We start from the raw sequence: 45172 nt of genomic DNA on the forward strand, positions 1-45172 counted from the left end.
AAGGTTAATACATGCTCCTGTTGTTAGGGAGGCAGCACCTTATAACGAGTTTTTAAAAATTGAGGCATGGTGTATATTTTGTTTTTAAGATAAACAGGAATAAACCATACCGCAACGATTATTAAAGTTATAGCAGCAACCCATTCGTAGGCAGCGACAGCAATTCCTAAAAAGAAACCTTCACCACTCATTCCGATAAATTGCTCAGCCGAAATATTAGAGGCGATTAATGAAGCTCCAATTGCCCACCAAGTTAAATTGCCCTCAGCAAGAAAATAAGCTTTGGCATCTCTTTCATCCTTTTTGCGTTTTCGATATATAGTGTAACCATATGTTGATACTACAATAAAGTAGATGATAAAAACAATATAATCGGCAATGGCAAGGTTTTGGTTCATGGTTAATTGTGTTTCAAGGAGGTAATTAATATAAAGTATTTCGTGGTTATTGTAATTTGGTTTTAGATAGATTGAAATTTGTAAATCGTTTTATGGTAGTATTTGTCTTCTTTTTTCAGTATTGAATTAGGAAAGTTATTATGATTTGGGGCATCAGGAAAATTTTGAGCTTCAAAACAAATGCCGCTTAAGGAGTGGTAAATAACGTCTTCTTTTCCTCTGATTTTATTCGAACAGTTACCACCTACAAATACATGAACACTTGGTTGATTGGTATATACAGTCATGCGCAATCCGTTTGTTGGACTATAAAGAGCGGCTGCAATATCATTTTTGGTTTCTATAACAAACGAATCATCAATGGTAAGGGGACAGTTTGCAGGAGTCCTAAAATCAAACGGATGGCCTAAAAGATCTAATACATTTCCTGTTGGGATGTTTTCCGATGTTGCTTCTAATATCTTGTCTGAATTTACAATTATTTCTTGGTCAGCTACACTCGAATCATGCCCATTAAGATTAAAATAACTATGATTTGTTAAGTTTATAATTGTATCTGCTGTTGTGGTAGCATTATATTCTAGCTGTAACTCGTTGTCTTCAGATAACGTATATGTTAAACTTACAGACAAATCTCCAGGATAATTTTCTTCATTAGCAGGACTTAAAAGAGTCATTGTTATTGATGGATTTTCACCATCAGTAATATTCTCGATCTCCCATTTTTTCTCAGAAAAACCAACAAGTCCACCATGAATAGAATGATTATTATTGTTTTTGTTTAAAAGATATGTTTTATCATTTAGAGTAAAAGCCCCATTGTTACCTCTGCCAGCATAACGACCTATGGTAGCTCCGAAATAAGGGGCACCAGATAAAGAATACGATTTTAAATATTTTCTAAATTGTCAAAGCCTAAAACAACATCTATAAGTTCTCCATTTTCAAGAGGGACCATTAATGAAGTAACGGTTGCGCCATAGTCAATAATTGTGGCTTGCATACCGTTTTTGTTAGTTAATTTATAAGAATGAATAGCATTATTGTTGGGCAATATACCAAATAATTCTTTTGTGTTTATGTTAGTAAAATATGATTTGTGTTTTATTTTCATTATTTTTTTGTGAAAAATGAAATTCAAAAATATGTATATGACATGATTCATACCAGCACCTACCAGTTTTTTGTATATTGCATAAAAATCAAACCTTTTATGAATATAATTTCTATCCAAAATAATCTAGGTATTCCTAAATACAAGCAGAATTATAGCTTCTGTTGAGAGCAGTATTAATAAGAAAAATTTAAAGAAAGGCGATAGACTACCATCAGTTAATAAAGTATGTTTAGCCTTTTCTTTGTCAAGAGATACTGTCTTGCAGGCTTATGATGAATTAAAAAAGAGAGGTATTATTTATGCCATACAGGGAAAGGGATATTATATTAAAAGTGTTGAAATCACGATTAAAGAGCGGGTTTTTTTACTTTTTGATGAATTGAATAATTTTAAAGAAGATATTTATATTTCCTTTCTTAGAAATATAGGTGAAGAAGTGCAGGTTGATATCTTCTTTTATTATTTTAATACAAAGGTTTTTAAAAAATTGATCAATGACAATAATGGAGCTTACACTAAATATGTAATCATGCCAACCGATTTGGCTGATGCAGCTTCATGCATAAATACCCTACCAGTAAATGAAGTTTATATTTTGGATCAGACTAATGAAGCTTTAAAAGCATATCCATCAGTTTGTCAGAATTTTCCAAAAGATATTTATGATGCGTTAGTAAAAGGGAAAACAAAGCTAGATAAATATAGAAAGCTTATTATGATTTTTCCAGGATTTAGAGAGCCTTTAGGAATGAAAGTAGGGTTTTTGAATTTCTGCAATGATTTTTCATTTGATAATGAAGTGATCACTGAGTTTAGAGAAAGAGAGGTTAGAGTAGGAGAGGTATATATAATTCCTAATGATAGGGACTTGGTTCGTGTTATAGAAAAATCCAAACGTCAAGATTTAAAGCTGGGAGTAGATTTTGGAATTATCTCTTACAATGAAACGCCATTAAAAAAAGTAGTAGAAAACGGGATAACAACTATTTCAACAAATTTTGAAGAAATGGGGAAAATTATGGCAAAGATGGTTTTGTCAGGAAAAAAACAAAACATCGAAAATAAATCCTCTTTGATCATGCGTAATTCATTGTAATCAGAAGTTTTGTTATTGTAGTTTTTTAAATTTAAAATAATTATGGGATTTAAGCATTTATTCAAAGCAGAGGTTAAATGGGAGTCTAATGATAATGAGGAGAAACGAAATTCTAAGGATCATGAGATCATAATTGAAGGCAAGCCTAAATTAAGTGTCTCTGCCGCAAAAGCTTTTAAAGGCAATCCAAAGCTGTATAATCCAGAAGATATGCTATTAAGCAGCCTTGTTTCTTGCCATATGATGTCGTATTTCTATGTATGTAGTCAAAATGGGATCAAGGTGCTTACTTATTCAGATAATGCAGAGGCTACTTTAGAAGTCCAATTTGATGGAAGTGGACGTTTTATAGAAGTTCGATTGAATCCAAAAGTTACAATTGCTAATTCAGACAAAATTCAGCTTGCATTGGAGTTGCATAAAAAAGCAAACCAATTATGTTTTATAGCGAATTCATGCAATTTCCCAGTTTTGCATAACCCAACTTGTGAAGCGGTTTGAATTTGATATAAAATAAAAATCCGTTCAAGCATATACAAGACGGAATTAATATTTTGAAAGGAGATCAGTTTACTCTATTTCAGAAACTCTCATGGTGTTAACCATTCCTTTATCTTTAATAGGCATTGCTGCTAAGTTGATTAAGTAATCACCTTTTGCAACATATCCCTTATCTTTTACGATTTGATTTACATCAGTTACAGTATCATCAGTGCTTACATCTTTGTGGTGAGTTGAATAAGATTTAACCCCCCATAAAAGACTTAACTGAGTTAAGATTCTTCTGTTAGAAGTAAATACTAAAATATGAGCAGATGGTCTCCAAGCCGAAATTTGGAAAGCAGTATATCCACTGTTTGTAAGTGTACAAATTGCTTTAGCTTTTATAGCATTTGCCATAATAGCTGCTTGCTGACAAATTGTTTTAGTAATAAAACGATTTGTTTTTTATTTGTGGCGTGTTTTGTGGAACATAAATTAGCGGAGAGTCTTCAACAGCTTCGATAATTTGTGTCATTTTTGGATAACCTGAACAGGGATAATTCCTGCAGCAGTTTCACCAGAAAGCATTACTGCATCTGCACCATCCATAACAGAGTTAGCAACGTCATTTACTTCAGCACGAGTAGGTGTTAAGCTAGTGATCATTGTTTCCATCATTTGTGTTGCCACAATTACAGGAATACGAGCTGTTTTTGCTCTACGGATTAATTCTTTTTGAACTAATGGTACTTCGTGAGCAGGAAGTTCAACTCCTATTCACGAGCAACCATTAAAGCGTCGCAATAAGCAACGATTTTGTCCATGTTTTCTAATGCTTCAGGCATTTCGATTTTAGCAACGATTGGAATTTTAACATCAGAATGTTTTGCAATCAACTCTTGTAAGTCTTGTAAGTCACGTGGTGTTTTTACAAATGAAAGAGCGATCCAATCTACTTTTTGTTCAATAGCAAAAGTGCATCAGCAATATCTTTCTCAGTTAATGCAGGTAAAGATATTTTAGTATATTAGGAAGGTTAACCCCCTTTTTAGATTTTAGTTCACCACCTTGAATAGCTACAGCAGTAACCTCAGATTTTTTGTCTGTTGTAAGGATTTCCTCAAAGATAAGTTTTTCCGTCATCAAGTAAAAGAGCGCTGCTCACGCTATCGATTTACATCATTTGGAAAGTTTTGGTACTTCATGAAAACTTTTTTGGCAGTACCGATAATATCTTTAGCAGTAGTAAAAGTGATTACATCACCATCGTTTACTACAACACCTTCTTCCATTACTCCTACTTTACACGAAGTTTAGGACCTTGTAAATCTCCAAGTATAGCTGTGGTATAACCAAACTCTTCGTTAAGTCCTCTAATGATATTGATTTTCTCTTTTACACCTTCGTAATCTGCATGCGAAAAATTAACTCTAAATACATTTTCACACCTGCTTCGATCATGTCTTTTATGATCTCTCTAGTACCACATGCAGGGCCAAGTGTGGCTACAATTTTGGTTTTTTTGTTTGTAAGCATTTCTATTAAAAAATTAAATTGTTTTTTTGATTTTATTTTATTCGTATCAACTATATAAACCGTTGAGATGGTATCAATGGTATTTAATATTTGTTGTATTTTTAATATATCGAAAGCTTCCTCACTCTTTTTCAATTTTTAAAAAATAATCAACTTTTTTAAACTCAGGTAGTAAATATACTTTTGTGGCTACTTCCATCGAAGTATCTGAAAATAAATCCTGATTGTCATTTGGTGTATTTTGAATGACTTCGTTTTTATTCTGAATCAAATCCCAGTAAAGTTCTTTTTCTTCGTCATAATAATCAAATCGTGAAAAATGAGTCTCACCTTCTTTCACATTAATTTGAATTTCATTTTTACTCTTACTCAAAAGAACTGGGAAGTTTTGATTGATAAAATAAGCCAATCTATAATCTTCCATTGAAGTATGTATGGCAATCAAATTATAATCAATTTCATCAAATTCGCCTAATTCTAATTTATGAATAGCCATTTCCTGAAAAAATAAGTTGTAAATATACTATTTCTATTGCTGGTTCAATAGTTAAGATTGGTATGTTTTTGTTAATTTATAAACGAAAACGATATAGTTTTAAGAAAATCGAGTTTATTTCTTGTCCATTTTTTCTTGAAAAGCAAAATAAGCACGTTGAGATGCTTTCTCTTCTGCTTTCTTTTTAGAAGTTGCTCGCGCTCTTGCGACTACTTTATCATCAATACTTAATTTTACGCCAAATAAACGTTCACCACCAATGCCATTGTCTTCAAAAATATCGTAATGGAATATTTTTTTCTCTTTTTGACACCATTCGATAACTAAGCTTTTATAGCTTATTACTTTTCCCTCAAGTCGGCTAATGTCTACGTATGGGGTAATTACACTATTCTGAATGAATTTTTCACAATAAGAATAACCTCTATCTAAATAAATAGCGCCTATGAGCGACTCGAAGATGTTACCATGAATGTTTTCTCCAAAATGTTGCAAAGGTACTTTACTTTCGATAAACTGAACAAGATTTAAATCCTTTCCTAGGTCATTTAAATGCTCCCTACTTACAATTTTAGAACGCATTTTGGTTAAGTAACCTTCATCTCCAGCAGGAGCTTTGTTGAATAAATGTGCAGCAATAACAGCACTTAGCATTGCATCTCCCAGAAATTCTAGACGTTCATAGTTAATAGGATGTCCGTTTTCATCCAGTCTATTAGAAGAACGATGTGTAAAGGCTTTCTTATAAAACTGAATTGAAATAGGTGGGAATCCAAGTATTTTTTGAATAGAATCAAAAAAAATCCCGTCTTCTTGAGAACGGGATTTTGAAAATATTTTTTTGAAAATACTCATACGAAAACTAGTCAACTAATTTTTTAAATAAAACACAAGCATTGTGACCTCCAAAACCGAAAGTATTGCTCATAGCAACATTAACTTCTCTATATTGAGGTTTGTTTAGTGTTAAATTTAATGAAGGATCTATTCTCTCGTCAACAACCGTATGGTTGATTGTTGGAGGTATAATACCATGCTTCATGGCTAAGATAGAAGCAATTGCTTCGATCGCACCAGCAGCACCAAGTAAGTGTCCAGTCATAGATTTAGTAGAGTTGATATTGATTGTTTTGGCATGATCTCCAAAAACAGCACTAATCGCTTTTAATTCGGCAACATCACCAAGTGGAGTAGATGTACCGTGTGTATTAATATGATCAACATCTTCTGGTTTCATACGGGCATCACGTAATGTATTGTTCATTACAGCAATAACTCCAAGCCCTTCTGGATGTGGTGCAGTTAAGTGGTATGCATCAGATGACATTCCGCCTCCACCAATTTCGCAATAAATTTTTGCTCCACGTGCTTTTGCATGTTCATAATCTTCAAGTACCAATGCTCCAGCTCCTTCACCTAAAACAAAACCATCACGAGTAGCGTCAAAAGGTCTTGAAGCAGACTCAGGACTTTCGTTTCTAGTTGATAAAGCGTGCATAGAGTTAAAACCTCCCATTCCTGCAATTGTAATAGCAGCTTCAGATCCACCAGAGATGATAACATCGCACATTCCTAAACGAATGTAGTTGAAAGCATCAATAAGTGCATTGGCAGAAGATGCACATGCAGAAACAGTTGTATAGTTTGGTCCCATATAACCATTTCTCATAGAAATGTGTGCCGGGGCAATATCAGCAATCATTTTAGGAATAAAAAACGGATTGAATTTTGGTGTTCCGTCTCCTTTAGCATAGTACATTACCTCTTCTTGAAAAGTTTCTAAACCACCAATTCCAGCTCCCCAGATAACACCAACTCTTTGTTTGTCGATATTGTCATCTGTAAGTCCAGCATCTTTAATAGCTTCATCACTTGCAGCAACAGCATATTGTGCAAATTTATCAAGTCTACGTGATTCTTTACGATCCATAAAATCTTCGATGTTGAAGTTTTTTACTTCACAGGCAAATTTCGTTTTATGTTTTTCTGTATCGTAATACGTTATTGGGGCAGCACCGCTAACTCCATTAATAAGCGCGTTCCAATACTCCTGAATGTTATTTCCAATAGGAGTAAGTGCGCCTAATCCTGTTACAACAACTCGCCTTAATACCATAAATAATGTGTTTTATTAGCTTTAAACAAATAAAACCCATGCTTTCTTGATTGTATTATATTACAAAAGAACCATGGGTATTACAATATAAATATATTTTTTTGATTGAAAATCAACCCAAAATTTAAATTTTTATAAAAAATAATAACACCCGACTTTTTATATTTTATAAAAAAATCGGGTGGAAATTTATTATTTTTTAGCTTCTTCGATGTAAGAAATAGCTTGACCAACAGTAGCAATGTTTTCTGCTTGATCGTCTGGAATTTGGATATCAAATTCTTTTTCGAATTCCATAATAAGCTCAACAGTGTCTAATGAGTCAGCTCCTAAATCATTAGTGAAGCTTGCTTCTGTTACAACTTCGTTTTCGTCAACACCTAATTTGTCTACGATAATCGCTTTTACTCTTGATGCAATGTCTGACATAATCTTTAATTTTAGAATTTAATTTGTTGGCAAAAATAAAAAACTTTATTTTAAAACCACGATTTAGTTAATAAATGTAACACTAATTTATAAAATTTATTTTAACAAAGGGATTAGAATGTTATTTATTTTGGTTTTTTATTCCGTTTTTTGCAAAAAATAAATTAATTCGAGTATGAAAAAAATAATCGTTTTTGCTTCAGGATCAGGGAGTAACGCTGAAAACATTATAAAATATTTTGCTGAAACACAAATCGCAAATGTGGTTTCTGTGTTTACTAATAACGCAAATGCGAAAGTAATTGAAAGAGCCAAAAACTATCATGTTGAGGTCGAAATTTTCACGAAAACAGAATTAATTGAAGGCAATGTATTACAAAAAGTAAAATTAATTGACCCCGATTTGATTATTTTAGCTGGTTTCCTGCTTCAATTCCCAAAACACATTATAGAGGCATATCCTAATAAGATAATTAACATACATCCTGCATTATTACCTAATTATGGAGGGAAAGGAATGTATGGAATGCACATTCACAGGGCAATAGTAGAAAATAAGGAGGAAGAGACAGGAATAAGCATTCACTATGTAAATGAGAATTATGATGAGGGAGCGATTATCTTTCAGGAAAAAGTTGCTATAACAGATGCAGATACTGCAGAAGATGTAGCTGCTAAAATTCATGAATTAGAGCAAAAGCATTTTCCAGAAGTTATTTATAGATTGTTAGATATTTAGACTGACTTAGATTTCTTAGACTTTTAGATTGTTGATTTTTATTTTGGAATTATAAATAAGGACAATTCTAGAATCTAAGAAGTCTAATAAAGTAAGTCTGGATTCTAAGAAGTCTAAAAGCGAAGCAAGTCTAATATCTAAGAAGTCTAAAATGAATCAACACGAAGTACATATATATACAGATGGCGCGGCAAAGGGGAATCCTGGCAATGGTGGGTATGGAGTGGTTATGGAATTGGTTGGAACGCCACATAAAAAGGAATATTATGAGGGATTTCGACTAACAACAAACAATAGAATGGAACTTTTGGCTGTAATAGTAGGTCTTGAAAAACTTAAAAAGCCAAATATGAAAGTGCTTGTTATTTCGGATTCGAAATATGTAGTAGATTCTGTTTTGAAAAAATGGGTTTTTGGATGGGAAAAGAAAAAATTTGTTGGGAGAAAAAATCCTGATTTATGGAAACGTTTTTTAATTGTTTATCGAAAACACCAAGTAGATTTTAAGTGGATAAAAGGACATAATAATCATCCTCAAAATGAGCGATGTGATCAATTGGCTGTAATGGCTTCGATGCAAAAACAACTTTCAATAGATGCCTATTATGAAGATATAGGTTCAAAAGAAGCGTAAAAAGAATAACGTGTCTGAGATATATTTTTCAGACACGTTATTTATAGAAATCAAGAGAGATTTAATTGTTGTTTAAATCTTTAGATTTATTAAATCCGATAAGTAGCCCAATTCCTGCCATCGTAAAAATAGTAGCAGGATATACAGCGCCATCCTGAAGAGATGTGTAAGTTGTAATAAGTAAGGCGATAAAAATTCCAATTCCACTTCCTATTAGTAAAAAAGCCAAATTTAAAACAAGTACTTTCCATATAGGAGTAGTATTGTTTTTGCTATTTGAAAAAATACTAGCATCTATGCCCTTTTCTATAAGAGCTAAACGTTCTCTGTTTCTGGTAGAAAAAATAAGATAGGCAATTCCAAAGATCATTAGGAAAAGACTAATTGGTATTAACATTTGTGGACCCATAATTTTTAAATTTAATTGATTGATATTCCATATGACGAAAGATGTTTAACTGAGGTTACAGATTCTAAAATATTTTTTTAATTTAGTTGTAACCTTAATGTCATCATAGTCGTCATATGGAACTTGATAAGTAAATGATCAGTATTATATCAATCAGGTTCTTCTAGGAGAGGTCAATGCGTTTGCTGCATTGGTTGATCGTTATAAAGATATGATTTTTACTTTGGCCATAAAGATGGTAAAAAATAGAGAAGTTGCTGAGGAAGTTTCTCAGGATACTTTCATCAAGATTTTTAATTCTTTGAGTAAGTTTAAAGGAGATTCTAAGTTCTCTACTTGGATTTATAAAATTGGATACAATACATGTTTGGATTATTTAAAGAAGAATAAAAAGGAAGAACACAATGTAGTTATTGATGAGCTTAAAGGATATGTAGTTAAAACAACAACAAATGCTTTAAGTATTTTAGAAGATCAGGAAAGAAAGCAGGATATTCAGAATTGTTTAAATTTATTACCAAGTGAAGAAAGTTTCTTGTTGACACTTTTTTATTTTGAAGACCAAAATTTAAATGAAATAGGTAAGATTATGGATATTAGTGCTAATAATGTTAAGATAAAATTATTTCGAAGCAGAAAAAAATTAGCAGTTATTTTAAAAGAGCAATTAGAACCTGAAATATTAGATTATTATGAAGAGAGCGATAAATATTACGAAAATCTAGTTGACAAAGTAATGGCGGAAGGTATTATGCAAAAACCTTCTGCTGATTTTACCTCTAGAGTCATGTTACAAGTTTTGGCTTTAGAGAAAACGAAAAGCATTGTATATAAACCATTAATATCAAAATCGGTTTGGGCAGTTATTTTTGGGGGTTTAGTTGTGTTTATTGGATATGTAGTTTTTGCAACTGATAAAGCTGTGGGTAGTGATTTAAGTATAAGTACTTTGTATTATTCTAAAATAGATAATTTAATTCCGGTGTTTCAGTTTTCAAAAAACACTTCTTATGCAGTTTTGATTGTTATTTTAATGGTTTTAGTACAGATTTCATTATTGAAGAATTATTATGATAAAAAATATAGATTCTAAGTCGTTTTTTTTGAAAATTATCGATTGATTTATTCTAGATATTGTAAGAAATTAACAGTTGTTTTTTGTTTGTAAATGATTGATTTTTAATCGATTTGATCCTTTTATTTAGTTTTGATTTTTAAGAAAATTTTGGTACAAAGAACCGTTGCAACTCTGAAACTTATAAAGTATCTTTGCACCTTAATTTGAAATTCATAAAATGAATAAATTACTGATTGTCGGAACAGTTGCTTTCGATGCGATTGAAACTCCTTTTGGGAAAACAGATAAAATATTAGGTGGTGCAGCGACATATATTGGTTTGTCAGCATCGTTTTTCAACCTACAATCGGCTATTGTTTCTGTGGTTGGAGATGATTTTCCTCAAGAACATTTAGATTTGTTAACGTCAAGAAATATTGATATTTCAGGACTGGAAATTGTAAGAGGAGGGAAAACTTTCTTTTGGAGCGGGCGCTACCATAATGACCTGAACTCAAGAGATACATTAGCAACTGAGCTTAATGTATTAGCAGATTTTCAGCCTAAGGTTCCGCAAAATTTTAAAGATTCAGATGTTGTAATGTTGGGTAATTTGCATCCACTTGTACAAAGCAGTGTTTTGGATCAAATGGAATCAAAACCAAAGTTAGTAGTTTTAGATACGATGAACTTTTGGATGGACTGCGCTTTGCCAGAATTACTAGAGGTTATAAAACGTGTTGATGTAATTACAATCAACGATGAAGAAGCAAGACAGTTATCGGGAGAATATTCGTTAGTTAAAGCAGCTGCAAAGATTCACACTCTTGGACCAAAATATGTGGTAATTAAGAAAGGGGAACACGGAGCGTTGTTATTTCATGATAAAGAAGTGTTTTTTGCACCAGCATTACCTTTAGAAGATGTTTTCGATCCAACAGGAGCTGGAGATACATTTGCAGGAGGATTTGCTGGATTTATTACGCAGAGTGAAAACATCTCATATAAGAATATGAAGAATGCAGTAATCTATGGATCAAATTTAGCTTCTTTCTGTGTAGAGAAATTTGGCACAGAAAGAATGGTTGCCTTAGATAAAAACGAAGTAGTTGCGAGATTAAAACAATTTAAATCGCTAACTCAGTTTGATATAGAACTATAAAGAATTAAAGCCTCGTTCACGGGGCTTTTTTGATTTTGTTATTACAAAGAATAGTACAAACTACAACAACAACACACAAACACAAATACAATGAGCGACGCTTTAAAACATGAATGTGGTATAGCTTTGGTTAGACTTCTTAAACCGCTTGAATATTACAAAGAAAAATACGGAACAGCTTTTTATGGGGTACAAAAAAATGTACCTTATGATGGAGAAGCAGCATAATCGTGGACAAGATGGGGCTGGTTTTGCAAGCATTAAATTAGATGTTGAGCCAGGACAACGATACATAAGTAGAGTTCGTTCTAATCACGCACAACCAATACAAGATGTTTTTAAGCAAATAAATGAGCGTATCAATGAAGAGATGACTTCGCATCCTGAATACGCAAATGATGTTGCAAAACAAAAAGAAAACATTCCATATATAGGAGAGTTGTTTTTTAGGACACGTTCGTTACGGAACTTTTGGTAAAAATAGTATCGAGAGCGTACATCCATTTTTACGTCAGAGTAACTGGATGCACCGTAATCTTATTTTGGCAGGTAATTTTAACATGACTAATGTTAAAGAGCTTTTCGAAAATTTAGTAGAGCTAGGACAGCATCCTAAAGAAATGGCGGATACGGTTACAGTGATGGAAAAAATTGGTCACTTTCTGGATAAAGAAGTAATGTCTTTGTATCAAGATTGTAAACAAGAAGGGTATTCTAAAAGAGAAGCTTCTCCTGTAATTGCAGATCGTTTGGATATTGGTAAAATATTAATGCGTTCAGCTAAAAATTTAGATGGAGGATACGCAATGGCTGGTTTATTAGGTCATGGTGATGCATTTGTTTTTAGAGATCCAGCTGGAATACGTCCTGCTTATTTTTATCAAGATGACGAAGTGGTGGTTGTAGCATCAGAAAGACCAGTTATTCAAACAGTTTTTAATGTGCCTTTTGAGAGTGTTCAGGAAATTGAACCAGGAAATGCTTTGATTATTAAGAAAAGTGGTAAAGTTTCGATGGAAGAAATTTTAACACCAACAGTTAAAAAAGCATGTTCTTTTGAAAGGATCTACTTTTCTAGAGGTAGTGATGCCGAAATATATCAAGAACGTAAAAACTTGGGTAGATTAATTTTGCCTGCAGTTTTAAATGCAATTGATAGTGATACAGATAACACCGTTTTCTCTTATATTCCAAATACAGCTGAAACCTCTTTTTATGGTTTGGTCGAAGCGGCGCAAGATTTTTTAAATCAGAGAAAAAACAATTATATAATAGCTAATAGAAATACGCTAACTGCGGATACGTTACAGGAATTACTTGCTGTAAAAATACTTACAGAGAAAGTGGCTATTAAAGATGCTAAGTTAAGAACCTTTATTACAGAGGATAGCAGTCGTGATGATTTAGTTGCTCACGTATACGATGTAACATATGGTGTGATAAAACCAACGGATAACTTGGTGATAATTGATGATAGTATTGTTCGTGGGACTACACTTAAAATGAGCATCATAAAAATGATGGATCGTTTAAATCCAAAGCGAATTGTAATCGTATCATCGGCACCACAAATTCGTTTTCCAGATTGTTATGGAATCGATATGGCAAAGCTAGAAGGGTTGGTTGCTTTTAGAGCAGCTCTGGAATTGTTAAAAGAGCGTAATCTATATCATATTGTAGATGAAGTTTATGCTAAATGTAAAGCACAAGAGAATTATTTAGATAGTGATGTTGTTAATTATGTTACTGCAATTTATGCGCCATTTGAGCCACAAGAAATCTCAGATAAAATTGCAGAAATGTTAAGTTCGCCAGAGATAAATGCCGAAGTAAAAATCATATTCCAAACAGTAGAAGACTTGCATATTGCATGTCCAAAAAACCTTGGAGATTGGTACTTTACAGGAGATTATCCTACGCCAGGAGGTAATCGAGTGGTGAATCGTGCTTTTATGAATTTTTATGAAGGAAAAGACGCAAGAGCGTATTAAAAAAACATAATAAAAGGTTAAAACGTGCATTTCATCGGTTTTTTTTACCGTTTATCTTAATTGTTTGGAAGAAATGCACTGCTAACATACTTTTGAAGTACCATAACATTAGTAGGTTAAGTTTATGGTAGATTTGGGGCAAAAAGGGTGGAAGTAATTCCACCTTTTTTATTGGAATAAAGTCAAGGAAAAAAGCTTAAAAAAAGACTTTCGGATAGAAAATAAGACTAATAAACGTTTTTTTTTGTAGTTCAACAGAAATATTTGGTATAGCTACAATGTCAACATACATTTGAAGAACCATAACATTAGTAGGTTAAGTTTATGGTAGATTTGGGGCAAAAAAGGTGAAAGAAATTTCACCTTTTTTATTTTTTATTAAGTAGAGAAAAGAGCAAAGATTATAGAAGAAAGATTGTTGAGAAAAGAGGATAGAACAGAGAATATAGAATAAAGATTATAGAATAAAAGACTCTGGATAAAGACATAAAAATATAGAAACAAAAAAAGACGAATAACCGTTATAGGCTATTCGTCTTTTCTCTTTTTATTCTTTACTCTATTCTCTTCTTACTTGTCTAAAGCATATCTTCTTGAAACTTCAGTCCAGTTAATTACATTGAAAAAAGCTTCAATATAATCAGGTCTTCTGTTTTGGTAGTTTAAGTAGTAAGCGTGTTCCCAAACATCCATTCCTAAGATAGGAGTTCCTTCGCAACCAACTTCTGGCATTAAAGGATTGTCTTGGTTTGGTGTTCCGCAAACATCTAATTTTCCTCCTTTAAGTACACATAACCAAGCCCATCCAGAACCAAATTGTGTTGCACCAGCTTTAGCAAACTTAGCTTTGAATTCTTCAAAAGTTCCAAAAGAAGCTTCAATAGCTGCTAATAGATCCCCTGTAGGTAATCCGCCTCCGTTTGGGGACATTACAGTCCAGAATAAATTGTGATTGTAATATCCACCACCGTTGTTACGAACTGCAGCGTTTTTTTTATCTAAATTAATTAGGATGTTTTCTATTGTTTTTCCTTCTAAATCAGTACCTGCAATTGCTGCATTTAGATTTGTTGTATATGCATTATGATGTTTTGTGTAGTGGATTTCCATTGTACGAGCATCAATATGTGGTTCTAATGCGTCATATGCATAAGGTAATTGTGGTAATTCGAAAGCCATAATATTATTGTTTTATGATTTATAATTAAAATTAAATTCAAATTTATACATTTAACTTTGGAATAGAAAATACTATTTGACTATAATCAAATTAAATTAATTGATGATTTGATTTTGTAGTACTTATATTTTCAGGAATTTTCACTTCCCATTATAAGTAGTCATTGTATTTTCGAGTCCAGCAGTTCCGAAGGATTTTATGATTTCAGAAGCTACTTCTAAACGTTCAGGAAGTTTTGCTTTTTCGGTTTCGTCCCATTCGCCTAACACGTAATCTACCTGTTGTCCTTTTTTAAACTCATCGCTGATTCCAAATCTAAAACGAGTATATTGTTGTGTATTTAGAACTAAATTAATGTTTTTAAGTCCATTATGACCTCCATCGCTTCCTTTGGGTTTAATACGGATTGTTCCGAATGAAAGGTTAAGGTCGTCGGTAATTACCATGATGTTTTCTAACGGAATATTTTCTTTGTCCATCCAATATTTTACCGCTTTACCGCTTAGGTTCATATAGGTATTTGGCTTCAAAAGAAAAAATGTTCTTCCTTTAAATTTGTATTCGGCAAGTGCGCCGAGTTTTACAGTTTCAAAAGATATGTTTTCTTTTCGTGCTAAAAAGTCGAGTATTTTAAAACCTATATTATGTCGAGTATTAACGTATTCTGCTCCAATATTACCTAATCCTACGATTAAAAATTTCTTCATATAATCTGTTTGCTCTTCTGATTCCTCTTCTGTTTTTGTTGATGAAAACAGGTTTGTTATCCATTTTATCATAAATACAAAAGTACACTTAATTAGACAATCGGACAATTGGAAAATAGAAAATATACCAATAAGAGAACGAGATAATTTGACAATTCGATAATTATGTGGATTGGGCTTTTTATATTATTAGATTTTCTGGAAAACAGGTGTAAGTATAAATTTTGTTTTCCTGACAAAGGAAGAATTTCTATAAGTAATCCGATAATAAGAGAAAAAGTAGAATTATTTGATTGAGTTTTGAAAAATGAAAACATAGAGTATATGCTTTATATAAAAAAACATAAGGTTTTACTCGGGACCTAAGAATCTTTGTAACGTTGAACCTTATAAAAAATGAGCAAAAAAAAACACCAGTTTTGCAACTGATGTTTTTTTGTAATTGTTTGAAAAAAATTATTTTTTCTTTCCTTTTGCAGGAGTAGCTTTTGCAGCTTTTGCAGCTTCTTGAGCAGCTTTCATAGCAGCACGAGAGATTCTTACTTGAGCAACAACAGTGTTGTCTGGGTGCATAATTTTGTATTCTGGAGCACCAACTTTAGTAACGTACAATTTGTTACCCATTTCAAGTGGAGTGATGTCAGCTTCAACAAAATCAGGAAGATTTTTAGGTAAAGCTTTAACTTTTAATTTACGAGTGTTTAAACGTAAAACACCTCCAGCAAGAACACCTTTAGATGTACCAGTGATTTTTACTGGAACTTCCATAGTGATTTCTTTGTCATCAAATAATTGAAAGAAGTCAATGTGTAAAATTTTGTCAGATACTGGGTGTACTTGAATGTCTTGTAAAATTGCATTAAATGATTTTCCTTTTCCAAGCTCAATCACAACTGTGTGTGCGTTTGGAGTGTAAACCAAGTTTTTGAACGCTGCAGCGTCTGCTGAGAAGTGTACTGCCTGATTTCCTCCGTATAACACGCAAGGAACCGCTCCAGCATTACGTAAGGCTTTAGTTGACACTTTGCCCACGCTTTCTCTTTCTGATCCTTTAATTGTAATCGATTTCATTGTAAAAAAATATAGTTATTAATAAATATACATTGCTTTAAGCTTTAGGCACTAGGCTTTATGCTTTTGAAAAATGAGTAACACGCTTACGGCTTATAGCCTAAAGCTTATTGTTTCTACATTATGAATTTTCCACTAATGGAATTGTTGTGGTGCACCATGTGCATAACTTCAGCAAAAAGAGGTGCACAACTCAACACTCTGATTTTCTTTGATTCCTTTTTTAATGGAATTGAATCGGTTACGATCAATTCACTTAATTTAGAATTCTCTATTTTCTCATAGGCATCCCCAGAAAGAATAGCATGTGTACAAATAGCTCTAACACTTAATGCTCCTTTTTCGATCATTAAATCAGCTGCTTTTGCTAATGTACCACCGGTATTGATCATATCGTCTACCAATATTACGTTTCTACCTTTTACTTCACCAATTAATTCCATGGTGTCGATAACATTGGCAACTTTTCTTTGTTTGTAACAAATCACTACATCCGATTCTAAAAATTTAGAGTACGCATAAGCTCTTTTTGAACCTCCCATATCTGGAGAAGCGATTGTTAAATTTTCTAAACCTAAACTTTCTACATACGGCAGAAAGATTGTAGAGGCAAAAAGATGATCTACTGGTTTTTCAAAGAATCCTTGAATTTGATCTGCATGCAAATCCATTGTCATAATTCTTGTTGCTCCTGCAGCATCTAATAGATTGGCAACTAATTTAGCTCCAATCGGGACTCTTGGTTTGTCTTTTCGATCTTGTCTAGCCCAACCAAAATAAGGTACTACAGCTGTAATATGTCTGGCCGATGCACGCTTAGCAGCATCGATCATAAGTAACAATTCCATCAAATTATCTGCTGTTGGAAAAGTTGAACAAACAATAAATACACGTAGCCCTCTGATAGACTCTTCATACGATGGCTGAAATTCGCCATCACTATAAGTTGACATTGTAACCTTACCTAACGGTATTCCGTATTGCGCTGCAATTTTTTCAGCAAGGTAAACACTTTTTGAACACGCAAAAATTTTAGCTTCTGGTTCTTGGTGCGACATTATAATTTGTTGTTTTGTAGTTAGTTGTGTGTGCGTCGTTTTAACGAGGTGCAAATTTATGAAATTTATTGAAGACTGAAAGGAAAATTTTAAGTATTTTTATTAGAAAATGTAAAATTATTTTATAAATTTGCACCGTGTTAAAGGAACAAGGGTTTATTACAACGATAAAAACTTATTCTATTGCGTTAAAATAATCAATTTTATTCTATAAAAAAGATTGTTTTTTCGTCTGCTAAGCCCGGATGGCGGAATTGGTAGACGCGCTGGTCTCAAACACCTGTGGGAAACCGTGCCGGTTCGACTCCGGCTCCGGGTACTTAAAACCTCTTCGAAAGAAGAGGTTTTTTTAGTTTTAGATTGTTTCTATCTAAAACAGTATCCTCTCTTTTTTTAATGTATTCAATAAATGGATGTGTTCATTGAAATTAGGATGCAATTATTTTATACCTGTTGTTATTTAATGAGTTTTAATTGAATATGTTTTTTCAAAATGCTGTTTGTTAGACCGATTAAAAACTTTTTAACTTTGTATTTGAAAAATATAATCAGTCAAGAAAATGGAAAAAATCGAACACATTAATTATATTAAAGCACCTATTGCAGCAGTTTATAAAGTATTAACGACACAAGGAGGTCTTAGTGCTATTTGGACAGAAGAATTGATCGTTAAGCCAGAATTGGGTTTTATCAATGAGTTTAACTTTGGAGATGATGACAACACAAAAATGAAAGTGGTAGAATTGGTTCAAAACCAAAAAGTATTATGGGAATGCTTAGATTCAGACCCAGAATGGGTAGGAACTAAGATTTCATTTGACTTAACAGAAAAAAATGGAATAACATCAATTGTTCTTAAACATTTTGATTGGCGCGAACTGACTGAATTTTACCAGTGGTGTAATTATAATTGGGCTATGTTTTTGTTAAGTCTAAAAAGTTATTGTGAAGATGGTGAAGGTACACCTTTTCAAAAACGGAAGTTTTAGTATTTAGATATTCAAATTCACGGTATGATTTTAATCTTCTCAAACTGAATAAAAATGGTTATTCTTTTTTTAAATACATAAATTTCAATTATAAGATTTAACTTAAATAATTATTTTTGCTAAAAAAATAAAGATGACAATACCTGATGATTGCCTAAAAATTTTCCCTGAATATGATGATGTTTTTTATGATGATTTAGAAAATCATATGAAATATTTTTTACCATTATGCTCTATTAATTTAAAATATATCACAAAGGGTAAGGATTATTGGTTGCATTTTATATCTGTTAAAGAAATCTATGATGGAAGAGTTGGAGAAGATACAGTTCCATTTCATACAGAATATACTAAATACGATATGTTAGGCTTTGACATAATTGATGATAAATATAAATTTGATTCAAAATGGGAATATTTTTCTGTTTCAACAGAAATTTTACCTCAAAATTATCATCTAGAATATACTGATGAAGAAATACAGTTTAACTTTAATAACGCGATGTATCAATTAAAGAAGTCATATTATAAAAAATTTGGAAAATTATATGATAAAGATTTTAACAGACCTGGTTTAACTGTTGAGGGAATTAGAAAATTAGAAAGAATTCTTAAGCTTACAGCTGAGGATTTATACAAAGACGAGGATTCAGACTATTTGCATGAGAGAATTAATGAAAAAATTAATGGTGTATTAATTGAAGTTAATACCGAAAATTATCCTCTTGATGATTGTAAATACTCAGGATCAAATCTTTCAAATTTACCATTAAAAAAAAATGGGGATCTCTTTGATTATATTGCTTGCATGGAAGGATATGACTTTCAGGATGATGCTGCAGATGAGATTTATTTATTTCATGATAATCAACAACAGAAAGCTGTAATTTGTTTTGAATACACTTAACTAAAATTCATTAATACCTTATCAAAAACAGTTGTTCTTATTTTGGGAACAACTGTTTTTTTAATATGCCAGCATGTTGATTTTATTTTTTACAACTTTTGATATCTGTAAATATAGCTAACAGTTCTTCGTAAGTCCAGTAAAAAGATGTGCCAATACTATATTTTGTATCGTCTTCATCAATTAGCTCTAAATAATAAATGTATGGTTTCCTATTTGTTTGCTCTTTCAAGCTAATATCAATATTCTTAATCGTTAGTGTTTTTTCCCAAGTTGTATTATATCTTAAGCCTGTAAGCTTTATGGTTTTGTTGTTTATTAGAACTTCATTTATAAAAATAATTGCTTTTTGATACGCTTTTATGATAGCATATAATGAAAGTAGTAGGAAACTAAATCCTATAAGGAATATAACATATATTGAGGGTATCACCTTGCCATGATTTATTACTATTTCGTAGCTACTGAAAGTTAGAAACATTCCAGCAAGACATAACAAGCCCAAATAAATTAAGATTATAAAAATATCTAATCGATCTATAAACGGTATGTATGTAGGTTTAGACTTTATATTACTCATGTTTAATTAGTTAATGATATTTGTGTGCAAGATTAATGACGCTAGTTTTGTCATAAAAAAAATGCTCTCGATTAGGAGAGCATTTTGTATATATAAATGATGTTAAGCAACTTTTTTGATTAAATCAAACATAGGGCAACGGCTACAACGCTTGCTTTCGCTCTTTTTGTATTTTTCACAACAAGAGGATTTACAATTTTCTGCACGCTTAAGTTTTTCAAGGATTTCTTTCTTTTTTTTCTTCTTCTTTTTATCCTTTTTCTTGTCCTTATCTTTTACTTTATCTTTTCCCAATTTGTATTGAATTATAAAACTGGGACAAATATAAGCTATTTTTATATATTCTAAATAAACTTTAACTATTTTGGATTAATTGCAATAGAACTAGTTACAGTTAATTGTTGAATATCTCTATCAAATAGGTACAAACCACCCTTGTCATCACCAATTAAACTAATTTTATCCAAGATAGATTTAGCAGTAGCTTCTTCTTCAATTTGCTCAGCAACATACCATTGTAGGAAGTTATGAGTAGCGTAATCTCTCTCAGAGAAAGTAATATGAACTAATTCATTAATAGATTCTGAAACGAATATTTCATGTTTGTATAGTTCTTCAAACATTTCTTTAAAAGTAGCGTAGCTAGTTTTTGGAGCTTTAAGGTCAGTAATTGTTGTTGCACCTCCGCGTTCGTTAACATAACGAACTAATTTTAACATATGTGCACGCTCTTCATCAGATTGAGTGTACATAAATTCAGCAATACCTTCTAGGCCATGAGCTTCAGCCCAGCAAGCCATTGATAAATAAGTTTGAGAAGATTCTGCTTCTATTCGAATTTGCTTGTTAAGCGCTGTTTCTATATTTTTTGATAACATAATCGTGAGTTTTTTGTAAAGTTAGAAAAAATAATCTAAACCCTTTTTTGAAACCCAAAAACAGGCGACATTTGGATTAATTCTCAATAAAATTAAGGTTTCCCTACAGGAAAAGATTTAGAGAAAATAGCTTTGTTGATAATCGGATTTAGTGATTCTTCAGGGGGAAATCCATCAGTGAATTTTCGCATGATATACTGTTTTGTGGCAACGTCATAATAACCTAAAATATAGAAGTTTTTAAGTTTTAGGATACTAGGTAATGTCACTTTTCTATTCTGATCTAAAAAATAATTAATATTATCAAGAGCAAATGGCTGTTGTTCAAATTTAACAAATTCGTTATCTTGGTTCAATGTACTTTCAAAAAAAACAGTTTCAGAAGAGGTCTGACTATAATCCCAAGTGTATACTTCATCATTAATGGTATAATACATTTTTTCAATTCTTGGTATTCCTCCTAAAGTAACTAATGTATTTTGGCTATTTTTAAAAACAGATACACCCGCATCCAAATAAGAAAGTCGTTGTAAAAATTTACTAGTATTTTTTAATTCCTTAGTTCTTTGATTTTCTCCTTGAACAAGTAAAGGAGAACTTTTAAAACGGATTGTGTCATTTTTCATGACTTTATAGTTTTTTAGCGTTTCACCAGAATTGAAATCTTTTATATCAAATAAAAGCTCATTTTGGGTAGCATTAATCTGGTAAATTTTATCGTTATATAAAAACGAGTTACTTAATTTTTTAGGGTTATTTATAACTGCTTGGGTGAAATTCTTTTCGGTAAGATCGTTACTTTCAAGGTTAATATCAAATACCTGTGTTTTATTAGGATTATGATCGAATGTTAAAAAAATATGATTATTAAGCATGTAGATTTTGCTCTTTTTTGTGCTTTTGAATAAAGGATTGTACTCTTCAACTTCTATTTTTTCAATAGGATTTTCTATAATAACCTGGTCGAAGGTCAGTGGTTGTGTTTTTCTGTTTTGGAAAGTATAGACAGAAAAATCAAATGCTTTTTCCTCTACAATTCCATTTTTAAAAACATAAACAATTAATTCTGGTTCCGATATATCTCTGGTAACAATATAGAATAGATTATTTCTTCTGAAATGTTGTTATTACAAACTGGCTCGAAATGGGAGAGTTATAACTGAGCATCTTATAGGTTTTGCCCTCTAAATAATATTTAACAACTAAAATACTTTTATAATCGTCGGTTGCCCAATATAAAGTAGGGTTTCCGTCTTCGCTAAAACTGTAGCCAATTATAGAGTGGTTCTCTAAGTTGGTACGCGGAACAGTAAATTCATTTTTTAAAAATAAAGCACTATTGTATTTTAAGATAGTAATGCTTTCTGCGTTTGTTGCAAATACAAAAACATCATGTGTTATTGTATTTTCAACATTTAGAATCATATTAGACTCATCGAATTTTTTAAAATCTAAAGGGTATGAATTCAATACTGTTTGACTTAGCAGTACTGATTTATAGAATAGAAGAAAGAAAAGTAATAGTTTTTTCATGTGTTTTTATCGATAATAATCATTCCAAATTTATTGGTTTATTTTATTAATAAAAAATAAAGAGTTACCAATGTTATGGCTTTAGGATCTGGATTAAAGATATAAAAAAAGCCTTAAAGAAATTATTCTTTAAGGACTTGATTTTTTATTATGATTAAAGCTGTAAATGCAGTATTCTAAATATTGAAATATGATTTTAGCTATTCATTAATTCTTGAAAACAATCAACAAATTGACCTACATGCATTGCATCCATTAAACCATGATGAACATGGACAGACATTGTCATGGTTCTTTTTCCAGTTTCAGAAATCATCATTTTGCCAAAAGAAACTTTCGGACAACTATCAGGATAACTATAACTTCTGGCATGTGACAGGGAAGTAAAATTAATCCAAGGGATTGCCGAGAAATGGATAACATTATCTTCATCAAAAGTTCGGGTAAAAAGCCCCGTTGTGTTTTGAATACGTTTGATTTCTGTTAATGCAATTTGTTCGAATATTTTAAAATCTGAATTGTATTCAATTAAAGAAAAACCAAAAGTACCATCTTCACGACCAATTGTTGCCGAAGCATTAACAGATTTATTTACATATACTTGATCGTTTTCAATTCGATATCTAAAAGGTTCAATCGTATTTATGGCAACTAATGTTTTGTGTAAGTAATAAATAAAAAAAGAAGAATTTAATTTCTTAGCATTTTCATAAGCATTCGTACAATCAACTTCAACAGTTACACCAAAAAAAGGTTCATTCATTTGTTTGAAAAACAGAAAGTGTTCTTTTCTGTTCCAATTCTCCAAATCCAAAAAGGTTTTCATTTATATTAATTTGTTTACAACTTCAGTTATTTTTTCAAAAGCGAAGAAGTTCTCGTGTTCTACTTTGTGATTAATTTTTTCATGTTCCCAAGTAGTATGAAATGGAATATGTACAGCATATCCTCCGATTCCTAAAACAGGTAAGACATCTGACTTTAATGAATTTCCAATCATTAGGAATTCATCGGCATTGATATCCAAACGTTTTAATAGTTTTTCATAATCAATTTCTTGTTTGTCCGACATTACCTCGATATGGTGAAAATAGTGTCCCAAACCAGAACGGTGTAATTTGCTGTGTTGGTCTTTTAAGTCACCTTTTGTAGCAACAACAAGTTTGTATTTGCCATGAAGCGCTTGTAAGGTTTCTTCAACACCATCAAGTAAATCGATTGGTTTTTCGAGTAATTCTTTTCCATATTCAATGATTTTACCAATAGCTTCAACCGAAATTGTATTATTCGAAATCAGCATGGCAGCTTCAATCATCGAAAGAATGTACCCTTTAATTCCGTAACCATATAAAGATAGATTCTGAATTTCGGTCTTAAATAATTCTTGTGATAATCCTTGATGCGAAAGATAATCTTCCATCAAGACACAAAATTTTTGTTCCGTTTCTTGAAAATAAGGTTCGTTTACAAATAAAGTATCATCGGCATCAAATGCGATTACTTTTAGTTTTGATATTTTGTCTTTATGTAACATTTAAATTTTTGTTTAAAGTTTTTTTGTTTAAAGTTTTTACCAGGAAATGATTTAGAAAAAGATCTGCAAGATTTGTTGAATCTGCGTGAGATTTTTTTATGCTTTAGCGAATCTGTTTAATCCGCGTACTATTTCCCAATCTTAATTTTTTCAACGAGATAGTTTTATCATAAAACGTAATCCTGATCCCGAATAATAAAATGGCACCTCCAATAAGCATTTGTATCGTAATCTTTTCATCCAGAAATAACCATGCAAGAATAGACGTAAGCACAGCCTGACTTAATAAACTTAGGGAAACTCTCGTAGCTCGCATATGTTGTGTGGCATAACTAAGCAAAGCCAAGCACACAATTGGCATATTACAGCCTGAAGCACCCAATACAAACCAACCAGTATTAGAGAATCCCATAAAAGGCTCATCTAAAGCGTAACAAAGAATGCCTAAATAAATGCTTGAAGCCAATAGGGCAATTGTCATAAAGGATAAAACATCAACCTCTGAAAGAACATTTTTACTTACCAATAAATAAATAGAGTATAAGATTCCAGATAATACCGCAAGAAGAAAAGCTTTGTCAAAACTTAGATTAATAAAAAACGAGAATCCAACTAATGTAATCATTCCAAAGAGCGCAACAAGAGTTCCTATCCAAAAATTGGTTGCAGGCTTTGTTTTTAAAAAGAAATAAGAACCAATACCAACCCAAAGCGGAGAAAGATTTGTTAATAAAGAAGCCTGAGTAGCACTCGATTCCTGAATGGCAATATTCCAAACGGCAACATCCGATGCAAATAAAACACCGCAAAGCGCAGCCAGAATCACGAATTTCGTATTCGGAATTTTAAAGCTTTTTGTAATAAGTACATAAGGTAGCAACAAGCTTATGGCAAAAGCCATTCTATAGAAAGCCGAAATTAATCCAGGAGTCAAACGGAGCTTGACCAATATTGGGAAAATCGATATGCAGAGTATTCCACAGATTAAAGCTAATCTAGGTTTTGTAATTTTCATTTTTAATATATTTCGCGCTTACTGAAATAAATCATGTAAGTATATTTTAAATCCTTTTTTAAAGCAAAAATTGCGTGAATTAAAGTTCACGCAATTTATATAATATAATAATAAGTTGATAGCTATACTTCTTTTTCTGTAACTTCAATTGTTGGAGGAACTTCTGGAGAGTCTTCACCTTTTAAGTAATTTGGTAAATTAAGACCAGCCATATTAAATAAATCATTTAATGGAGGAACGGTTTTCATCATTCCTGAAACAAAGTTTGCAGTTGATGAGTTTCCATTTTCGCCTTGTCCGTTACCAGAATCCCAAACTGTAATTTTATCAATTTTGATATTCTTAACAGCTTCTACTTGAGTTCTAACTAATTCAGGAAGTTTTTCTAATAAAAGCAATTGGAACGCTTTGCTTGGATCACCACCAGCAGCGGCAACAACTTCTTTATACCCTTCAGCTTGTTTGGTTAGTATTTCAAAAAGACCTTTCGCTTCAGCTTCCATTTTTGCAAAAATAGCATCGGCTTCTCCTTTAGCGTTTTCTCTTATAGTTTCTGCAGCAGCTTGTGCTTCAATAATAGCTCTTTGTTTGGCTATTTCTGCAGGAATTACAATGTTTGCAATTTGAGTAGAACGCTCTCTTTCAGATCGGGCTAACTCGGCTTTTTGCTCAGCAACATAAGATTCTTCTAATGCTTTGGCTTGTTGTACTTTTTCAGCAGTTATAGCAACACGTAATGATTCGGCTTCTTTTTCTCTACGTAACGCTTCAGAATTTGCGATTGCAATTTTCGCCTCATTCTCACCTTGAATAGCAATTGCATTAGCTTCAGAAGTTTTTACTCTAGTATCTCTAGCAGCTTCAGCCTTTCCGATAGTTTCATCTTTAGATGCAGTTGCAATACTAATTTCTCGGTCTTTTTGCGTAATGGCAATCTTAACATCTCGGTCTCTGTGGGTTTCAGCAATTTGAGTGTCTTTTTCTCTGTCAGCAAGAGCCTTACCAGTTTCTCCAATTTTTTCTTGTTCAGCAACACTAATTTTAGCTTCGTTAATTGCTTTTGCAGCAGCTTCTTTTCCTAAAGCTTCGATATAACCAGATTCATCTTTAATATCGGTAACGTTAACGTTGATTAATTTTAAACCAATTTTTTTTAATTCACTATCAACATTTTTTGAGATATTGTCAAGAAATTTATCACGGTCAGAATTGATTTCTTCAATTGTCATCGTTGCGATAACTAAACGTAATTGACCAAAAAGAATGTCTTTTGCAAGTTCTTGAATTTGCTCAGATGATAATCCTAAAAGTCTTTCAGCAGCGGTATTCATACTGTCAGATTCTGTAGAGATGGCAATAGTAAATCTACACGGAACATCAACTCTAATATTTTGTCTACTCAGGGCATTTGTTAAATTAGCCTCGATAGAAAGAGGTTTCAAATCTAAAAAAGAATAATCTTGAATTACAGGCCAAATAAAAGCACCACCTCCGTGAACACATTTTGCAGATGTACCACCAGTTCGCCCATAAATGACCAAAATTTTATCAGACGGACAACGTTTGTACCTTGATATTAATGCCGAAATTGTTGCGAATAAAACGATTGCTGCAACTGCAATTAAAATAATTGGGTTCATGCTTAATTATGTTAAATGGATTCTACTATTAAAATATTATTGTTTTCTATTTTTATTACTTTAACTACTGCTCCTGACTGAATTTTTTCATTCTCGGTCATAGCTTCCAATTCATGAAAGGCACCGTTTACACTAATCATAATTTTACCTTTTCCTTTTTTATTTTCAGGAATAGTCAAATAAACTTCGGCAGTTTTATTTAATGTATTAGTAATTTTAAAAGAATTGTCTTCTGCTAATTTTTGTACTTGTCGGATAACAAGAAAAAATACAACAACAAACAAAATTCCAACGATAAATGAAGTGATGATAAGTAATATAGGATTGTCACCAAGTAGCGTATAAAAAGAAATTCCTGTCCAACTAAAACCTAATAAAAAATTGATAAGATTTCTTAAAGAAAAAAGTTGAAAGTCGGAACCGTCTCCGTGCACATCTCCATGAAAATCAGTATCAATACCATCGCCCAAATCTAGGCCAGAAAAGGTAATTATGGTTTGAATAATAAAAATGATACTTGTTGGGATAGCGATATACCAAAAAGATTTAAGCAGGGTAGGTAAACTATCTAAGAGCTCCATAAATCAGGTTTTTTAGAATGGATTTAGGTGCTAATATCTTACTTTTTATGAAAAAAATTAATTTCAATAAAATTATATAGAATAAGAAATTGTAGGCCTGTGTTTTTAAAATCAAAACGCATGAATCAATAAAGAATTTCATGCGTTTTGTATTATTGAACTTAAGTACCAATAACTGTATTACAGGCTTCTTGAATTTGTCTATCCGAAAAAGGCTCAAGTGCTTTTGCTAACATTCGACTGGTTTTTATACAACCAATCATTTTAGTTCTTAAGTCGATGTTGTCACCAATTTCAGTTTCAAGAATAGTCTCAAAGATCTCGGTTAAATACTCAGGTTGGTCACTAAAATATCCTTCAAGCCAAAGCTCAGAAAGGAAGTTTGCAACAGATGGCATTACATCTTCATGTGATGTGTTTTGATTTTCTTTTGTCATAATCGAAAATATTAAACGCACGAAACCCTCGCTTTAGATGTGACAAAATACCCATAAGGATAGATTTTCCGTAGTTTCCATAGGAACATCATGGCGAGGGAATCGCTTATATTAATCTTTAAATAAAGTTTCAGGATTGCTCCTTAAGGTATTTTGTCGAAACAAACATACATATTAGAATTTTATAAAACAATAAAAAGAAGAATTATCTTATGTTTTTATGTTTCGCATCTAACATTTCACCTTTCACAAAAAAACCTTAGTTTACAGTTTCTCCGTTTGGAGCATCAGCATCAGGATTAATAAAAACCAACTTTCCTTCAGCATTTGTAGTCATCAAGATCATTCCTTGACTTTCAACACCACGTAAGGCTCTAGGAGCTAGGTTTGCTAAAACCGAAACACGTTTACCAATAATTTCTTCAGGAGTAAAGCTTTAAGCAATTCCCGAAACAATCGTACGAACGTCAATTCCAGTATCTACCTTAAGAACTAAAAGTTTATTAGCTTTTGGCATTTTCTCAGCTTCAAGGATAGTTCCAACACGAATGTCCATTTTAGCAAAATCTTCAAACTGAATTAACTCCTTTTGAGGCTCAGGTTGTTTACTTTCGGCAAGATTAGCAGTTTTTGTAGCTTCCAATTTATCTATTTGTTTTTGTATTTCTTCGTTTTCAATTTTAGCAAAAAGCAATTCGGCTTCACCAATTTGGTGACCAGTAGGAATTAATTCTGAATTCTCAGAAACGTCATTCCATTTCAGTTTGCCATCATTCTTTAATATTCGTGATAATTTAGTAGCAGTAAACGGCAAGAAAGGTTCAGATAAAACGCTCAATGCTGCAGCAATTTGTAAAGCAACATACATTTGAGTTTTTACACGCTCAGGATTATCTTTCATTACTTTCCAAGGCTCTTCATCAGCAAGGTATTTATTACCCAAACGAGCAACATTCATCAACTCGCCCAAAGCTTCACGAAATCTGTAACGCTCCACAGAACTAGAAATAACAGCAGGATAAGCTTTTAATTCCGTCAAAGTAGCTTCATCAATCTCAGTTAATTCATTAGGTGAAGGAATAATTCCGTCGTAATATTTATTGGTCGAAAACCACAACACGATTAATAAAGTTACCAAAAACGGCAACCAATTCGTTGTTGTTTCTAGCCTGAAAATCTTTCCAGGTAAAATCATTATCTTTAGTTTCAGGAGCATTAGCTGTAAGAGCATAACGCAAAACATCTTGTTTCTCAGGGAAATCTTCTAAATACTCATGCAGCCAAACTGCCCAGTTTTTAGAAGTCGAAAGTTTATTACCTTCCAAATTCAAGAATTCATTGGCAGGAACATTGTCAGGTAAAATATAACTACCTTCGGCTTTAAGCATTGCAGGGAAAATGATACAGTGAAAAACAATATTGTCTTTTCCAATAAAATGAACCAGTTTCGTATCTTCATTCTTCCAGTATGGCTCCCAATCTTTACCCTCACGAGCAGCCCATTCTTTAGTCGATGAGATGTAACCAATAGGAGCATCAAACCAAACATATAATTTTTTTCCTTCAGCACCTTCCACAGGAACATCAATTCCCCAATCAAGGTCACGAGTTACAGCACGAGGTTCAAGACCACCGTCAACCCAAGATTTAACCTGACCGTAAACATTAGGTTTCCAGTCATTTTTATGTCCAACCAAAATCCATTCAGTTAAGAACTCAGTATATCTATCTAGAGGCAAGAACCAGTGTTTAGTTGATTTTAATATCGGAGTTTCACCAGTAATAGTCGATTTCGGATTAATCAAATCAGTTGCATTCAGCGTCGAACCACATTTTTCACATTGGTCACCATAAGCCTCCTCATTACCACATTTAGGACAAGTACCAACTACAAAACGATCCGCAAGAAACTGATTCGCTTTGGCATCATATAATTGTTCCGTTACTTCCTCGATAAAATCGCCTTTATCGTATAGCGTTCTAAAGAATTCTGAAGCCGTATCGTGATGAATCTTAGCCGAAGTTCTAGAGTAATTATTAAAAGAAATCCCAAAATCTTCAAAAGATTTCAGGATGATTCCGTCATATTTATCAATAATTTCCTGAGGAGAAACCCCTTCTTTTTTAGCCTTCATCGAGATTGCCACACCATGTTCATCACTTCCACATATAAAAGCCACATCTTTCCCTGCATACGTAAAAAGCGAGAATAAATATCAGCAGGCACATAAACGCCCGCCAAATGGCCAATATGAATAGGTCCGTTAGTATAAGGTAAAGCAGCAGTAATGGTATATCTCTTAGGATTTTGTAACATAAAATTGATTTTTATTTTTCTGATAAAGCCGTAAAATAAGCCGACTTCAAGTTATAACATGATAAATTCTGTGCAAAAATAAGCAATAGAATTGAGAGTTTTACTGTTTTTATTAGGAGCAATTTCCAGCTATCCACTTTATCTTTACTTGCCTAAAGAAGGCAAGCAAAGGATACCGTTTCTATCTGGGCTAAAAAAGGATCTAAAGCGAGTAATTTATAAAGACAAGATCCCAAAGTTGTAAAGGTCATAAATTACAATTTTATCCTTGTGGTCTTAGCTAGAAAGGTACAAACAGTAGCAAGTTGGTGCAATCTCCGTAAGTGATTATACAGTTAGGAGAAAACAAGACTAATAAGAATGAAACGTTTCTTGTTTTACTTTTACATCTCTGTTTATTAGGTAAAAAAAGATTTATTAGACTATAAAAAATAGTACTACATTTACCTTATAAGTACTAAAAACCACACGATGAAAAAATCAATAATAGTATTGCTATTTCTAAGCCAAGTAATGGCTCACGCTCAAACGCAAAAGATTATTTCGAGCGATTGGACTGCTTTTAATCAAACATTAGATGTTAAAACAGCCACTAAAAAAAAGTTTAAAGTTGTAGGTTCTGCAAAAGTAGAAACCGATGAGCCATTGGCTTGGGCAGGAATATGGGCTAGAACAGATACTAAAAATGAAGAAGGAGGTTTTTTTGATAATATGAGCGATAGGCCTATAAAAGAAAAAGAATGGAAATCGTATACAATAGAAGGTACAATAGACTCAAATACAAAATCAATAAGCTTTGGAGGATTGTGTCTGTATAACGGAAAGTTTTATTTTGATAAGTTCGAATTATTTATAGAAAATGATAAAGGAGTATTAGAGTCAGTTAAGTTATTGAATTCAAGTTTTGAAACACCTATTAAAAATAATGAAATCCCAAAATGGAATTTAGGAGTTTCAAACAATCAAATGATTAAAGTCAAAGAATATAAAATCACATCAACCAAAGAAAGTACAGATGGTAATTATGGAGTGTTGCTAGAAGGTAGTGGTATAAAAGCAAAGGAAAAAGGGAAAATAGGTAATATAGAAGGAGCTTCACCACAAATAGGTTCTATGATTTCAATGTTAGAAGATCTAAAAGACCGCGTTGAGAAGACAGTTAAAAACATGAGTCAATACGAAATAGATTATTTGCATGATGAGCAAGCAAATCAAATGTTTGTGTGTGTGTGTGTTGTTGTTGTGCCTGTTACTGGTTCAGATTACGTATTGCTAAGGTTAACAACGGTACGGTTCCCTGTTACACAGCACCTAACCTCAATTACTTTGGGTATTACCCTTCTCACTTGAGGTTACTGCTGTGTTAGCGGCTTTCACTCACCCGAATCACTGACAAGGGTCAGCTCATCGGGACTCATTCGTTGGCTGCCTTGCTGTAACCTCAATTACTTTGGGTATTACCCTTCTCACTTGAGGTTACTGCTGTGTTAGCGGCTTTCACTCCCCGAATCATTGACAATGGGTCAGCTCATCGGGACTCATTCGTTGGCTGCCTTGCTGTAACCTCAATTACTTTGGGTATTACCCTTCTCACTTGAGGTTACTGCTGTGTTAGCGGCTTTCACTCCCGAATCACTGACAAGGGTCAGCTCATCGGGACTCATTCGTTGGCTGCCTTGCTGTAACCCCAATTACTTTGGGTATTACCCTTCTCACTTGACGTTACTGCGTGTTAGCGGCTTTCACTTGAGGTTATAGCGATGTTAGCAGCTTCAATTGCTGTAGGTAATACGCTTCCTATTTTCGGTGTTACAGGTGGGTACGGATTCTGATTACTTTGGGGATGAGCAGGAGTGGAGGGCTGAATACAAATCGCTATTGGCTCAAGCGACCCAATTGATGGGCCGCTTGTTAACTACTTAATCTGCTAATACTAATGCGCTGCTTAACCTTATTAATTAAAACTCTACGTTCATCAGTTTAGTCGGCAAATGCTGCTGTTGCTACAGGTTGTTCGCCATTCCCACCGTTAAGTAGCATTTCACGCAGTTTTTTATCCAACTCTGCCGCAACCGCTGGGTTTTCTTTTAAATAGTTGCTGGCATTCGCTTTACCTTGACCAATCTTGTCACCGTTGTAGCTATACCATGCACCGGCTTTCTCAATCAGTTTGTGTTTAACACCTAAATCAACGAGCTCGCCGTTAATGTTAATGCCTTCACCGTACAGAATCTGAAATCAGCTTTGTTAAATGGCGCTGCAATTTTGTTTTTCACCACTTTGACGCGAGACTTCGCTACCAACAACCACATCGCCATCTTTTACTGCACCAATACGACGGATATCCAAACGTACAGACGCGTAAAATTTAAGTGCGTTACCACCGGTGGTAGTTTCAGGGTTACCAAACATAACGCCGATCTTCATACGGATCTGGTTAATAAAGATCAGTAAGGTATTAGCATTCTTCAAGTTACCGGCTAGCTTACGCATAGCCTGGCTCATCATACGTGCCGCAAGGCCCATGTGAGAGTCGCCGATTTCGCCTTCAATCTCGGCTTTAGGTGTCGATGCAGGCAACGGAGTCAACGATGATAACGTCAACCGCGCCAGAACGAGTCAAGGCATCACAAATTTCCAATGCTTGCTCACCAGGTATCTGGCTGAGAACACAGCAGATTATCAATATCTACACCTAATTTTTTGGCATAAATTGGGTCAAGAGCATGCTCGGCATCGATAAATGCAGGTTTACCTTCACGCTGTGCGGAGGCAATAACCTGCAACGTCAGCGTTGTTTTACCTGATGATTCAGGGCCATAAATCTCAACAATACGCCCCATTGGTAAGCCACCGGCTCCCAATGCGATATCAAGAGAAAGAGAACCAGTAGATGGTTTCAACATCCATTGAGCGGTCTGTCGCCAAGGCGCATGATAGAGCCTTTACCGAATTGTTTTTCAATTTGGCCCAGTGCTGCTGCTAACGCCTTTTGTTTATTCTCATAGATAGCCATTTTTACTCCCTCTCTGGTATGCCGGGGTTACCCCTACCATTACCACTGAATGTTGTTTTGTGCAGAATATTCCCGCTAATTATACTGTACAATCATACAGTATCAAGCCTCTACAGAAAATCATCGATACGTGTTTGTAGTACGAAAACAGCCACTTGCAGCCTTACTGCATCACAATCACCGGGGAAAATCTGTTTGCATGCTAAAATCTGCCCTTCACGTGCAGCGAAAGCAAACCATACCGTACCAACCGGTTTATCCGCACTGCCGCCATCAGGCCCAGCAATGCCACTAATAGACACCGCGAAGTCAGCATTCGCTTCTCTCAATGCACCGAGCGCCATCTCCCGCACCACTGCTTCACTCACCGCACCATAATTTGCCAACGTGGTTTCGCTCACGGCCAGCAAATCGTGTTTGGCCGCATTACTGTATGTCACGAAACCGCGGGTCAAAGTACGCTGAACTTGCCGCAATATCCGTTAATGCTTCGCCCGCCAGGCCACCCCGTACCAGACTCAGCACAGGTCACCCAGGCACCACGGGCCTTTAACTTATCGCCGATTGCAATACTGAGCTGGCGTAATTGTTTCTCGCTCATTATTTATACTAATAAAATCTCCCGCCGCCGATAGTAGCACTTCTTTAGCCCGTAACGGCAACCACTGTCGGTTATTGAAAACGTCTCGCAAGGAGGAATGAAAAAAAGCGCTTTCCCGTACAAAGCTTTACCTCGCAGGCTCAAATGTTAGTATCAAAGGGGCTATTCGAATTTTTCGGCAACGTAGGATGCGGCGAGTTGCATCAGTGGTATCGGATATTTATCCGGGATGATGAAACTAAGGACGAGATAGTGAAAAAAACGCTTAACGCCTTCTTCCCACTTTATAGTGCAACCGTTTTGATGTTGCTGGGTTAGGGCTTATTGACGACCTATATTTCGCTAAGGTTGACCGCCATCCATGTCTCAGGCGCATTAATTTGGGGCAATTATTGATATTGGTCTGGTGATCGGTGGCAAGCGTTTGATAGCCCGTGTAGGCCATATTGGCTATTACGCGCCTGTGCCGGTATTATCACCGCGGCAGTGTTAAGCCGTATGGACTTACTGAATACATCCCCGCATGGGTAGTTCTGCGCTTGATTATTGGCCTCTGTATGATGTGCCAGTTTATGGTGCTGGAAAGCATGGATGACACGGCCGCCTCTAATCAACGCGGTATCGTGTTTGGTGTATATGGCTGCAACCTATGCCGGTATGGCGTTGGGTTGAGTGGTGTTAATACTGCAACCTGAGTTGGGTTTGAGCACCCTGATGATTATTGCGCTATTTTTGCCCTTTGCTTGGTGCCTGTAGCCCTGACAACGCGCAGTAATGCCCAACAAATGTCCCCAGCCCCCATGGAGCTGAAATTCTTTATCAGTTCAATTCCCAAAATACTGGCATCAACGTTGGTAATTGGCATGATTGTCGGCTCCTTCTATGGGCTGGCACCGGTCTATGCCAGCCTGCAATCGCTATCAACGCAGGAGGCGCTGTTTATGGCATTGTATCTCTGCGTAGTCGCCCAGTTTCCTCTTAGTTGGTTGTCCGATCGCTATAACCGCACGCTATTAATCCGTATTAACGCATTATTACTGGCATTAACTGCACTGCCGCTGGCTTTGGTGCCCCATATCTCGTTCCATTTCTTACTGGGTCTGGGGTTTGTCGTCAGCATGTTGCAATTCACCCTCTACCCATTGGTGGTCGCTCTGGCTAATGACCTGATTGCACCAGAGCGGCGAGTGTCGCTGGCGGCATGTTTACCTGATGTCATTTGGCGTTGGTGCCAGTATCGGGCCGCTCGCTGTAGGTGCCCTGATTCAGCCCCTCGGTAGCAATGTTGTATGCATTTTTCGCACTGTGCGGTGTGGGCCTGATAACACTAAGCGAAACAGTAAAACCCGATCAGGACGAATTTGTTAACGATGCGCCGGTGCCACATATGGCAATACCGGACAGTATCATCATCCCCCCGCTGTCGCCAGCGCTAAACCCTAGCTTTGACGAACAAATAATCCAGGATGTTATGCGCCGCCTGATCGACAGAAGAAGCAGAGAAAACAGAGGAATCGCCATCAACCGGCACACCTAATACCCCGTAACTCGGAGGTAAAGGGGGATCTGTTTGCTTGAACAAGCTCCCTAACGTTAAAATTCGGTTCGGCTTGTTATTACTCAGCTTTGAATAAAAATACCAGCATCAGGTATTTAGCGGGCCAGACCATGTGAGACAAGATGAACAACGGTTGCTGGTGAAAATCGCCACGCTGTATTACACCGAAGGTATGAAGCAATCTGAAATTGCTGACAGCCTGCATTTATCTTGAGTATTTTGTCTCCCGAGCGATAACCCGTTGCGTTAAAGAAGGGGTAGTAAAAATCAGCGTGATTCAACCTGCCAATATGTTTATTGGTATCGAATCACGGATTCAAAAACACTATGGAATCGATCAGGCCATTGTGGTGGATATTGCTGATGACGCCAACCCAGCCCAGATAAAGCAAGCTATTGGTTCTGCTGCTGCCCACTATATGCAAACCAGTATTCGCCCAAACGATATGGTGGGGATCTCGTCATGTGATGACGCTATCCGGGCGATGGCTGATAACCTTCACCCGCTCAATATCAAAACCAGCGGAGTTATCCAATTACTGGGTGGAGTTGGCCCCAATGGTAATGTGCAAGCCACGCTGTTAACTCAAGCATTAGCCACTATTTTTAAATTGCCAGCTTACTTGCTGCCCGCTGAAGCATTGAGCGTTCCCACTGAAGATCGCGCACGCCTGATATCCAGTGGTGAAGTTGCTGATGTGGTAAATAAATTTGCCAGAAGTTAATCTGGCATTAGTGGGAATTGGCGATCTGGAGCCATCACAACTATTGAGGAACTCCGGTAACTATTATCACGGAGAAATGCTCCAGTTGCTGGCAAAACAGGGGCGGTGGGTGATTTATATTCTGCATTATTTTGATGCTGCTGGCAATGCGGTACTCAGTGATCAGAATCCGGTGATTGGTATGTCGCTACCACAACTGCGCGCCTGCCCCGAGTGGTAGCGCTGGCCGGAGGGGTAGAGAAAAGTGCCGCCATTCGTGGCGCACTGACGGGTAACTATATTGATGTATTGATTACCGATAGGTTAACTTCGCCGAAACCTTTTAGAGCGGCGGAGCTTAGCTAGTCGCCGCCATGATGACTTGCACAGCTCACCCTCCCCTGGTGCGGCATTTGATAACGTCATTGAAGCTAAAGCGGCGACTTCCCATGCCAGTAACAATCAACGCCCAGATACTTACTGAATGCTTCTTGCAATACCTGAGCTGTCGCTGAATGGTTCATCGCCACATGGTGTTCGAAACCGTTATTACAGATATGCGTAAGTAAACTTTCCAGTTGTGGCACTTCCACCACCGCACGGCAACCCACGGTATCTAACTCGTCACTGACAGAACGCCCTTCACCGACATAGGCCCGAACCTGGCCGGTAAACATCGAAGAGAGGCGGAAATAGGTTAATGGCCCGGACTTCATGCGGCCATGGACAGCCCCGCATGTCACAACGCCGTTGTTCCGATAATATCAGCGGTACCCATGGTGGAGCTTTCCAGACTTTCACTGGCAAAGTTGCCACAGTGGAATAACACGCATTTATCACGCTCTGCGCCAAAGTTATTATTCCAGTCAGCAATTGAGGCTGGCGCCAGTGAGCAACTCGCCAATGCATACATCGATAGCGCCCCCATCACATCCACTTCGCAGGCACTTGGCATCAGTACCAACATCACGCTCATAATGGAACAGACGTTGATACCTAAATTCTGTTGCAGCGAGGTCCAGCACTGCATGGCGGTGGTATCGATATCGTTGGCGATAATCCATTCACTGATAACCACAAACAGTTTCGCCATTTTGTGTAACTTATCTTGTGGGATGGCACTGGTGTCACCATTGGCTTTTAACAACACCAGTTTTTCACCAACACGAATATCGTTATCACTGAGATTAGCGACGCGGAAGAACCTTCGGATAAATCGAGAGTTTCAACCGTAATGCCCAAATTCTCCAATAACTTCTCACTGTAGCGCACAGTATTAAAGTTAGTTCAACAGCCCCCAATAGCCCCGACACGCACCCGTTTCATGGCATGTACCACACGGCACAGTTGCACAAATTGCTCCACGTCGTGGCTAAATATTTCGCTGTTTAAGCTGCAAACATGCTGCTTGGTCAATGTGAATGGAATGCCATCTGGCGCAGGTTATTACATAGTGATATTTTACCGCAGAAGCTGTCGCGACGTGTCGCCAGCCCCATTTATCCAGCGCATCTTCTTCAGCCTGTCTCCATACCGAGGTTGTTTTAAGCCTGAAGGCAGAATGACGTGGACGCTTTCATCACCAAAGTTGGGCAGAACCCAGTACACCATGGATCTCTTCGCTGTGCTTACGGAATAATTCGGCACACACGTTGGCATCACGCCGAGTTTTACCCCCGAGGGATTGCTCTTCATTGAGCATAATGATGTTGATGCCCAGCCTATCGAACAGCGCCTGAGCATCACGGCGCGCGTCAGCCGCCGGATAGCTTGGGAAAAAGCCCCGGTTGCCGATAATCACCGCGAAAGTTAACTTCCGAGGTATTGCTGACATATGCTTACTCCTAGTGTGGGTTATTTCGGCTGAAAACGCGCGCGCGCGATGGCCGTTTGCCAGAGGCTATAGTTATCTTGCATCTCCGCACTTTGAGCGCGCGGTTCGATGTATTCCACTTCACGGGGAAGTGCGGCTAGTTGCTGGTTATCCTGCCACCAGCCCAAGGTTTTTCCGCCTAAATATGCCCGCCCCCAGTGCGAGAACTCGGCGGTATGGTTGCGTATCAAGGTGCGCTGTAACGGTTGGCTGAAATTGCATCAGCCAGCGGTTGCTGGTTAACCACGTACCCGTAGCCGTTCAGACAGATGGTTACCGGCCAGCTCCATGGCAAAAAAGACGTCGGCTATTTAGTAGCGACTCATTAACCCAGCGCGGGCTAACACGCAGGGGTAGTGGCATCGGTCAGGCCACAGAACGGCCACGAGCCTGGCTATCCCAATAAGGTGCCCCCAATACCCGAGAGGGCTGGAACAAAATAAACCCCCTGATTACCTGACTGACTTTGCGCCATCTCGGTCAAATGCGTTAAATCCGTGATACCTAGCATGCGTGAAACCCACGCCACACCAGAACCGGTATGCGTGATATTGCCTTCGAGGGCATAACGTAATTCCCCGTTATGCCAGGCGATGGTGGTACTCAGACCGTGACTCTGTGTCACCGCCTGCTTCACGGTGGTCATCAAGGAAGAGCCGGTGCCGTCGGTCGCTTTGATTTCGCCCGCACCATAGCCGCCCCCCTGCCCATAAAGTGCGGCGTGGGAGTCGCCGATTTGTGCAGCAATTAATTCCTGGCGAGCCGGTAATACCGGTATTACCGGTGTGTCCGTGGATAGCCGCCGAGGGTAATACCGCAGGCAGACAGAGACTGGGAATACCAAATAGCGCCAGCAGGTCAGGGTCCCGTTCGCCGGAATGAATATTAAACAGTTGGGGTACGGGCTGCATTGGAGAAATCGGTCAGAAACTTTGGCCACCACTGAGCTGCCAGGTTAGCCAGCAGTCGATAGTCCCAACGCACAGTTCACCGTAAGCCGCTCGCTCCACACCACGCGGGATTTCTGCCAGCATGCCGTGAACCTTGGCAGCCGGAAACAGCGGATCAATTTGCGATCCAGTGCGTTCGGCAATCATTGCCGCTTCCGGTAACTGGCTTAGCGTTCGACGAAAAGCTCTGAGCGCCGACATTGCCAACTCACCACTGGCGTCAGTGGTGTGCCAGTTGCCCGCTCCCCAAATCAGCACCGACTCACGCTGGTTACTGATGGCAACACAGCCACCCGCGCACCTGCAACTGATAGAACAGCGCTTCAATTGCCAAAGATACCGCCTGCCAGATAGCCAGCGGGTCCTGCTCTGCCCAGCCGGGCCTTGGGTGATTCAGCAAAAGAGGCACTGAAGCCTTTGCCAGAATCTGCCCGGCCGTGTCCACCGCGATGGCTTTGGCATTGGTGGTGCCTTCATCAATAGCCAGAATAATCGGCGTTGACATGATTACTCTCCTCGGCAAAACCGCAGCGCACGAGCGACAATGCCTGCCGCATCAAAACCATGCCAGGCGCGCATATCTGCCCTGTCGGCAGCAATCGCATAACCGCCATCAGGGATTGCCTAATCTCACCAATGGAATACCGTGCCCGCTTCGGCCAACACTTCAGCCACCAAACTGCCCACACCACCATTAATGTTATGCTCTTCGATGGTAATCACCCGCTGACTCTTCTGGAGAATGGCTAACAGTTGCTGGAGTATTACGCGGGCGAATAGAAACGTTGACCACTGCAGCAGAAACGTTGTTATCCGCCAGTATTGCCAGCACTAACAGCCTCATGCACTGTGAACCCATCGCTACCAGAGCAATATCCTGACCATCCTGCAAGACATCAATCTGCCCGGAGCAAAGCAGTAATGTTCATCATGGAGTTGTGGCAAGGATTTGCCGTCCAGACGAATATAGACCGGTCCCTGATGTGCGATAGCATAATCAATTATTTGACGGCACTCTTGCGGGTCAGAGGGAGCATAAATTTCGATATTGCCAAAACCACGTAAGATAGAAATATCATCGATACAGTGATGGGTACTGGCCAACGGCCCGTAACTGGCACCGGAATTGAGGCCGAACAATTTGACATTGCTGTTGTTGTAGCAAACATCGATTTTCAGTTGTTCATTGGAACGTGAAATCAGGAATGGCGCAGCATTACAGGTTACTGCAACTTTCCCGCCCATAGATAAGCCCACGGCTGTGCCGACCATCGCTTGTTCGGCAATACCAACGTTAACCACGCAATCAGGGAAGCGGGCAGTAAACAGCCCCAGATTTTCGCCGTCGAAGTGAGATCGGCCGCCACCGGAACCGAATCAACACCGTTATCCACGGCTTTGATAAACTGCTCAACCATTACTGAGGCCAAATGTTCTGCATTACTCATCGCTCAATTCCTCCAGTGCCGAATCAATTTCAGCACCTTTCGGCACCCGGTGGTGCCACTCACACGCCCCTGAATAAAGGAGATACCGGCACCTTTTTCGGTGTTGGCAATCACCACATTGGGTTTACCCTTGGGTTGTAATGCCTCCAATGTTTCCACCACCGGGTCCCGTATTACCCTGGCATTCCGTTACGTCTAAACCAAATGCGCGCCAGTCTTCCGCCAACCAGTAGGTGTCACTGACTTGGTGGTGCCCGCCAGTTGGAGTTCTTTATCGTTAATGATTATCAGATTGTCTAATTGATCATGAGCAGCCACTAATGCGGCTTCCCAGTTACTGCCTTCGGCTAACTCACCGTCGCCAGTAAAAACAAACACTCGGCGTTTACTGTTGGCGCGTTTTTGCCGCCAATGCGATCCCGACCGCGACCGGCAAGCCATGTCCTAGCGCGCCGGTATTCAGATCAATACCCGGCGTTTTTGTTTACCGGATGGCCCGGCAGATAGGGAGTTAGCGTGTTGATAAGTCGCCAACCATTCCTCTGGGAAATAACCCGCTTCCGCCAGACAGCAGTAATAGCCGCCAACGGCATGGCCCTTAGATTGCACATAGATATCGCGCTCAGGATCGGTTCGCCGGTCATTAAGGATAGAGATGCGGAAATAGAGTGCGGTCAGAGTACCCTGCGAAAGATCAGCACCGGTATGCCCCCTGCCAGGGGCTGTATCGCATTAAGCAGGACAATCCGGCAGCAGTAGCGCACCTTGTTTCACCAGCTCATCGATTGACAGTGAATACGGATTCATGACATTACCTCTACTTATATTTCCCTTTCGTCATTGAATTTTTACTTCATTAATATTTATTCCTGATGGTGCTAAAAAATAGCTTTCATCAAGCCTGACCGGAAATTCTCCTCCGGCGTTACCTCTTCAGTGTTCTGCGGCTCAGGGCAAGGTGTTACCCCATCAGCCCATTAGCCGTTATCGAGTATGCCTGCTGCACTTTGCCCACTTGCGCCAACTCGCTGCGCTTTGCGACACAATTGCTGCTTGTGCTGCATACGGTTTTGCGCTTGATCGATAATCACAGCCACAATAATCACGATGCCTTTGATAACCATTTGCCAGAATTCGCTGACCATCATCACCAGCCCGTCAGCCAAAATACCGATAACAAATGCGCCAATCATATTACCGAGGATGGTGCCACGGCCACCGGCCAGGAGCATTTCCCCCAACACCACAGCCGCAATGGCATTAGTCTCAAAACCACTGCCGTTGGCAGGGTGGCTGGCCACCGAGTTGAGCGGAAACGATAGTCCCGGCAATTGCCGCACAGAAACCGGAAATCGTGTAAACCCAAACTTTTAACCTGCCGGACTTTAACGCCTGACAGCTCGGCAGCTTCTCGTTATCACCGATAGCGTAGACATGGCAACCAAAAGGTAGGCGACGCGCTACATAGGCAATCACCAGAGCCAAAATGAACATGATCCAGATAGCGATCGGCAAACCCAGTAACGTGCCGGATCCGAGCAGATCAAAGCCGGTGTTTCCAGGTTTGTGGATTGCCCTCTACATGCTGGGAAGGTTTCACCGCCAGAATCAGCATAGCCACACCACGAACCACATACATGGTGCCGAGGGTGCAGATAAACGGTGCGACGTTATAGCGGGTTATGATCCAACCATTGACCGCGCCAATCAGTGCACGATAACCAGATACCACCGGGACCACCACCCAAACACTGGGAAAAATGGCGATACCAAACATCGGTAATACAATACCTGGGTGATCATCAGGTGCTGTGTAAGAGGTGAATCTGACCGGTGAGTAACCTTTAGCAATACGTAATGTATTACTGTTACTTCGTTCAGTTACGTATTGCTAAGGTTAAATGGACTTTGGTAACTTCCTGCGTCAGCACCTGGGGTTTTCGGTGTTCACTGCACTCAATCCATCATCGAACGCTATGAGCCGCCGGGGAGCAGCAGAGCGGTTCGTGGCGAGTGCACCCCAGAGTCGATTCTGCGTGTGGGCTTCCCAATGGGATGCTACGGAAATTTAAGCTCGACCTTAAGAAAGGGATTGTCGGCAGGCATCGTTTCGAACAGCAGTTCCGGCTTTTCTAGCAAATAACCTTTGAGTCTTGCTTTCTTCCAGACGTCGACCTGACAGATCCAGATGTTCAAGCCATCGTCCCGTTTTCCTGTGGACCTTCAGTTTTTCGAACTGCTTCTGCACCCAACGCCATTCTTCAATCTCTTGATCGGATTCCTGTGAGATACCAGGAAACTCCCGCGCGTAGCGTTGGAAGAGACCTGGTGTGACCAATAGCACGGTGCCGCTCACCGTGTGGATTAGCCTTGCTGTCGTTGATGATCAGCTTGTGGTTCTGGATGCCTTCCTTGACCCAATTCAGGAAAGCCTGACCTGGGTTGTCCAAAGGGGGGGCTGAGACTTGAGAGCATTTTCTGACGGCGTATCACGCACCTCGGCTTCTCCCATTTCGAACATATCCAGCAACGTTCCGAGGTAGTCGGCATCTTCCATCGCCATTGGATCTTCCATCGATTGTTTTTGATGCGATCCTGTTCCGCCTGCCTTGGGTGCTGGTGATGATACTGGTGCGTCAGTCGGGTGCTCATCGACTGCAACGCTCACCATTCCGCGGAAAGCCTCAGGCCGCTCTCTCGCTCCCCAAATCAACGCCGGTTGAAGGCGCAGAAAGGTAAAGCTCTGCTGCCAGTTTCCCTGCGCGACAATAGCGGTCCAGATGGCTTTGCCTTCCGGGGTCGACTCGACCAGCCCATGCGATTGCAGCTCGTCGAACACAGCGATGTTGGATGGGAATGCCCTCAATCAGTTCAACAGCAGATAGAGCTAGCAGCTTGTCCGTGACCGTCTTGCTGACCAGCCACAGTGTGTCTGAGTCAACCAACCCGCGGCACCCGGCTGGTTGAGTTTTTAGCTCGTGCTGAACCAGATGACGCAGTCCGCTGATAAAGTGATGTTGCAGCGAATGAATCGGCGCTTGTCGCGCCTTGCTGAACTGCCGCCGATGCTGTGGTGGAGACTGATGAGCTGAATCACCAGTTCGCCCAGCACACCAGCATGTTCATACTGACCGGCCAGGACATACAGCAGACTGGCCCACAGCGACGGAAATCCACTGAGCCAGTCCAGATCGGCAGTGAGTCGGGTATAGAGCAAGCCTGCGGCGGCACCGTGCAGGTGGTCGTCACGACCTTTGATGTAACGAAAACGGTAGGGCTGATCCAGGGGACCCTGCCAAGGATGCCAAAGCCGGCCATCCTGGCATTCGACCTGCAGGTCCACGGCGATCTTGCCGATGTCATGGAGCAGGGCGCCATAGGCGATGTCTGCAGCGGACCAAGCGTCGGTCTGAGCGGCCTGGTCTTCGGGCGCGGCGCCAGTGGGAAGCAGTACGACTGACGCAGTTTCAAACTGCAAGCGACCAGCTCCAGGCCATGGTCGAGCATGCCGCCGAGATACGCATGGTGGTGCGTCTCGCTGGCCGGGAGTTGCTGGACCTGTTCGGCGTAGCGACGGATCGGATTGAGTAGAGCTGGGTGAATTGGGCGTGGGAGAGGGCGGTGTACTGCCAGATGCGATCGAGCAACTGGCGGCGGTGCCTGCGCGGCTAACAAGCTGTGGACCGACTCGATGGGCAGGTAACCGTCGGCGACGTTGACGGTCGGTGGTGGAGGAGGCTTCTGCTTTTGTGGCGAAACAGACTGAGCATCGTGACCTCCGGGAAGTGACAGGGTCAGTGGCCCTTTAGCCTTTTCGGATAGGGCTCTTACCCTAGATCCCATCCCCTTCCAACCCTTACCTGTCCTTTTGGCTCGTGTCCCTTTGTGCCGCAATCGGAATATTGATACGGCTGGGCATCATCTTGTTGGAGGGCTGGTACAGGTGCTGACGCGGGAGGATTACCAAAGTCCATTTGGTCTGGTTTCGGATTGGCATTATTGCTCAACTTTCAGTTACGTATTGCTAAGGTTAAAAGAAACGAGATAACAGAACCCTCCAGCACCTCTTTGATTAATCACCGGCGACGAGCGCTGAGCCGTCGCGGAAGGCGCCGGCAGATCCGCAGCCCAGGTGTGGAGGGTTCTGTCATCCTGTTTTTACTTAACCTTCGCGATACGTTTGCCTGTCATTCATTTCATATTGTTAAGGTTTAAAGTAGGATGTGTCGTTTGCAGGATTACGGTTAAACACGTACAGTGCTAAATAATGCTGCAAAAATTACAGCGAGCCTTGGTACAGAAGTAGCGCTAGCCGCCTTCCGTTTGGGTGGGCCATTTTTTTGCACGGGTCAAAAACTTTTTGGTCGAGCCCCACACCAGTGTCAGCTCTCGGCCTTGCCTGGGCAAGCATTTAAAAGCAGGATCCATCAAGCAGATCTCCTCCGCATCCTGGGACCGGCCACAGCTCAATGATCAGACTCGCTGCATCTCCCAATTGGACGGGCTGGGAGGGTGCGCGTGACCACGCCCACCAGCTGCCAGGCAACAGCATGGGTGCAGGATACGTCATGCAAACTGACACGCCCAGCCCATGGCTGGAGCCTGGGCTTGAGCAACCATGGCCCGGATTCAAGCGAGCTGGACACACACTAGGGTTGATCCAGCGTAGGCTGGCTGGGAAGCTGAGAACTCTCAGCACCAGGCAGCAGCAATTCTCAGGCATCCACTTGACCACTGACCAACAGATTTCAGCTGGGCGGGCCGGGTCTGGGTACCGAAGACACTGGGAGGCCGAGCACGCTGACAAACTGCTAACCTCTCACCGGGATCACAGCAAGTTGCCACAGCTAGGGTGAGGGGGCTGCATTTAAAATGCCATCCCAGATCCAGCTCACATAACCAGCTTGAAGCCTGGTGCCCAGCACCTGGCTC

Annotated in this window: 49 protein-coding genes, 1 tRNA gene and 9 pseudogenes; 16 read left to right on the forward strand and 43 right to left on the reverse strand. The window is 38.2% G+C overall.

Going from position 1 to position 45172, the window contains the following annotated elements; all coding sequences use genetic code 11:
• Positions 1–41 precede the first annotated feature (41 nt).
• The 3 genes and pseudogenes from AC1RYN_RS17260 to AC1RYN_RS17270 all read right to left on the reverse strand — a co-directional run.
• Positions 42–398, reverse strand: a pseudogene (locus tag AC1RYN_RS17260) (sodium:solute symporter family transporter); the annotation flags it as partial.
• 62 nt (positions 399–460) lie between these two features.
• Positions 461–1246 (reverse strand): aldose epimerase family protein, encoded by a 786-nt coding sequence (locus tag AC1RYN_RS17265; protein ID WP_481807967.1) that lies wholly within the window; start codon positions 1244–1246, stop codon positions 461–463.
• A gap of 41 nt (positions 1247–1287) precedes the next feature.
• On the reverse strand, positions 1288–1512 hold the full coding sequence (locus tag AC1RYN_RS17270) for an aldose epimerase family protein (RefSeq protein WP_481807926.1): 225 nt from the start codon (positions 1510–1512) through the stop codon (positions 1288–1290).
• A 99-nt stretch (positions 1513–1611) separates the two neighbouring features.
• Here AC1RYN_RS17270 and AC1RYN_RS17275 point away from each other — a divergent pair.
• Positions 1612–2611: pseudogene (locus AC1RYN_RS17275) on the forward strand (GntR family transcriptional regulator).
• Between the two features lie 42 nt (positions 2612–2653).
• A complete protein-coding gene (locus tag AC1RYN_RS17280) occupies positions 2654–3112 on the forward strand; it encodes an OsmC family protein (RefSeq protein WP_481807927.1) in 459 nt (152 codons plus the stop codon).
• A gap of 69 nt (positions 3113–3181) precedes the next feature.
• On the opposite strand, the pseudogene pyk reads toward AC1RYN_RS17280, so the two are convergent.
• The 5 genes and pseudogenes from pyk to AC1RYN_RS17305 form a co-directional block, all read right to left on the reverse strand.
• Positions 3182–4630 (reverse strand): annotated as a pseudogene (gene pyk / locus AC1RYN_RS17285) (pyruvate kinase).
• Positions 4631–4751: 121 nt separating this feature from the next.
• Positions 4752–5126 (reverse strand): IPExxxVDY family protein, encoded by a 375-nt coding sequence (locus AC1RYN_RS17290; protein WP_481807928.1) that lies wholly within the window; start codon positions 5124–5126, stop codon positions 4752–4754.
• 114 nt (positions 5127–5240) lie between these two features.
• Positions 5241–5981, reverse strand: coding sequence for a ribonuclease III (gene rnc, locus AC1RYN_RS17295; RefSeq protein WP_481807929.1), 741 nt, complete (start codon positions 5979–5981; stop codon positions 5241–5243).
• A 7-nt stretch (positions 5982–5988) separates the two neighbouring features.
• Complete coding sequence (gene fabF / locus AC1RYN_RS17300) at positions 5989–7242, reverse strand: beta-ketoacyl-ACP synthase II (RefSeq protein WP_481807930.1); 1254 nt, start codon at positions 7240–7242, stop codon at positions 5989–5991.
• 192 nt (positions 7243–7434) lie between these two features.
• Positions 7435–7671, reverse strand: coding sequence for an acyl carrier protein (locus AC1RYN_RS17305; protein ID WP_007137004.1), 237 nt, complete (start codon positions 7669–7671; stop codon positions 7435–7437).
• Positions 7672–7846: 175 nt separating this feature from the next.
• Here AC1RYN_RS17305 and purN point away from each other — a divergent pair, with 175 nt between their 5' ends.
• Together purN and rnhA are read left to right on the forward strand one after the other, a co-directional pair.
• Entirely contained in the window at positions 7847–8410 is a 564-nt protein-coding gene (purN, locus tag AC1RYN_RS17310; RefSeq protein ID WP_481807931.1) for a phosphoribosylglycinamide formyltransferase, read from the forward strand.
• Between the two features lie 151 nt (positions 8411–8561).
• The gene (gene rnhA / locus AC1RYN_RS17315; RefSeq protein ID WP_129540436.1) at positions 8562–9044 is read left to right on the forward strand and encodes a ribonuclease HI; all 483 of its coding nucleotides are present in this window, start codon (positions 8562–8564) and stop codon (positions 9042–9044) included.
• A gap of 61 nt (positions 9045–9105) precedes the next feature.
• Here the strand turns inward: rnhA and AC1RYN_RS17320 are convergent, their stop codons facing one another.
• The gene (locus AC1RYN_RS17320; RefSeq protein WP_481807932.1) at positions 9106–9453 is read right to left on the reverse strand and encodes a DUF6249 domain-containing protein; all 348 of its coding nucleotides are present in this window, start codon (positions 9451–9453) and stop codon (positions 9106–9108) included.
• A 190-nt stretch (positions 9454–9643) separates the two neighbouring features.
• Between AC1RYN_RS17320 and AC1RYN_RS17325 the strand changes: the two genes are divergently transcribed.
• The 3 genes and pseudogenes from AC1RYN_RS17325 (at position 9644) to AC1RYN_RS17335 (ending at position 13663) form a co-directional block, all read left to right on the forward strand.
• A complete protein-coding gene (locus AC1RYN_RS17325) occupies positions 9644–10546 on the forward strand; it encodes an RNA polymerase sigma factor (RefSeq protein WP_481807933.1) in 903 nt (300 codons plus the stop codon).
• A gap of 202 nt (positions 10547–10748) precedes the next feature.
• Positions 10749–11672: a PfkB family carbohydrate kinase gene (locus tag AC1RYN_RS17330; RefSeq protein WP_481807934.1), complete on the forward strand. Its 924-nt coding sequence runs from the start codon at positions 10749–10751 to the stop codon at positions 11670–11672.
• 90 nt (positions 11673–11762) lie between these two features.
• Positions 11763–13663: pseudogene (locus AC1RYN_RS17335) on the forward strand (amidophosphoribosyltransferase).
• A 570-nt stretch (positions 13664–14233) separates the two neighbouring features.
• On the opposite strand, the gene AC1RYN_RS17340 reads toward AC1RYN_RS17335, so the two are convergent.
• The 4 genes from AC1RYN_RS17340 to AC1RYN_RS17355 all read right to left on the reverse strand — a co-directional run bounded on the left by AC1RYN_RS17340 (position 14234) and on the right by AC1RYN_RS17355 (position 17679).
• On the reverse strand, positions 14234–14842 hold the full coding sequence (locus tag AC1RYN_RS17340) for a superoxide dismutase (RefSeq protein ID WP_481807935.1): 609 nt from the start codon (positions 14840–14842) through the stop codon (positions 14234–14236).
• 141 nt (positions 14843–14983) lie between these two features.
• Complete coding sequence (gene pth / locus AC1RYN_RS17345) at positions 14984–15622, reverse strand: aminoacyl-tRNA hydrolase (protein WP_481807936.1); 639 nt, start codon at positions 15620–15622, stop codon at positions 14984–14986.
• 384 nt (positions 15623–16006) lie between these two features.
• Entirely contained in the window at positions 16007–16621 is a 615-nt protein-coding gene (locus tag AC1RYN_RS17350; protein ID WP_481807937.1) for a 50S ribosomal protein L25/general stress protein Ctc, read from the reverse strand.
• A gap of 116 nt (positions 16622–16737) precedes the next feature.
• Positions 16738–17679 carry a ribose-phosphate pyrophosphokinase gene (locus AC1RYN_RS17355; RefSeq protein ID WP_481807938.1) on the reverse strand — a complete coding sequence of 314 codons (942 nt, stop codon included), beginning with the start codon at positions 17677–17679 and terminating at the stop codon, positions 16738–16740.
• 239 nt (positions 17680–17918) lie between these two features.
• Here AC1RYN_RS17355 and AC1RYN_RS17360 point away from each other — a divergent pair.
• The 3 genes from AC1RYN_RS17360 to AC1RYN_RS17370 all read left to right on the forward strand — a co-directional run bounded on the left by AC1RYN_RS17360 (position 17919) and on the right by AC1RYN_RS17370 (position 19575).
• Positions 17919–17998, forward strand: a tRNA-Leu gene (locus AC1RYN_RS17360).
• A gap of 241 nt (positions 17999–18239) precedes the next feature.
• Positions 18240–18668: an SRPBCC family protein gene (locus AC1RYN_RS17365; protein ID WP_481807939.1), complete on the forward strand. Its 429-nt coding sequence runs from the start codon at positions 18240–18242 to the stop codon at positions 18666–18668.
• Positions 18669–18801: 133 nt separating this feature from the next.
• Positions 18802–19575, forward strand: coding sequence for a hypothetical protein (locus AC1RYN_RS17370; RefSeq protein ID WP_481807940.1), 774 nt, complete (start codon positions 18802–18804; stop codon positions 19573–19575).
• An 82-nt stretch (positions 19576–19657) separates the two neighbouring features.
• Here AC1RYN_RS17370 and AC1RYN_RS17375 read toward each other — a convergent pair whose 3' ends face one another.
• The 12 genes and pseudogenes from AC1RYN_RS17375 to metG all read right to left on the reverse strand — a co-directional run bounded on the left by AC1RYN_RS17375 (position 19658) and on the right by metG (position 30090).
• Positions 19658–20155: a hypothetical protein gene (locus tag AC1RYN_RS17375; RefSeq protein WP_481807941.1), complete on the reverse strand. Its 498-nt coding sequence runs from the start codon at positions 20153–20155 to the stop codon at positions 19658–19660.
• A gap of 102 nt (positions 20156–20257) precedes the next feature.
• Positions 20258–20449: a hypothetical protein gene (locus tag AC1RYN_RS17380; protein WP_230728349.1), complete on the reverse strand. Its 192-nt coding sequence runs from the start codon at positions 20447–20449 to the stop codon at positions 20258–20260.
• 65 nt (positions 20450–20514) lie between these two features.
• A complete protein-coding gene (locus tag AC1RYN_RS17385; protein ID WP_481807942.1) occupies positions 20515–21033 on the reverse strand; it encodes a ferritin in 519 nt (172 codons plus the stop codon).
• Positions 21034–21125: 92 nt separating this feature from the next.
• Positions 21126–21908: a hypothetical protein gene (locus tag AC1RYN_RS17390; protein WP_481807943.1), complete on the reverse strand. Its 783-nt coding sequence runs from the start codon at positions 21906–21908 to the stop codon at positions 21126–21128.
• A gap of 229 nt (positions 21909–22137) precedes the next feature.
• Positions 22138–22566: a hypothetical protein gene (locus AC1RYN_RS17395; RefSeq protein WP_481807944.1), complete on the reverse strand. Its 429-nt coding sequence runs from the start codon at positions 22564–22566 to the stop codon at positions 22138–22140.
• Between the two features lie 196 nt (positions 22567–22762).
• Positions 22763–23392: a CatA-like O-acetyltransferase gene (locus AC1RYN_RS17400; RefSeq protein WP_481807945.1), complete on the reverse strand. Its 630-nt coding sequence runs from the start codon at positions 23390–23392 to the stop codon at positions 22763–22765.
• Positions 23393–24100, reverse strand: coding sequence for an HAD family hydrolase (locus AC1RYN_RS17405; RefSeq protein ID WP_129540452.1), 708 nt, complete (start codon positions 24098–24100; stop codon positions 23393–23395). It abuts the gene before it with no gap.
• 103 nt (positions 24101–24203) lie between these two features.
• Positions 24204–25115, reverse strand: coding sequence for a DMT family transporter (locus tag AC1RYN_RS17410; RefSeq protein ID WP_481807946.1), 912 nt, complete (start codon positions 25113–25115; stop codon positions 24204–24206).
• Between the two features lie 122 nt (positions 25116–25237).
• Complete coding sequence (locus AC1RYN_RS17415; protein ID WP_481807947.1) at positions 25238–26755, reverse strand: flotillin family protein; 1518 nt, start codon at positions 26753–26755, stop codon at positions 25238–25240.
• Positions 26756–26766: 11 nt separating this feature from the next.
• Positions 26767–27336 carry an NfeD family protein gene (locus AC1RYN_RS17420; RefSeq protein WP_481807948.1) on the reverse strand — a complete coding sequence of 190 codons (570 nt, stop codon included), beginning with the start codon at positions 27334–27336 and terminating at the stop codon, positions 26767–26769.
• 161 nt (positions 27337–27497) lie between these two features.
• Entirely contained in the window at positions 27498–27773 is a 276-nt protein-coding gene (locus tag AC1RYN_RS17425; protein WP_481807949.1) for a hypothetical protein, read from the reverse strand.
• A 259-nt stretch (positions 27774–28032) separates the two neighbouring features.
• Positions 28033–30090: pseudogene (gene metG / locus AC1RYN_RS17430) on the reverse strand (methionine--tRNA ligase).
• A gap of 471 nt (positions 30091–30561) precedes the next feature.
• On the opposite strand from metG, the gene AC1RYN_RS17435 reads away from it, so the two are divergent.
• A complete protein-coding gene (locus tag AC1RYN_RS17435; protein ID WP_481807950.1) occupies positions 30562–31440 on the forward strand; it encodes a hypothetical protein in 879 nt (292 codons plus the stop codon).
• Positions 31441–32070: 630 nt separating this feature from the next.
• Here AC1RYN_RS17435 and recA read toward each other — a convergent pair.
• Positions 32071–33106: pseudogene (gene recA / locus AC1RYN_RS17440) on the reverse strand (recombinase RecA).
• 110 nt (positions 33107–33216) lie between these two features.
• Positions 33217–33582 carry a nicotinamide-nucleotide amidohydrolase family protein gene (locus tag AC1RYN_RS17445; protein WP_481807951.1) on the reverse strand — a complete coding sequence of 122 codons (366 nt, stop codon included), beginning with the start codon at positions 33580–33582 and terminating at the stop codon, positions 33217–33219.
• Positions 33583–34453: 871 nt separating this feature from the next.
• On the opposite strand from AC1RYN_RS17445, the gene AC1RYN_RS17450 reads away from it, so the two are divergent.
• The 5 genes from AC1RYN_RS17450 (at position 34454) to AC1RYN_RS17470 (ending at position 36335) form a co-directional block, all read left to right on the forward strand.
• Entirely contained in the window at positions 34454–34987 is a 534-nt protein-coding gene (locus tag AC1RYN_RS17450) for an MFS transporter (protein WP_481807952.1), read from the forward strand.
• Between the two features lie 2 nt (positions 34988–34989).
• Complete coding sequence (locus tag AC1RYN_RS17455; protein WP_481807953.1) at positions 34990–35244, forward strand: hypothetical protein; 255 nt, start codon at positions 34990–34992, stop codon at positions 35242–35244.
• Positions 35245–35453: 209 nt separating this feature from the next.
• On the forward strand, positions 35454–35990 hold the full coding sequence (locus AC1RYN_RS17460; protein ID WP_481807954.1) for a sugar-binding domain-containing protein: 537 nt from the start codon (positions 35454–35456) through the stop codon (positions 35988–35990).
• Positions 35977–36210: a hypothetical protein gene (locus tag AC1RYN_RS17465; RefSeq protein ID WP_481807955.1), complete on the forward strand. Its 234-nt coding sequence runs from the start codon at positions 35977–35979 to the stop codon at positions 36208–36210. Before AC1RYN_RS17460 ends, AC1RYN_RS17465 begins: the two co-directional genes overlap by 14 nt.
• Positions 36204–36335 carry a sugar-binding domain-containing protein gene (locus AC1RYN_RS17470; RefSeq protein WP_481807956.1) on the forward strand — a complete coding sequence of 44 codons (132 nt, stop codon included), beginning with the start codon at positions 36204–36206 and terminating at the stop codon, positions 36333–36335. The genes AC1RYN_RS17465 and AC1RYN_RS17470 overlap by 7 nt, the downstream gene beginning before the upstream one ends.
• 65 nt (positions 36336–36400) lie before the next feature.
• On the opposite strand, the gene AC1RYN_RS17475 is transcribed toward AC1RYN_RS17470, so the two are convergent.
• From AC1RYN_RS17475 to AC1RYN_RS17550, 16 genes and pseudogenes are all read right to left on the reverse strand, one after another.
• Positions 36401–36685: a hypothetical protein gene (locus AC1RYN_RS17475; protein WP_481807957.1), complete on the reverse strand. Its 285-nt coding sequence runs from the start codon at positions 36683–36685 to the stop codon at positions 36401–36403.
• Between the two features lie 23 nt (positions 36686–36708).
• Positions 36709–37116: a hypothetical protein gene (locus AC1RYN_RS17480; RefSeq protein ID WP_481807958.1), complete on the reverse strand. Its 408-nt coding sequence runs from the start codon at positions 37114–37116 to the stop codon at positions 36709–36711.
• Between the two features lie 432 nt (positions 37117–37548).
• A complete protein-coding gene (locus AC1RYN_RS17485; protein WP_481807959.1) occupies positions 37549–37803 on the reverse strand; it encodes a hypothetical protein in 255 nt (84 codons plus the stop codon).
• A gap of 433 nt (positions 37804–38236) precedes the next feature.
• A complete protein-coding gene (locus AC1RYN_RS17490) occupies positions 38237–38782 on the reverse strand; it encodes a hypothetical protein (RefSeq protein WP_481807960.1) in 546 nt (181 codons plus the stop codon).
• Between the two features lie 281 nt (positions 38783–39063).
• Positions 39064–39297 carry an FGGY family carbohydrate kinase gene (locus AC1RYN_RS17495; RefSeq protein ID WP_481807961.1) on the reverse strand — a complete coding sequence of 78 codons (234 nt, stop codon included), beginning with the start codon at positions 39295–39297 and terminating at the stop codon, positions 39064–39066.
• Between the two features lie 125 nt (positions 39298–39422).
• Complete coding sequence (locus tag AC1RYN_RS17500) at positions 39423–39605, reverse strand: transketolase C-terminal domain-containing protein (protein WP_481807968.1); 183 nt, start codon at positions 39603–39605, stop codon at positions 39423–39425.
• Between the two features lie 48 nt (positions 39606–39653).
• Positions 39654–40127 (reverse strand): transketolase family protein, encoded by a 474-nt coding sequence (locus AC1RYN_RS17505; protein ID WP_481807969.1) that lies wholly within the window; start codon positions 40125–40127, stop codon positions 39654–39656.
• 308 nt (positions 40128–40435) lie between these two features.
• Positions 40436–40681 (reverse strand): 1-deoxy-D-xylulose-5-phosphate synthase N-terminal domain-containing protein, encoded by a 246-nt coding sequence (locus AC1RYN_RS17510; protein WP_481807962.1) that lies wholly within the window; start codon positions 40679–40681, stop codon positions 40436–40438.
• 536 nt (positions 40682–41217) lie between these two features.
• Entirely contained in the window at positions 41218–41571 is a 354-nt protein-coding gene (locus tag AC1RYN_RS17515) for an ABC transporter permease subunit (protein WP_481807963.1), read from the reverse strand.
• Positions 41507–41734, reverse strand: a complete 228-nt coding sequence (locus tag AC1RYN_RS17520) for an ABC transporter permease subunit (RefSeq protein WP_481807970.1) — start codon at positions 41732–41734, stop codon at positions 41507–41509. Before AC1RYN_RS17520 ends, AC1RYN_RS17515 begins: the two co-directional genes overlap by 65 nt.
• Positions 41735–41783: 49 nt before the next feature.
• Positions 41784–42017 carry an ABC transporter permease subunit gene (locus AC1RYN_RS17525; protein WP_481807964.1) on the reverse strand — a complete coding sequence of 78 codons (234 nt, stop codon included), beginning with the start codon at positions 42015–42017 and terminating at the stop codon, positions 41784–41786.
• A gap of 281 nt (positions 42018–42298) precedes the next feature.
• Positions 42299–42436 carry a conjugal transfer nickase/helicase domain-containing protein gene (locus AC1RYN_RS17530; RefSeq protein ID WP_481807965.1) on the reverse strand — a complete coding sequence of 46 codons (138 nt, stop codon included), beginning with the start codon at positions 42434–42436 and terminating at the stop codon, positions 42299–42301.
• A 67-nt stretch (positions 42437–42503) separates the two neighbouring features.
• Positions 42504–42690 (reverse strand): annotated as a pseudogene (locus tag AC1RYN_RS17535) (conjugal transfer nickase/helicase domain-containing protein); the annotation flags it as partial.
• Positions 42663–43079: a hypothetical protein gene (locus AC1RYN_RS17540; protein ID WP_481807966.1), complete on the reverse strand. Its 417-nt coding sequence runs from the start codon at positions 43077–43079 to the stop codon at positions 42663–42665. The gene AC1RYN_RS17540 and the pseudogene AC1RYN_RS17535, both read right to left, overlap by 28 nt.
• A 61-nt stretch (positions 43080–43140) precedes the next feature.
• Positions 43141–43272 (reverse strand): annotated as a pseudogene (locus AC1RYN_RS17545) (hypothetical protein); the annotation flags it as partial.
• Positions 43212–44083, reverse strand: a pseudogene (locus tag AC1RYN_RS17550) (TraI domain-containing protein). The pseudogenes AC1RYN_RS17545 and AC1RYN_RS17550, both read right to left, overlap by 61 nt.
• Between the last annotated feature and the right edge of the window lie 1089 nt (positions 44084–45172).

Source organism: Flavobacterium sp. TC780, assembly GCF_056783245.1.

Excerpts from the sequence above, each read along its gene's own strand:
- AC1RYN_RS17270 (WP_481807926.1), bottom strand. The coding sequence starts at position 1,512 with ATGAAAATAAAACACAAATCATATTTTACTAACATAAACACAAAAGAA.
- AC1RYN_RS17280 (WP_481807927.1), top strand. The coding sequence starts at position 2,654 with ATGGGATTTAAGCATTTATTCAAAGCAGAGGTTAAATGGGAGTCTAAT.
- AC1RYN_RS17290 (WP_481807928.1), bottom strand. The coding sequence starts at position 5,126 with ATGGCTATTCATAAATTAGAATTAGGCGAATTTGATGAAATTGATTAT.
- rnc (WP_481807929.1), bottom strand. The coding sequence starts at position 5,981 with ATGAGTATTTTCAAAAAAATATTTTCAAAATCCCGTTCTCAAGAAGAC.
- fabF (WP_481807930.1), bottom strand. The coding sequence starts at position 7,242 with ATGGTATTAAGGCGAGTTGTTGTAACAGGATTAGGCGCACTTACTCCT.
- AC1RYN_RS17305 (WP_007137004.1), bottom strand. The coding sequence starts at position 7,671 with ATGTCAGACATTGCATCAAGAGTAAAAGCGATTATCGTAGACAAATTA.
- purN (WP_481807931.1), top strand. The coding sequence starts at position 7,847 with ATGAAAAAAATAATCGTTTTTGCTTCAGGATCAGGGAGTAACGCTGAA.
- rnhA (WP_129540436.1), top strand. The coding sequence starts at position 8,562 with ATGAATCAACACGAAGTACATATATATACAGATGGCGCGGCAAAGGGG.
- AC1RYN_RS17320 (WP_481807932.1), bottom strand. The coding sequence starts at position 9,453 with ATGGGTCCACAAATGTTAATACCAATTAGTCTTTTCCTAATGATCTTT.
- AC1RYN_RS17330 (WP_481807934.1), top strand. The coding sequence starts at position 10,749 with ATGAATAAATTACTGATTGTCGGAACAGTTGCTTTCGATGCGATTGAA.
- AC1RYN_RS17340 (WP_481807935.1), bottom strand. The coding sequence starts at position 14,842 with ATGGCTTTCGAATTACCACAATTACCTTATGCATATGACGCATTAGAA.
- pth (WP_481807936.1), bottom strand. The coding sequence starts at position 15,622 with ATGATAAAATGGATAACAAACCTGTTTTCATCAACAAAAACAGAAGAG.
- AC1RYN_RS17350 (WP_481807937.1), bottom strand. The coding sequence starts at position 16,621 with ATGAAATCGATTACAATTAAAGGATCAGAAAGAGAAAGCGTGGGCAAA.
- AC1RYN_RS17355 (WP_481807938.1), bottom strand. The coding sequence starts at position 17,679 with ATGTCGCACCAAGAACCAGAAGCTAAAATTTTTGCGTGTTCAAAAAGT.
- AC1RYN_RS17365 (WP_481807939.1), top strand. The coding sequence starts at position 18,240 with ATGGAAAAAATCGAACACATTAATTATATTAAAGCACCTATTGCAGCA.
- AC1RYN_RS17370 (WP_481807940.1), top strand. The coding sequence starts at position 18,802 with ATGACAATACCTGATGATTGCCTAAAAATTTTCCCTGAATATGATGAT.
- AC1RYN_RS17375 (WP_481807941.1), bottom strand. The coding sequence starts at position 20,155 with ATGAGTAATATAAAGTCTAAACCTACATACATACCGTTTATAGATCGA.
- AC1RYN_RS17385 (WP_481807942.1), bottom strand. The coding sequence starts at position 21,033 with ATGTTATCAAAAAATATAGAAACAGCGCTTAACAAGCAAATTCGAATA.
- AC1RYN_RS17390 (WP_481807943.1), bottom strand. The coding sequence starts at position 21,908 with ATGCTTAATAATCATATTTTTTTAACATTCGATCATAATCCTAATAAA.
- AC1RYN_RS17395 (WP_481807944.1), bottom strand. The coding sequence starts at position 22,566 with ATGAAAAAACTATTACTTTTCTTTCTTCTATTCTATAAATCAGTACTG.
- AC1RYN_RS17400 (WP_481807945.1), bottom strand. The coding sequence starts at position 23,392 with ATGAAAACCTTTTTGGATTTGGAGAATTGGAACAGAAAAGAACACTTT.
- AC1RYN_RS17405 (WP_129540452.1), bottom strand. The coding sequence starts at position 24,100 with ATGTTACATAAAGACAAAATATCAAAACTAAAAGTAATCGCATTTGAT.
- AC1RYN_RS17410 (WP_481807946.1), bottom strand. The coding sequence starts at position 25,115 with ATGAAAATTACAAAACCTAGATTAGCTTTAATCTGTGGAATACTCTGC.
- AC1RYN_RS17415 (WP_481807947.1), bottom strand. The coding sequence starts at position 26,755 with ATGAACCCAATTATTTTAATTGCAGTTGCAGCAATCGTTTTATTCGCA.
- AC1RYN_RS17420 (WP_481807948.1), bottom strand. The coding sequence starts at position 27,336 with ATGGAGCTCTTAGATAGTTTACCTACCCTGCTTAAATCTTTTTGGTAT.
- AC1RYN_RS17425 (WP_481807949.1), bottom strand. The coding sequence starts at position 27,773 with ATGACAAAAGAAAATCAAAACACATCACATGAAGATGTAATGCCATCT.
- AC1RYN_RS17435 (WP_481807950.1), top strand. The coding sequence starts at position 30,562 with ATGAAAAAATCAATAATAGTATTGCTATTTCTAAGCCAAGTAATGGCT.
- AC1RYN_RS17455 (WP_481807953.1), top strand. The coding sequence starts at position 34,990 with ATGTTGTATGCATTTTTCGCACTGTGCGGTGTGGGCCTGATAACACTA.
- AC1RYN_RS17475 (WP_481807957.1), bottom strand. The coding sequence starts at position 36,685 with ATGAAGTCCGGGCCATTAACCTATTTCCGCCTCTCTTCGATGTTTACC.
- AC1RYN_RS17485 (WP_481807959.1), bottom strand. The coding sequence starts at position 37,803 with ATGTCAGCAATACCTCGGAAGTTAACTTTCGCGGTGATTATCGGCAAC.
- AC1RYN_RS17495 (WP_481807961.1), bottom strand. The coding sequence starts at position 39,297 with ATGTCAACGCCGATTATTCTGGCTATTGATGAAGGCACCACCAATGCC.
- AC1RYN_RS17510 (WP_481807962.1), bottom strand. The coding sequence starts at position 40,681 with ATGGCTTGCCGGTCGCGGTCGGGATCGCATTGGCGGCAAAAACGCGCC.
- AC1RYN_RS17520 (WP_481807970.1), bottom strand. The coding sequence starts at position 41,734 with ATGTTCATTTTGGCTCTGGTGATTGCCTATGTAGCGCGTCGCCTACCT.
- AC1RYN_RS17525 (WP_481807964.1), bottom strand. The coding sequence starts at position 42,017 with ATGTTTGGTATCGCCATTTTTCCCAGTGTTTGGGTGGTGGTCCCGGTG.